Annotated in this window: 56 protein-coding genes (1 of these 56 running past the window's edge); 25 read left to right on the top strand and 31 right to left on the bottom strand. The window is 70.9% G+C overall.

The window, feature by feature from the left end; translation table 11 throughout:
• From ACFXC1_RS14780 to ACFXC1_RS14770, 3 genes are all read left to right on the top strand, one after another.
• Window positions 1-684: the 3' portion of an SDR family NAD(P)-dependent oxidoreductase gene (locus ACFXC1_RS14780; protein ID WP_381242667.1), read on the top strand. It extends 12 nt beyond the left edge of the window; the window shows 684 of its 696 coding nt (coding positions 13-696); the start codon falls outside the window, past its left edge; it ends in the stop codon at window positions 682-684.
• The gene (locus ACFXC1_RS14775; protein ID WP_381242665.1) at window positions 681-1,766 is read left to right on the top strand and encodes an S-adenosylmethionine:tRNA ribosyltransferase-isomerase; all 1,086 of its coding nucleotides are present in this window, start codon (window positions 681-683) and stop codon (window positions 1,764-1,766) included. Before ACFXC1_RS14780 ends, ACFXC1_RS14775 begins: the two co-directional genes overlap by 4 nt.
• Window positions 1,767-2,065: 299 nt before the next feature.
• Complete coding sequence (locus ACFXC1_RS14770; protein ID WP_381242663.1) at window positions 2,066-2,830, top strand: transglycosylase SLT domain-containing protein; 765 nt, start codon at window positions 2,066-2,068, stop codon at window positions 2,828-2,830.
• Window positions 2,831-2,955: 125 nt separating this feature from the next.
• On the opposite strand, the gene ACFXC1_RS14765 is transcribed toward ACFXC1_RS14770, so the two are convergent.
• Window positions 2,956-5,460, bottom strand: a complete 2,505-nt coding sequence (locus ACFXC1_RS14765; RefSeq protein ID WP_381242662.1) for an ABC transporter ATP-binding protein/permease — start codon at window positions 5,458-5,460, stop codon at window positions 2,956-2,958.
• Window positions 5,461-5,706: 246 nt separating this feature from the next.
• On the opposite strand from ACFXC1_RS14765, the gene ACFXC1_RS14760 reads away from it, so the two are divergent.
• A complete protein-coding gene (locus ACFXC1_RS14760; RefSeq protein ID WP_381242660.1) occupies window positions 5,707-7,860 on the top strand; it encodes a streptophobe family protein in 2,154 nt (717 codons plus the stop codon).
• Window positions 7,861-8,154: 294 nt separating this feature from the next.
• Window positions 8,155-9,363 (top strand): phosphoserine phosphatase SerB, encoded by a 1,209-nt coding sequence (serB, locus tag ACFXC1_RS14755; RefSeq protein WP_381242659.1) that lies wholly within the window; start codon window positions 8,155-8,157, stop codon window positions 9,361-9,363.
• A 91-nt stretch (window positions 9,364-9,454) separates the two neighbouring features.
• Here serB and ACFXC1_RS14750 read toward each other — a convergent pair whose 3' ends face one another.
• From ACFXC1_RS14750 to ACFXC1_RS14735, 4 genes are all read right to left on the bottom strand, one after another.
• A complete protein-coding gene (locus ACFXC1_RS14750; RefSeq protein ID WP_019067399.1) occupies window positions 9,455-9,973 on the bottom strand; it encodes a SixA phosphatase family protein in 519 nt (172 codons plus the stop codon).
• A 65-nt stretch (window positions 9,974-10,038) separates the two neighbouring features.
• Complete coding sequence (locus tag ACFXC1_RS14745; RefSeq protein WP_381242657.1) at window positions 10,039-10,245, bottom strand: hypothetical protein; 207 nt, start codon at window positions 10,243-10,245, stop codon at window positions 10,039-10,041.
• Between the two features lie 170 nt (window positions 10,246-10,415).
• On the bottom strand, window positions 10,416-10,532 hold the full coding sequence (locus ACFXC1_RS14740; protein ID WP_086021959.1) for an SGM_5486 family transporter-associated protein: 117 nt from the start codon (window positions 10,530-10,532) through the stop codon (window positions 10,416-10,418).
• 48 nt (window positions 10,533-10,580) lie between these two features.
• Entirely contained in the window at window positions 10,581-11,906 is a 1,326-nt protein-coding gene (locus tag ACFXC1_RS14735; RefSeq protein ID WP_381242656.1) for a CynX/NimT family MFS transporter, read from the bottom strand.
• A gap of 70 nt (window positions 11,907-11,976) precedes the next feature.
• On the opposite strand from ACFXC1_RS14735, the gene ACFXC1_RS14730 reads away from it, so the two are divergent.
• On the top strand, window positions 11,977-12,672 hold the full coding sequence (locus ACFXC1_RS14730; protein ID WP_381242654.1) for a FadR/GntR family transcriptional regulator: 696 nt from the start codon (window positions 11,977-11,979) through the stop codon (window positions 12,670-12,672).
• Here the strand turns inward: ACFXC1_RS14730 and ACFXC1_RS14725 are convergent.
• The 3 genes from ACFXC1_RS14725 to fabG form a co-directional block, all read right to left on the bottom strand.
• Complete coding sequence (locus tag ACFXC1_RS14725; protein WP_381242653.1) at window positions 12,647-13,003, bottom strand: hypothetical protein; 357 nt, start codon at window positions 13,001-13,003, stop codon at window positions 12,647-12,649. The two genes, ACFXC1_RS14730 and ACFXC1_RS14725, sit on opposite strands and share 26 nt — an antisense overlap.
• Window positions 13,004-13,170: 167 nt before the next feature.
• The gene (gene fabI, locus ACFXC1_RS14720) at window positions 13,171-13,938 is read right to left on the bottom strand and encodes an enoyl-ACP reductase FabI (protein WP_124002436.1); all 768 of its coding nucleotides are present in this window, start codon (window positions 13,936-13,938) and stop codon (window positions 13,171-13,173) included.
• A 5-nt stretch (window positions 13,939-13,943) separates the two neighbouring features.
• Window positions 13,944-14,648, bottom strand: a complete 705-nt coding sequence (fabG, locus tag ACFXC1_RS14715) for a 3-oxoacyl-[acyl-carrier-protein] reductase (protein WP_381242651.1) — start codon at window positions 14,646-14,648, stop codon at window positions 13,944-13,946.
• 241 nt (window positions 14,649-14,889) lie between these two features.
• Between fabG and ACFXC1_RS14710 the strand changes: the two genes are divergently transcribed.
• From ACFXC1_RS14710 to tyrS, 3 genes are read left to right on the top strand one after another with little or no spacing between them, the layout of a single operon-like run.
• Window positions 14,890-16,413, top strand: coding sequence for a TldD/PmbA family protein (locus ACFXC1_RS14710; RefSeq protein ID WP_200711692.1), 1,524 nt, complete (start codon window positions 14,890-14,892; stop codon window positions 16,411-16,413).
• Complete coding sequence (locus ACFXC1_RS14705; protein WP_381242650.1) at window positions 16,410-17,804, top strand: metallopeptidase TldD-related protein; 1,395 nt, start codon at window positions 16,410-16,412, stop codon at window positions 17,802-17,804. Before ACFXC1_RS14710 ends, ACFXC1_RS14705 begins: the two co-directional genes overlap by 4 nt.
• A 45-nt stretch (window positions 17,805-17,849) precedes the next feature.
• Window positions 17,850-19,118: a tyrosine--tRNA ligase gene (tyrS, locus tag ACFXC1_RS14700; RefSeq protein WP_381242649.1), complete on the top strand. Its 1,269-nt coding sequence runs from the start codon at window positions 17,850-17,852 to the stop codon at window positions 19,116-19,118.
• Window positions 19,119-19,176: 58 nt separating this feature from the next.
• Here tyrS and ACFXC1_RS14695 read toward each other — a convergent pair whose 3' ends face one another.
• A complete protein-coding gene (locus tag ACFXC1_RS14695) occupies window positions 19,177-19,455 on the bottom strand; it encodes a GlsB/YeaQ/YmgE family stress response membrane protein (protein WP_381242647.1) in 279 nt (92 codons plus the stop codon).
• Between the two features lie 247 nt (window positions 19,456-19,702).
• On the opposite strand from ACFXC1_RS14695, the gene ACFXC1_RS14690 reads away from it, so the two are divergent.
• A complete protein-coding gene (locus ACFXC1_RS14690) occupies window positions 19,703-20,089 on the top strand; it encodes a DUF3099 domain-containing protein (protein WP_381242646.1) in 387 nt (128 codons plus the stop codon).
• 235 nt (window positions 20,090-20,324) lie between these two features.
• On the top strand, window positions 20,325-20,543 hold the full coding sequence (locus ACFXC1_RS14685) for a hypothetical protein (RefSeq protein ID WP_381242645.1): 219 nt from the start codon (window positions 20,325-20,327) through the stop codon (window positions 20,541-20,543).
• A 53-nt stretch (window positions 20,544-20,596) separates the two neighbouring features.
• On the opposite strand, the gene moaA is transcribed toward ACFXC1_RS14685, so the two are convergent.
• The 3 genes from moaA to ACFXC1_RS14670 form a co-directional block, all read right to left on the bottom strand.
• Window positions 20,597-21,586, bottom strand: a complete 990-nt coding sequence (moaA, locus tag ACFXC1_RS14680; protein ID WP_381242713.1) for a GTP 3',8-cyclase MoaA — start codon at window positions 21,584-21,586, stop codon at window positions 20,597-20,599.
• Between the two features lie 159 nt (window positions 21,587-21,745).
• A complete protein-coding gene (locus tag ACFXC1_RS14675) occupies window positions 21,746-23,365 on the bottom strand; it encodes a solute symporter family protein (RefSeq protein WP_381242643.1) in 1,620 nt (539 codons plus the stop codon).
• The gene (locus ACFXC1_RS14670; RefSeq protein ID WP_019067415.1) at window positions 23,362-23,718 is read right to left on the bottom strand and encodes a DUF485 domain-containing protein; all 357 of its coding nucleotides are present in this window, start codon (window positions 23,716-23,718) and stop codon (window positions 23,362-23,364) included. The genes ACFXC1_RS14675 and ACFXC1_RS14670 overlap by 4 nt, the downstream gene beginning before the upstream one ends.
• Window positions 23,719-24,030: 312 nt before the next feature.
• Here ACFXC1_RS14670 and ACFXC1_RS14665 point away from each other — a divergent pair, with 312 nt between their 5' ends.
• The 3 genes from ACFXC1_RS14665 to ACFXC1_RS14655 all read left to right on the top strand — a co-directional run bounded on the left by ACFXC1_RS14665 (window position 24,031) and on the right by ACFXC1_RS14655 (window position 28,187).
• A complete protein-coding gene (locus tag ACFXC1_RS14665; protein ID WP_381242642.1) occupies window positions 24,031-25,563 on the top strand; it encodes a S8 family serine peptidase in 1,533 nt (510 codons plus the stop codon).
• 133 nt (window positions 25,564-25,696) lie between these two features.
• Window positions 25,697-27,076, top strand: coding sequence for a CoA transferase (locus ACFXC1_RS14660; protein ID WP_381242640.1), 1,380 nt, complete (start codon window positions 25,697-25,699; stop codon window positions 27,074-27,076).
• Window positions 27,077-27,176: 100 nt separating this feature from the next.
• Window positions 27,177-28,187, top strand: coding sequence for a CopD family protein (locus ACFXC1_RS14655; RefSeq protein WP_381242638.1), 1,011 nt, complete (start codon window positions 27,177-27,179; stop codon window positions 28,185-28,187).
• A 32-nt stretch (window positions 28,188-28,219) separates the two neighbouring features.
• On the opposite strand, the gene ACFXC1_RS14650 is transcribed toward ACFXC1_RS14655, so the two are convergent.
• The 8 genes from ACFXC1_RS14650 to ACFXC1_RS14615 form a co-directional block, all read right to left on the bottom strand.
• Window positions 28,220-29,266 carry a zinc-dependent alcohol dehydrogenase family protein gene (locus ACFXC1_RS14650; RefSeq protein WP_381242637.1) on the bottom strand — a complete coding sequence of 349 codons (1,047 nt, stop codon included), beginning with the start codon at window positions 29,264-29,266 and terminating at the stop codon, window positions 28,220-28,222.
• A gap of 42 nt (window positions 29,267-29,308) precedes the next feature.
• Window positions 29,309-29,974: a lysoplasmalogenase gene (locus tag ACFXC1_RS14645; RefSeq protein WP_381242635.1), complete on the bottom strand. Its 666-nt coding sequence runs from the start codon at window positions 29,972-29,974 to the stop codon at window positions 29,309-29,311.
• Window positions 29,971-30,837 (bottom strand): sterol desaturase family protein, encoded by an 867-nt coding sequence (locus ACFXC1_RS14640; RefSeq protein WP_381242633.1) that lies wholly within the window; start codon window positions 30,835-30,837, stop codon window positions 29,971-29,973. Before ACFXC1_RS14640 ends, ACFXC1_RS14645 begins: the two co-directional genes overlap by 4 nt.
• A gap of 126 nt (window positions 30,838-30,963) precedes the next feature.
• Entirely contained in the window at window positions 30,964-31,686 is a 723-nt protein-coding gene (locus tag ACFXC1_RS14635) for a VIT1/CCC1 transporter family protein (RefSeq protein ID WP_381242632.1), read from the bottom strand.
• 25 nt (window positions 31,687-31,711) lie between these two features.
• Window positions 31,712-32,959, bottom strand: a complete 1,248-nt coding sequence (locus ACFXC1_RS14630; protein ID WP_381242631.1) for an amidohydrolase family protein — start codon at window positions 32,957-32,959, stop codon at window positions 31,712-31,714.
• Window positions 32,956-34,239, bottom strand: a complete 1,284-nt coding sequence (locus ACFXC1_RS14625) for an amidohydrolase family protein (RefSeq protein WP_381242629.1) — start codon at window positions 34,237-34,239, stop codon at window positions 32,956-32,958. Before ACFXC1_RS14625 ends, ACFXC1_RS14630 begins: the two co-directional genes overlap by 4 nt.
• 10 nt (window positions 34,240-34,249) lie before the next feature.
• Window positions 34,250-35,134, bottom strand: a complete 885-nt coding sequence (locus ACFXC1_RS14620) for an SDR family NAD(P)-dependent oxidoreductase (protein ID WP_381242627.1) — start codon at window positions 35,132-35,134, stop codon at window positions 34,250-34,252.
• Entirely contained in the window at window positions 35,134-35,931 is a 798-nt protein-coding gene (locus ACFXC1_RS14615) for an acetoacetate decarboxylase family protein (protein WP_381242625.1), read from the bottom strand. Before ACFXC1_RS14615 ends, ACFXC1_RS14620 begins: the two co-directional genes overlap by 1 nt.
• 172 nt (window positions 35,932-36,103) lie before the next feature.
• Here ACFXC1_RS14615 and ACFXC1_RS14610 point away from each other — a divergent pair, with 172 nt between their 5' ends.
• The 5 genes from ACFXC1_RS14610 to ACFXC1_RS14590 all read left to right on the top strand — a co-directional run bounded on the left by ACFXC1_RS14610 (window position 36,104) and on the right by ACFXC1_RS14590 (window position 40,894).
• Window positions 36,104-37,093, top strand: coding sequence for a DEDDh family exonuclease (locus ACFXC1_RS14610; protein ID WP_026178346.1), 990 nt, complete (start codon window positions 36,104-36,106; stop codon window positions 37,091-37,093).
• A 94-nt stretch (window positions 37,094-37,187) separates the two neighbouring features.
• Complete coding sequence (locus ACFXC1_RS14605) at window positions 37,188-37,421, top strand: hypothetical protein (protein ID WP_078532401.1); 234 nt, start codon at window positions 37,188-37,190, stop codon at window positions 37,419-37,421.
• 60 nt (window positions 37,422-37,481) lie between these two features.
• The gene (locus tag ACFXC1_RS14600; RefSeq protein ID WP_381242623.1) at window positions 37,482-38,276 is read left to right on the top strand and encodes an SURF1 family cytochrome oxidase biogenesis protein; all 795 of its coding nucleotides are present in this window, start codon (window positions 37,482-37,484) and stop codon (window positions 38,274-38,276) included.
• A gap of 69 nt (window positions 38,277-38,345) precedes the next feature.
• Window positions 38,346-40,133 (top strand): glycoside hydrolase family 15 protein, encoded by a 1,788-nt coding sequence (locus ACFXC1_RS14595; RefSeq protein ID WP_381242621.1) that lies wholly within the window; start codon window positions 38,346-38,348, stop codon window positions 40,131-40,133.
• A 5-nt stretch (window positions 40,134-40,138) separates the two neighbouring features.
• Window positions 40,139-40,894 (top strand): SDR family oxidoreductase, encoded by a 756-nt coding sequence (locus ACFXC1_RS14590; protein WP_381242619.1) that lies wholly within the window; start codon window positions 40,139-40,141, stop codon window positions 40,892-40,894.
• 7 nt (window positions 40,895-40,901) lie between these two features.
• Here the strand turns inward: ACFXC1_RS14590 and amaP are convergent, their stop codons facing one another.
• The 5 genes from amaP to ACFXC1_RS14565 form a co-directional block, all read right to left on the bottom strand.
• Window positions 40,902-41,480, bottom strand: a complete 579-nt coding sequence (gene amaP / locus ACFXC1_RS14585; RefSeq protein ID WP_381242618.1) for an alkaline shock response membrane anchor protein AmaP — start codon at window positions 41,478-41,480, stop codon at window positions 40,902-40,904.
• A 5-nt stretch (window positions 41,481-41,485) separates the two neighbouring features.
• Window positions 41,486-42,160, bottom strand: coding sequence for a DUF6286 domain-containing protein (locus ACFXC1_RS14580; RefSeq protein WP_381242616.1), 675 nt, complete (start codon window positions 42,158-42,160; stop codon window positions 41,486-41,488).
• Complete coding sequence (locus ACFXC1_RS14575; protein ID WP_381242614.1) at window positions 42,157-42,549, bottom strand: Asp23/Gls24 family envelope stress response protein; 393 nt, start codon at window positions 42,547-42,549, stop codon at window positions 42,157-42,159. The genes ACFXC1_RS14580 and ACFXC1_RS14575 overlap by 4 nt, the downstream gene beginning before the upstream one ends.
• On the bottom strand, window positions 42,546-42,731 hold the full coding sequence (locus ACFXC1_RS14570) for a hypothetical protein (protein ID WP_019060657.1): 186 nt from the start codon (window positions 42,729-42,731) through the stop codon (window positions 42,546-42,548). Before ACFXC1_RS14570 ends, ACFXC1_RS14575 begins: the two co-directional genes overlap by 4 nt.
• A 61-nt stretch (window positions 42,732-42,792) precedes the next feature.
• Complete coding sequence (locus tag ACFXC1_RS14565; protein ID WP_381242612.1) at window positions 42,793-43,278, bottom strand: Asp23/Gls24 family envelope stress response protein; 486 nt, start codon at window positions 43,276-43,278, stop codon at window positions 42,793-42,795.
• Window positions 43,279-43,364: 86 nt separating this feature from the next.
• Between ACFXC1_RS14565 and ACFXC1_RS14560 the strand changes: the two genes are divergently transcribed.
• Window positions 43,365-44,117 (top strand): nucleopolyhedrovirus P10 family protein, encoded by a 753-nt coding sequence (locus ACFXC1_RS14560; protein WP_381242610.1) that lies wholly within the window; start codon window positions 43,365-43,367, stop codon window positions 44,115-44,117.
• Window positions 44,118-44,149: 32 nt separating this feature from the next.
• Here the strand turns inward: ACFXC1_RS14560 and ACFXC1_RS14555 are convergent, their stop codons facing one another.
• From ACFXC1_RS14555 to ACFXC1_RS14545, 3 genes are all read right to left on the bottom strand, one after another.
• Window positions 44,150-44,962 (bottom strand): enoyl-CoA hydratase/isomerase family protein, encoded by an 813-nt coding sequence (locus tag ACFXC1_RS14555; protein WP_381242608.1) that lies wholly within the window; start codon window positions 44,960-44,962, stop codon window positions 44,150-44,152.
• Between the two features lie 117 nt (window positions 44,963-45,079).
• A complete protein-coding gene (locus ACFXC1_RS14550) occupies window positions 45,080-45,298 on the bottom strand; it encodes a helix-turn-helix domain-containing protein (protein WP_019060653.1) in 219 nt (72 codons plus the stop codon).
• A gap of 350 nt (window positions 45,299-45,648) precedes the next feature.
• Window positions 45,649-47,247, bottom strand: a complete 1,599-nt coding sequence (locus tag ACFXC1_RS14545) for an ABC-F family ATP-binding cassette domain-containing protein (protein WP_381242606.1) — start codon at window positions 47,245-47,247, stop codon at window positions 45,649-45,651.
• Between the two features lie 364 nt (window positions 47,248-47,611).
• Here ACFXC1_RS14545 and ypfJ point away from each other — a divergent pair, with 364 nt between their 5' ends.
• A complete protein-coding gene (ypfJ, locus tag ACFXC1_RS14540; RefSeq protein ID WP_381242604.1) occupies window positions 47,612-48,502 on the top strand; it encodes a KPN_02809 family neutral zinc metallopeptidase in 891 nt (296 codons plus the stop codon).
• A gap of 130 nt (window positions 48,503-48,632) precedes the next feature.
• Window positions 48,633-49,058 carry a VOC family protein gene (locus ACFXC1_RS14535; RefSeq protein ID WP_381242602.1) on the top strand — a complete coding sequence of 142 codons (426 nt, stop codon included), beginning with the start codon at window positions 48,633-48,635 and terminating at the stop codon, window positions 49,056-49,058.
• A gap of 6 nt (window positions 49,059-49,064) precedes the next feature.
• Here ACFXC1_RS14535 and ACFXC1_RS14530 read toward each other — a convergent pair whose 3' ends face one another.
• The 3 genes from ACFXC1_RS14530 to ACFXC1_RS14520 form a co-directional block, all read right to left on the bottom strand.
• Window positions 49,065-50,468 (bottom strand): hypothetical protein, encoded by a 1,404-nt coding sequence (locus ACFXC1_RS14530; RefSeq protein WP_381242600.1) that lies wholly within the window; start codon window positions 50,466-50,468, stop codon window positions 49,065-49,067.
• A gap of 168 nt (window positions 50,469-50,636) precedes the next feature.
• Entirely contained in the window at window positions 50,637-51,764 is a 1,128-nt protein-coding gene (locus ACFXC1_RS14525; RefSeq protein WP_381242598.1) for an alpha/beta hydrolase family protein, read from the bottom strand.
• A 115-nt stretch (window positions 51,765-51,879) separates the two neighbouring features.
• Window positions 51,880-52,614: a class II aldolase/adducin family protein gene (locus ACFXC1_RS14520; protein WP_381242596.1), complete on the bottom strand. Its 735-nt coding sequence runs from the start codon at window positions 52,612-52,614 to the stop codon at window positions 51,880-51,882.
• 197 nt (window positions 52,615-52,811) lie between these two features.
• On the opposite strand from ACFXC1_RS14520, the gene ACFXC1_RS14515 reads away from it, so the two are divergent.
• From ACFXC1_RS14515 to ACFXC1_RS14505, 3 genes are all read left to right on the top strand, one after another.
• On the top strand, window positions 52,812-53,570 hold the full coding sequence (locus ACFXC1_RS14515; protein WP_381242594.1) for a lysozyme: 759 nt from the start codon (window positions 52,812-52,814) through the stop codon (window positions 53,568-53,570).
• 98 nt (window positions 53,571-53,668) lie between these two features.
• A complete protein-coding gene (locus tag ACFXC1_RS14510) occupies window positions 53,669-54,916 on the top strand; it encodes an inorganic phosphate transporter (protein WP_381242592.1) in 1,248 nt (415 codons plus the stop codon).
• Between the two features lie 33 nt (window positions 54,917-54,949).
• The gene (locus ACFXC1_RS14505) at window positions 54,950-55,171 is read left to right on the top strand and encodes a hypothetical protein (protein WP_381242590.1); all 222 of its coding nucleotides are present in this window, start codon (window positions 54,950-54,952) and stop codon (window positions 55,169-55,171) included.
• Window positions 55,172-55,271: the final 100 nt, after the last annotated feature.

Below are 55,271 nucleotides of genomic sequence, written 5' to 3'. Positions count from 1 at the left end.
ATCATCACGGGGGCGTCGAAGGGGCTGGGGCGGGCGCTCGCCGAGGCACTGGCCGCGCGGGGCTGGGACCTGGTGCTGGACGCCAGGACCGAGGGAGCGCTCGGGGAGGCCGCGGTGGCCGTCGGCGCGTACGGCACGCGCGTGGAGGCGGTCCCCGGGGATGTCACGGACGCCGGGCACCGGGCCGGGCTGGTGGCCGCGGCGGGGAAGCTGGGCGGTGTCGACCTGGTGGTGAGCAACGCGAGCGCGCTGGGCGCCGAGCCGCTCGTACGACTCGACGAGCTGCCCCTGGACGGGCTGCGGCGGGCGCTGGAGGTGAACGTGGTGGCCGCCCTCGGGCTGGTCCAGGAGGCGCTCCCGCTGCTGCGGGCCTCGCGGGCCGGTGCGGTGATCGCGGTCAGTTCGGACGCGGCGGCCGAGGCGTACGAGACGTGGGGCGGCTACGGGGCGTCCAAGGCGGCCCTCGACCAGCTCGCGGCGGTGCTCGGCGCGGAGGAGCCCGGGCTGCGGGTGTGGGCGGTCGACCCCGGGGACATGGGCACGGATCTGTACGCGGCGGCCGTACCGGACGACGACGATCCACGGCCGGAGCCCGCCTCGGTGGTGCCGGCCTTCCTGCGGCTGCTGGACGAACGCCCGGCGAGCGGGCGCTATGGGGCCCCGGCGCTCTTGGAAGAGCGATGACGGTGGCCGTGCGCGTCCCCGAGGAGCTGTCCGCGCGGGTGCCGGCCGAGCAGCGCGGGCCCGGGCTCGACCGGGACGCCGTACGACTGCTCGTGTCGCGAGGGACCGAGGTGTCGCATCACGGGTTCGTGGAGTTGCCGCGGCTGCTGCGGGCCGGGGATCTGCTGGTCGTGAACACCTCGCCGACGCTCGCCGCCGCCGTGGACGGGTGGATCGGGCACGCGCGCGTGGTGGTGCATTTCTCGACGCGGGGCGATGACGGGCGGTGGGCGGTCGAGCTGCGGGAGCCGGACGGGAAGGGCACCTCACGCGCGTGTGCGGGCGGCCCGGCGGGGACGGAGGTGCGGCTGCCCGGGGACACGCGGCTGACCCTGGAGGAGCCGCTGAGCGCGCGGGGCGAGCGGTTGTGGTGGGCGCGGGTCTCCGGTTCGGGGGTGGTCGAGCTGTTGCGTGAGCACGGGCGCCCCATTCGCTACCCCTATACGGAGCGCGATCAGCCGCTGTCCGTCTACCAGACGGTCTTCTCGTTGCCGTCGGAGGACGGTACGGGCAGTGCGGAGATGCCGAGTGCCGCGCGGCCCTTCACCGCGCGGATGGTGGCGGAGCTGGTGAGCCGGGGGGTGCAGTTCGCGCCGATCACTTTGCACACGGGGGTGGCGTCGGCCGAGGTGCACGAGCCGCCGTATCCGGAACGGTTCGCGGTGCCGGAGGCGTCCGCCCAGTCGATCAACGCGGTCAGGGCCGGGGACGGGCGGGTGATCGCGGTGGGGACGACCGCCGTGCGGGCCGTCGAGTCCGCCGCCGGTGGCGATGGGGTCGTACGCGCGCGTGCCGGGTGGACGGATCTCGTCGTCACCCCGGAGCGGGGGGTGCGGGTGGTGGACGGGCTGCTGACGGGGCTGCACGAGCCGGAGGCCTCGCATCTGCTGATGCTGGAGGCGGTCGCCGGACGGGCCGCTGTCGACCGCAGCTATGAGGAGGCGTTGCGCGGGCTCTACCTGTGGCACGAGTTCGGGGACGTGCACCTCATCCTCCCGGCGGAGGATCCTCACGCAGAGCGTTGCGTGAGCAACTCCGAGTGAGGTTGTCGCGTCGCCGATGTGAGCCCGCACATAGGGCGCAGATCACGTACTAGGGCACATAGGAGATAAACCTGACCCGCTTGAGCGGGGCAGACGGTCCCGTCTGTCCTGTTTTGCCCTTCCCTGGTCCACTATCGAGGATCGTACGTCACACCTTTGCCACAGGTTTTTGCGACCGCTAAGAATTGCAGCCGTCGCTCAGCGCCGCGGATCCCGTCCGCGGCGTTTGTGCCGGAAGCACCCGCGTCCCCGCCGGACCGAAGAGCGACCTCCGCGCAATTCGAAGAGGTCCATCCGCCATGCCCAAGAACACGAACACTCCTGGTCATAGTCGCCTGACCAAGCCGAACAAGCTGACGAAGCAGCACAGGATCGCGCTCGCCGGCGTCGCCACGCTCGGCGCCGCCGCCCTCGCCTTCTCGGCGGTGCCCAGCGACGCGGGGACGACCACCACCGACGCCGCGTCCCCGGCGAAGGTGGCGTACAGCACGGAGCCCATCAAGGGCGTCAAGGCCAGCGTCACCGACCAGCTCGCCGGTGCCAGCCTGAAGACCGAGGCGATCCAGGCGAAGGCCGACGCCAAGGCGAAGGCCGCGAAGGCCAAGGCGGACGCCGCCGCGAAGAAGAAGGCCGCCGCCGAAGCCGCCGCCAAGAAGAAGGCGCAGGCCGCGCGCAAGGCCAAGAAGGCCGCGAGCCGCTCCAGCCAGCGCGTCAAGCTCCAGCCGGTCGCCGCGACGACCTACGCCAACAACCTCAACGGCTGGATCAACCACGCCCTGGCGATCATGAAGCAGAAGGGCATCCCGGGCTCGTACTACGGCCTGTACAAGAACATCATGCGGGAGTCCTCGGGCAACCCGAGCGCCGTCAACGGCTGGGACGTCAACGCGGTCAACGGCACGCCGTCGATCGGTCTGCTCCAGGTCATCCAGCCGACGTTCAACGCGTACCACGTCTCCGGTACCTCGACGAACATCTACGACCCGGTCGCCAACATCACCGCCGCGGCCAACTACGCCGCCGCGCGGTACGGCTCGATCGACAACGTCAACAGCGCGTACTGAGACGTGTACTGAGGCCTCCGGCGGACCTCTGGGTCTCGGTATCGACGCCGAAGGGCGGCACCCGTGTGAGGGGCGCCGCCCTTCGGCGTCTGCTTTCCAAACCCAGGTGAGTTTGCTTTCCCGACTTACTTCCGCATGACCTCGGGCTCGTGGCGGCGCAGGAAGCGGGCCACGAAGATGCCGCAGATGATGCCGAGGGCGATCAGGGCGGCCATGTCCATGCCCCAGGCGCCGACGGTGTGCTCCCACAGCGGGTCGTTGCTGTCGCCCGGCTTGGGCGGGCTGATCTTGTTGAAGTCCAGCGTGGCGCCCGCGGCGCCGACCGCCCACCGCGAGGGCATCAGGTACGAGAACTGGTTGACGCCGATCGCGCCGTTCAGCGTGAACAGGCAGCCGGTGAACACGACCTGAATGATCGCGAACATCACCAGCAGCGGCATGGTCTTCTCGGCCGTCTTCACCAGCGAGGAGATGATCAGGCCGAACATCATCGCGGTGAAGCCGAGGCCCATGATCGGGATGCAGAGCTCGAACATGGTCTGGCTGCCGAGGACCAGGCCCTGCTTCGGGATCTCCCGGCTGGAGAAGCCGATGACACCGACCATCAGGCCCTGGAGCGCGGTGATCACGCCGAGCACGAACACCTTGGACATCAGGTACGCGGAACGGGACAGGCCCGTCGCGCGCTCCCGCTCGTAGATGACCCGTTCCTTGATCAGCTCACGGACGGAGTTGGCCGCGCCGGCGAAGCAGGCGCCGACCGCGAGGATCAGCAGGACGGTGGTGGCCGTGCCGTTCGGGATGATGGTGCCGTTCGCCCTGGCCGGGTTGGGCAGCAGGCTGTTGCCGGAGTCGATGAGCAGGCTCACCGCGCCCAGGACGCCCGGCAGGATCACCATCAGGGCCAGGAAGCCCTTGTCGGAGGCGATCACCGTGACGTAGCGGCGCACCAGGGTGACGAACTGCGACATCCAGCCCTGTGGCTTGGGCGGTTTCATGGCCTGCATCGGCGGCATCTGTACGGACTGCGGAGCAATCGCGTCGATGTCGGCGGCGTACATCTGGTAGTGCTGCGAGCCCTTCCAGCGGCCGGCCCAGTCGTAGTCGCGGTAGTTCTCGAAGGCGGAGAAGACGTCGGCCCAGGTGTCGTAGCCGAAGAAGTTCAGTGCCTCCTCGGGCGGGCCGAAGTAGGCGACGGAGCCGCCCGGAGCCATCACCAACAGCTTGTCGCAGATCGCCAGTTCGGCCACGGAGTGGGTGACGACGAGGACCGTGCGGCCGTCGTCGGCGAGGCCGCGCAGCAGCTGCATGACATCGCGGTCCATGCCCGGGTCGAGGCCCGAGGTGGGCTCGTCCAGGAAGATCAGCGAGGGCTTGGTGAGGAGTTCCAGGGCCACCGAGACGCGCTTGCGCTGGCCGCCGGAGAGGGAGGTGACCTTCTTCTCCTTGTGGATGTCCAGCTTCAGTTCGCGCAGCACCTCGTCGATGCGCTGGTCACGCTCCTGGGTGCTGGTGTCGGCCGGGAAGCGCAGCTTGGCCGCGTACTTGAGGGCCTTCTTGACGGTCAGTTCCTTGTGCAGGATGTCGTCCTGCGGGACCAGACCGATGCGCTGGCGCAGCTCGGCGAACTGCTTGTACAGGTTGCGGTTGTCGTAGAGGACGTCGCCCTGGTTGGCGGGCCGGTAGCCGGTGAGCGCCTTGAGCAGGGTCGACTTGCCGGAGCCGGACGGGCCGATGACCGCGATCAGCGACTTCTCCGGTACGCCGAAGGAGACGTCCTTGAGGATCTGCTTGCCGCCGTCGACCTCGACGGTCAAGTGCCGGGCGGAGAAGGAGACTTCACCGGTGTCGACGAACTCCTCGAGCCGGTCCCCGACCAGGCGGAACGTGGAGTGGCCGACGCCGACGATGTCGTTCGGGCCGAGCAGCGCCGAGCCGCCCTTGGTGATCGGCTGACCGTTGACGTACGTGCCGTTGTGCGAGCCGAGGTCGCGGATCTCGAAGCGGCCGTCGAGCGTCGCGTGGAACTCGGCGTGGTGGCGCGAGACCTGGAGGTCGGAGACCACCAGCTCGTTCTCCAGCGCACGGCCGATGCGCATCACACGGTCCAGCGAGAACTGGTGGAACGTGGTCGGACTGCGGTCGCCGTAGACCGGCGGCGCCCCCGCGCCGACACCGGGTCCCGGCTGCTGCGGAATGTTCGCGGCGGCCGACGGCTGGAAACGCTGCTGCTCAGGCGTCTGCTGCGGCGGCGCCTGCTGGGCCCAGCCGGGGCCCGCGCCCTGTGCCGCGTACGGCTGTTGCTGCGGCTGGGCCTGCGGGCTCGCCACCGAGGCGGCGGCGCCGGACAGGCTCAGCTGCGGGCCGTCGGTCGCGTTGCCCAGGTGCACGGACGAGCCGGGGCCGATCTCCATCTGATGGATGCGCTGCCCCTGCACGAACGTGCCGTTGGTGCTGCCGTGGTCGTCGATGACCCAACTCCGGCCGCTCCAGCTGATCGTGGCGTGCCGCCAGGAGACCCTGGCGTCGTCGACCACGACGTCCCCCTGCGGATCACGTCCGAGGGTGTAGGTCCTGGACGCGTCCAGCGTCCAGGTCCGTCCATTCAATTCCAGTACGAGTTCCGGCACTCCATGCCCCACTGAGTAGTCCCCCGAGTTACCCCCATCGCAGGGAGTCTAGGGATGTCGAACATCGTCGGGAACTATTTCAGGCTGCACCCCCTGACCGAAAGTCGGACCTTGTGAAGAGCACGCCGTCACGCGTTCGGCGGTTCCGTTGACGGGGTGGAAACCGACCCGGAGAGTGGTAATCCACGCGAGGGGGGACATGCGTGGTGTCCGCACCACGCCGTGCCGCGGATCGGGGGGTCTGCCATGAACTCAGCGACGAGCGTCAGGACGGCGCACTACGACACGAGGGTGCCCTGGGGTGACGTCCTGTTGTCCGCGATCGCCGCGGTGAGCTGGGCGTTGATAGGGATGGCCGGCACGGCGGCGCTCGGCCTGCACCTGCTGGGCGCCGACGCGACGGGCTCGCTCGGCCCGATGACCGCGGCGGTGGTGGCGCTCGGCGCGGGCGGTTCGGTCACCCCGACCGGCGACGTCTCCGCCTTCGGCCTGACCGGCGCCCAGGCGACCACGGCCGTCACGATCACGCCGTTGGGCGTGAGCCTGGTGGGAGCACTGCTTCTGTCGTACTTCTTCCTACGGTCCCTGCGGGCGGGCGCAGTTGTGATCGCACCGGCCGAACTCCTCGCGCGCGCGGGCTCGGTGATCGCGCTCTTCGTGGCGATGCTCGGCGGGCTGGCCTGGGCCGGGCACGACGTCATCACCATCGACGGCAGCAAACTGGGCCTCGACAACATCACGGGGGGCGGCGGCAGCGGCGGCGTGAACATCCCCGGTATCGGTGACATCGGTGGTCTGTTGCCCGGCAAGATCAGCGACCTGGTCAAGGCGAAGGCGGCGGTCGGCTTCACGGTCGACACGGCGCCGACCCTGCTGGGCGGTCTGGGCTGGGCGGCCGGCATCCTGCTCATCGCGCTGCTGGCGTCCCGTCGTACGCCCCTCCCCCGCGGCTGGGAGGCCGTCCACCGTGTCGTACGGCCGGCCGCGTCCGCGCTCGTCACGGTGCTGCTGGTCGCGGTGGCGGCGGGGCTCGCGGCGGCCGCGTACGCGGCGATCGGCGACGACCACCCGAAACGGATCGCGGGCGCCGCGCTGCTCGGCGCGCCCAACGGGGTCTGGCTCGGCATCCCGATCGGCCTCTTCGTCCCCTGGGACGGCAAGGCGACCGGCGAACTCGCCAAGCTTCTCCCCCATCCCCTCGACGACCTCCTGAGCGCGAAGTCCGACCAGCCGGTGACGCTGGGGCGACTGGCCGAACTGGACAGCCGCGTGTGGCTGTTGGGAGTCGCCGCGGCCCTGATGATGCTGCTGGCCGGCGTGCTCACCGCGGCACGGACACCTGTGGGCGCGAAGGGCGTCGGCGGGCCGGGGGCGCTCGGTTTCGCCGGGCGATGCGCCGTACGACTGGGGGTCGCGACCGCCCTGACGCTGCCGCTGCTGGCCTGGCTGACGGATGTGTCGGTGGACGCGTCGCTGTCGGTCCTGGGCTTCGACGCGTTCGGCGCCGGAATCGGGTTGCACGGACATCTGGGCATGGCGCTGCTGCTGGGCGCGGTGTGGGGCGCGGCTGCGGGAGGCGTCGGGGGGCTGCTCGCGTATGCGACGGGGGCGGCTGGACGGCGTGCCTCGCGGTTGGCACTGGGTGACTTGGGGGCGGCGGGGCCGGACACCGTGGCGCCGGGGTACGAAGGGCATCCGGAACACGCACAGCCTGCGGGGAGCACGGGACACGCAGGGCATCCGGAGACCAGCGGGCACTCGGGCCCCTACGTGCCGACCACGCCCTACCGCGCGCCCAACCCCGCCACCAACCCGTATCTCCAACTGCCCGACGAGCTACGGCAACCGGAGGGCGGCGGGCCGCCGGGGGGCGCGGGAGCGGGCGGGGCGCGGTCCGGCGCCGGGGCTCGGCCTCCCGGACCAGGATGGCCGCCGGACTCGGGTCCGTCGCAGGAGGGTGCGTGGCGGCCGGGCGGCGCACGGCCCGGCGCCGATGCTCCGCCTCCCGGACCGGAGTGGCCACCGGACTCGGGCCCGCCTCGGGAGGGTGCGTGGCCGCCGGATGCGCGGTCGCCGCGCGGAGGCGGTCGGCCGCCCGCCGGAGACTCGTGGTCGTCCGGTGCGCCGGGCGGCGCGGGGCAGCCCGGGGGCGTCCCGGCGGACGACGCCACTCGCCCCTACGGCGAACCCGTGCCCTACGGCGACCCGCAGCCGCCCGGCACCCCCTCGCCGCCCGTCGATATGTACGGTGCTCCGACCCAGTCCTACGAACCGCGCCCCCGGCCGCCCCGCCGTCGGCCCGGGACGCCTGCGCGGGACTGGCCGGGGGACGACTCGGACGACGGGCAGCAGCCTCCGCCACCACCGCCACCTCCGGGGAGGCCCAAGGGGCGCCGGTGATCCACTTCGGCGGCACCCGCCAGCCCTGTCCCTGGCCCCTGTCCCCCCGCGTCCGCCGTACCAGTCGCCGCCCCTGCCGCCCGACGCCCCGCCAACTCCCGATCGGCACCGCACCCCACCACGACCGTCTCGGCGCGTCTCCTGATCGTCCCCGAACCGGCTCGTGACCGCGCACCAGCGCCTTCGTGATCGCCCCGTAAGATTCCCGCCACCGATCCGACACCCACTGTTCCGTGTCCGCTGGGCGGACCTCTGCGGCATAAGGCACTCCGTGCCGGATACGGTGGGTACACCATGAGCGCTTCGCAGACCTCTGACGTCCCCACTCTCCTCGTCAAGATCTTCGGCAAGGACAGGCCGGGCATCACGGCCGGACTCTTCGACACCCTCGCCGCCTACTCCGTCGACGTGGTCGACATCGAGCAGGTCGTCACCCGTGGCCGGATGGTGCTGTGCGCGCTGGTGACGCCGCCGGCCGCCGGGCTCGAAGGGGATCTGCGGGCCACCGTGCACAGCTGGGCCGAGTCGATGAAGATGCAGGCGGAGATCATCTCCGGCCTCGGCGACAACCGGCCGCGCGGGCTCGGGCGTTCGCTAGTGACCGTGCTCGGCCACCCTCTCACCGCGGAGTCCACCGCCGCGATCGCCTCCCGCATCACCAAGGCCGGCGGCAACATCGACCGTATCTTCCGGCTCGCCAAGTACCCCGTGACAGCGGTCGAGTTCGCGGTGTCCGGGGTGGAGACCGAGCCCCTGCGCACCGCCCTCGCCACCCACGCGGCGGCGCTCGGCGTCGATGTCGCCGTCGTGGCGGCGGGGCTGCACCGGCGGGCCCAGCGGCTCGTCGTCATGGACGTCGACTCCACGCTCATCCAGGACGAGGTCATCGAGCTGTTCGCCGCGCACGCCGGCTGCGAGGACGAGGTCGCCGAGGTGACCGCCGCCGCGATGCGCGGGGAACTGGACTTCGAGCAGTCGCTGCACGCGCGCGTGGCACTGCTGGCAGGGCTGGACGCCTCGGTCGTGGACAAGGTGCGCAGCGAGGTGCGGCTGACGCCCGGCGCCCGCACCCTGATCCGTACGCTCAAGCGGCTCGGCTATCAAGTCGGCGTCGTGTCGGGCGGGTTCACCCAGGTCACCGACGACCTCAAGGACCGGCTCGGGCTCGACTTCGCCCAGGCCAACACCCTGGAGATCGTCGACGGCAAGCTGACCGGCAAGGTCACCGGCGAGATCGTCGACCGCGCGGGCAAGGCGCGGCTGCTGCGCCGCTTCGCCGCCGAGGCGGGCGTACCGCTCGCGCAGACCGTGGCGATCGGCGACGGCGCCAACGACCTGGACATGCTCAACGCGGCCGGTCTCGGCGTCGCCTTCAACGCGAAGCCTGTCGTACGGGAGGCCGCGCACACGGCGGTGAACGTGCCGTTCCTCGACACCGTGCTGTATCTGCTGGGCGTCACTCGCGAAGAGGTCGAGGCGGCGGACACGCACGACGAGGACTGACCCCCGGATACTTCAGGACCTTCAGGGGCCCGGCACCGCTCGGTGCCGGGCCCCTTGTCGTGCGGGTCTGCGGGACTGCGGATCTACGGGTCTACTCGGACGGCGCCCAGTAGTCGGTCAGTGTGGCCACGCCCGGCTCCAGTGACTTCCAGGAGCCGTCGAAGGTCAGCACCGCGAACGCGGCGGTCGAGAAGCCGCGACGGGTCAGCCGCTCGCGGGCTTCGCCGGTGTCCGGTCCGGAGAGGATCTCGGTGAGGCCCTGGACGCCCGGGTTGTGGCCGATGAGGATCAGGTTCCGCGAGTCGTCGGGCGTCTCGTTCAGTACGGCGATCAGCTCGCCGGGCGAGGCCTCGTAGAGCCGCTCCTCGTAGACGGTTTTCGGCCGGTGCGCGAGCTCGTGGACGGCCAGCTTCCAGGTCTCCCGGGTGCGGGTCGCGGTGGAGCAGAGGGCCAGATCGAAGGGGATGCCGGTGTCGGCCAGTCTGCTTCCGGCGGTGGCCGCGTCCAGGCGGCCCCGCTCGGCGAGCGGCCGCTCGTGGTCGGTCACCTCGGGCCAGTCGGCCTTCGCATGCCGGAAGAGGACAATCCTGCGGGGTTCTGCGACGCTCATAGGATCCAGCTTCGCATGAAACAGGCCACGGGGCGCAGGGAGTTGACGGGCGGCTTCGCCCGTGCTCAGCGGGCTATGAGCTGCTGCGCGCGCTCGAAGAGGTGGGTGATCATCGGGTCCGAGGCCGCCGCTTGCGCGTCCGTCGGGTTGAGCATCATCACGAGCAGCACGCCAAAGGCGAGCGCCGGGAGGGCGAGGGCCCACCACGGCAGCCTGATGTCGACGCCGCCCGTGGTCGCCGGGTGGGGCCGGGTGTGCGTTGGGGCCGACATGAGTGCCTCCGCTGGTCTCCGAGTGGTCCGCGATCCGCTTCCCGCGGTCACACTTCGAAGTTACGGAACGCGCGGCCCTCAACCCATCCGGAGATCCACCCACTTGACCCTGAGCCTCACCCCCTAGGGGATGGTGGGGAGAACCCCACCATCGACTCAGACGCGTGTGGTCACGGGGACGCGATCGTCGCGATGATGGCGATGACGATGAAGATGGCGAAGAACGAGCCGAAGACGAGCAGCATCTTCCGCTGGCCGTTCTGGGGGTTCGGGTCGAGCACTGGCATACGTCCAGTCTCGCACCCTTGGTCCGCGCCGGATTCGCCGGGGTGAGGTCAGCGGGCCGCCTCGTCCTCCACCGTACGGTCGCGTCCCGCGAGGACGCCCACGGCCATCTGCGGGATCATCAGGCCGGCCATGAGGGCGATCGGCAGGCCCCAGCCGCCGCTGTGCTGGTAGAGCACGCCGACCAGGAGCGGCCCCGGGATGGAGATGAGATAGCCGGCGCTCTGCGCGAAGGCGGACAGCTGGGCGACGCCCGCACCGGTCCTGGCCCGCATGCCGACCATCGTCAGGGCCAGCGGGAAGGCGCAGTTGGCGACACCGAGCAGCAGTGCCCAGGCCCAGGCTCCGCCGGCCGGCGCGAAGTACAGGCCCGCGTATCCGGCGAGGCCGCAGACGCCGAGCACGACGACGACCGGCCCCTGGTGGGGCAGCCGGGTGGCCACGCGCGGGATGACGAAGGCCAATGGCACGCCCATCGCCATCGTGACGGCCAGCAACAGCCCGGCCGTGCCGGCGGAGACCCCCGCGTCCCGGAAGATCTGCGCCATCCAGCCCATCGTGATGTACGCGGCGGTGGCCTGGAGCCCGAAGAACACGGCGAGCGCCCAGGCGGTACGGCTGCGGGTGATCCGCAGTTCGGGCCGCGCCCGCTCGGTCTCCCGCTGTTCGGTCTCCCGCGCGCGGGAGGGCCGTTCCGCGGGTGTCTCCCGGTGTCGTACGAGAGCGATCCACGGGAGTACGGCGGCTGCGGCCAGCCCCGCCCACGCGGCGAGGCCGGTGCGCCAACTGCCGCCCAGGGACTCGGTCATGGGCACGGTGACCGCGGCCGCGGCGGCGGTACCGAGGGCGAGAGCCATCGAGTACAGGCCGGTCATGGAGCCGACCCGGTCGGGGAACCAGCGCTTGACGATCACCGGCATCAGGACGTTGCTGACCGCGATGCCCATGAGCGCGAGCGCGCTGCCGGCCAGGAAGCCCGCCGTACCGCCGGCGTAGGGCCGTATGAGCAGGCCCGCGGTGATGGCGAGCAGGCCGGCGCAGACCACCGCGCTCGGGCCGAAGCGGCGGGCGAGGCGCGGGGCCATGACGCCGAAGGCGGCGAAGCACAGCGGGGGCACGGATGTGAGCAGTCCGGCGACGCTGCCGCTCATGCCGAGGCCGTCGCGGACCTCTTCGAGGAGGGCGCCCTGGCTGGTGATGGCGGGGCGGAGGTTCAGTGCGGCGAGCACGATGCCGACGACGACCAGACGCGTCGTCCACGCGCGCGTGGACGGTCCTGTGCTCGGTACCGCGGAGTCGCTCGCGGTCGGGCCGCCGATGTTCGTCGTCGTGGACTTCAGTGTCCGGGTTTCCTCGCTCGCCATGCCGTCCATCATAGAATCATGGGATGATTGGTTGTCCATCCCCGGGCGGCCCGCTTCCGCCCCGCACATGCGAAGGTGTGCCATGCCCCTGAGCCACCCCCGTCGTTCGGCACTGTCCGAGCAGGTCATCGCCGCGCTGCGGAACGAGATCACCTCGGGCGAGTGGCCGGTCGGCTCCCGGATCCCGACCGAGCCGGAGCTGGTCGAGCAGCTCGGGGTCGCCCGGAACACGGTCCGCGAGGCCGTCCGCGCGCTCGCGCACAACGGTCTGCTGGACATCCGCCAGGGCTCCGGCACCTACGTCGTCGCGACCAGCGAGCTGGCCGGCGTGATGCACCGCCGGTTCGCGGACGCCGATCCCCGGCACATCGCCGAACTGCGCTCCACCCTGGAGTCGGCGGCGGCGCAGCTGGCGGCCGGGCGGCGCACCGAGAAGGACCTCAAGCAGCTGGACGCCCTGCTCGTACGGCGTGAGGAGGCGTGGGCGTCGGGGGACGCGGAGGACTTCGTGACGGCCGACACGACCCTGCACATGGCCGTGGTGGCCGCCTCGCACAACGACGTCATGACGGCGATGTACGCCGACCTCGGCGAGGTGCTGCGGGACTGGCTGCGCGCGGACGTCGGCGAGGAGCTGACTCCGGAGTCGTACATGGACCACACGCGGCTCGTGGACGCGATCCGCGCGGGTGACGCGCAGGGGGCCGCCGCGGAGGCCGCGGGCTATCCGTTCCTGTGCCGCCCGGGGCGCCTCAGCGGGCCCGCTTCTGGTGGCTGACCCACACCGCGCGGACGTCCTCCCAGCAGCGGCCTGCCAGCCGTACGGTCTGCGCCGGGCCTGCGTCGATCCCGGTGCCGTCGCTGTCGATGTCCCACCAGCGGTCGCACTCGATGTGCAGGCTGACGCGGTCGGTCAGGGGGTACGGGTTGTGGCAGTACGCGATCACGTGCGAGCCGTGGACGGTGGTACGGCACGCTGCGCCGAACAGCTGGGGGGCGGCGGCCGGTTTTCGTGCCTCCACGCGCGCGTGGGGCATCGCCTCGTACGCCAGGGAGATGACGAGCGCGATGGCGGCGGTCACTGAGGCCAGGCTGCGGGACAGGCGCACAAGGGGAACCTCCTCGGTGGTGCTGGGGAGGGAATTGCGTGGTGAACGCGTAATCCAGGGTGCGCAGTTGTGTGCCGTCCCCGCCCGGCCGGAGGGGCCGAACGGGTGACACGGTGAGGGCCCGCACCTTTGCGGTGCGGGCCCTCATGCACAGTGCGGCGGCAGCGTCACGCACCGATGGCGTGCAGGCCGCCGTCGACGTGGACGATCTCGCCGGTGGTCTTCGGGAACCAGTCGCTCAGCAGGGCGACGATGGCCTTGCCGGCCGGCTCCGGGTCGTTGAGGTCCCACTCCAGGGGGGAGCGGTTGTCCCATACGGAGGCCAGCTCGCTGAAACCCGGGATGGACTTGGCGGCCATCGAGCCGAGCGGGCCCGCCGAGACGAGGTTGCAGCGGATGTTCTGCTTGCCCAGGTCGCGGGCGAGGTAGCGGCTGGTGGCCTCCAGGGCGGCCTTGGCCGGGCCCATCCAGTCGTACTGCGGCCACGCGAAGGACGCGTCGAAGGTGAGGCCGACGACCGAGCCGCCGTTCTGCATCAGCGGCAGGCACGCCATGGTCAGCGACTTCAGGGAGAACGCCGAGACGTGCATGGCCGTGGCGACCGACTCGAACGGCGTGTTGAGGAAGTTGCCGCCGAGCGCGTCCGGCGGCGCGAACCCGATGGAGTGCACGACGCCGTCCAGGCCGCCCAGTTCCTCGCCCACGACGTCGGCGAGACGCGCCAGGTGCTCGTCGTTGGTGACGTCCAGCTCGATGACCTTGGTGGGCTTGGGGAGCTTCTTGGCGATGCGCTCGGTCAGCGTGGGCCGCGGGAACGCGGTCAGGATGATCTCCGCGCCCTGCTCCTGGGCCTGCTTGGCGGCGTGGAAGGCGATGGAGGACTCCAGCAGCACACCGGAGATCAGGACGCGCTTGCCCTCGAGAATTCCGCTCATGGTGATCAGTGACCCATTCCCAGTCCGCCGTCAACAGGGATGACGGCTCCAGTGATGTACGAGGCGTCGTCCGAGGCGAGGAACCGCACCGTCGCGGCGACCTCCTCGGGCTGCGCGTAACGGCCGAGCGGCACCTGCTTCACGATGTTCTCGCGCTGCTCGTCGCTGAGCACCTTGGTCATGTCGGTGTCGACGAAGCCGGGCGCGACGACATTGAAGGTGATGTTGCGCGAGCCCAGCTCACGGGCGAGCGACCGCGCGAAGCCGACCAGGGCGGCCTTGGAGGCGGCGTAGTTGGCCTGGCCGGGGCCGCCCATGAGGCCGACCACCGACGAGATCAGGATGACGCGGCCCTTCTTGGCGCGCAGCATGGCGCGGTTGGCGCGCTTGACGACGCGGAAGGTGCCGGTGAGGTTGGTGTCGATGACCGAGGTGAAGTCGTCCTCGGACATGCGCATCAGGAGCTGGTCCTTGGTGACGCCGGCGTTGGCGATCAGGACCTCGACGGGGCCGTGCTCGGCCTCGATCTCCTTGTAGGCCTGCTCCACCTGCTCGGTGTCGGTGATGTCGCACTTCACGGCGAGGAAGCCGGCCGGCGGCTCACCCGAGCGGTACGTGATCGCGACCTTGTCGCCGGCGTCGGCGAACGCACGGGCGATGGCGAGGCCGATGCCCCGGTTGCCTCCGGTGACGAGAACCGAGCGGCTCAACGGATCACCCTTTCGATAGCGGTCCTGCGCGCCTGCCCGGTACTCCCTGGTTGACAGACGGCCTTGTCGAAAACCTATCGGTCGGCCCGCGCCACGGGACAATCGGGCACCGACAGTGGCTTGGGGGACTCGCTGTCGGGTCTCTACAGAAAGAGCCGACTCCGCGCGGAAACGTGTGGTCCCCGCACCTGTCCGCGCGACATGATCGGACTCCACAGGCCACGACAGCAGGGAGACCTCCGTGCCCCATTCCATCGACGAAGCCTTCACGGCGCTTCCCCTACGCGCCCTCGCCGACGCCGCGCTCGCACGCGCGCGTGCGCTCGGGGCCGAGCACGCGGACTTCCGGTTCGAGCGGGTGCGCAGCGCGTCCTGGCGGCTGCGGGACGCCCGTCCGGCCGGTACGTCGGACACCACCGACCTCGGGTACGCGGTGCGGGTCGTGCACGGCGGCACCTGGGGCTTCGCGTCGGGCGTGGACCTGAGCCTGGACGCCGCCGCGAAGGTCGCCTCGCAGGCGGTGGCGATGGCGAAACTCTCCGCCCAGGTGATCAAGGCGGCCGGGTCGGACGAGCGCGTCGAGCTGGCCGCCGAGCCCGTGCACGAGGAGCGGACGTGGATCTCGTCCTACGAGATCGATCCGTTCTCCGTGCCCGACGAGGAGAAGGCGGGGCTGCTGGCGGACTGGAGCGCCCGGCTGCTCGCGGCGGACGGCGTCAACCACGTGGACGCCTCGCTGCTCACCGTGCACGAGAACAAGTTCTACGCCGACACCGCGGGGACGGTGACCACCCAGCAGCGCGTCCGGCTGCACCCGCAGCTGAACGCGGTGTCGGTCGACGAGTCGAGCGGCGAGTTCGACTCGATGCGCACGATCGCGCCGCCCGTGGGCCGCGGCTGGGAGTACCTCACGGGCACCGGCTGGGACTGGGACGAGGAGCTGGCACGGATCCCCGAGCTGCTCGCCGAGAAGATGCGCGCGCCGAGCGTCGAGGCGGGCCTGTACGACCTCGTCGTGGACCCGTCCAACCTCTGGCTGACGATCCACGAGTCCATCGGCCACGCCACCGAACTGGACCGCGCGCTCGGCTACGAGGCCGCCTACGCCGGCACCTCCTTCGCCACCTTCGACAAGCTCGGCAAGCTCAAGTACGGCTCCGAGCGCATGAACGTCACCGGGGACCGCACCGCCGAGCACGGCCTCGCGACCATCGGCTACGACGACGAGGGCGTCGAGGGCCAGTCCTGGGACCTCGTCAAGGACGGCACCCTGGTCGGCTACCAACTCGACCGCCGCATCGCCAAGTTGACCGGCTTCGACCGCTCGAACGGCTGTGCCTACGCCGACTCCCCCGGCCATGTGCCGGTCCAGCGCATGGCCAATGTGTCGCTCCAGCCGGATCCGGCCGGGCTGTCCACGGAGGATCTGATCGGTGGGGTCGACCGCGGGATCTACGTGGTCGGCGACCGGTCGTGGTCGATCGACATGCAGCGCTACAACTTCCAGTTCACCGGCCAGCGGTTCTTCAAGATCGAGAACGGGCGGATCACCGGGCAGCTGCGGGACGTCGCGTACCAGGCGACGACCACCGACTTCTGGGGTTCCATGGCGGCCGTCGGCGGTCCGGGGACCTACGTCCTGGGCGGCGCCTTCAACTGCGGCAAGGCCCAGCCGGGCCAGGTGGCGGCGGTCTCGCACGGCTGCCCGTCGGCCCTCTTCACGGGCGTCAACATCCTCAACACCACGCAGGAGGCCGGTCGATGAGTCCTCGTACGAACAAGCCGCACGAGATCGTCGAGCGCGCCCTCGAACTGTCCCGGGCCGACGGCTGTGTCGTCATCGCCGACGAGCACTCGACCGCCAACCTCCGCTGGGCGGGCAACGCGCTGACCACGAACGGCGTCACGCGCGGGCGCACGCTCACCGTCATCGCGACCGTCGACGGCAAGGAGGGCACGGCCTCGGGGGTCGTGTCCCGGTCCGCCGTCACCCCGGAGGAGCTGGAGCCGCTCGTACGGGCCGCCGAGGCGGCCGCGCGCGGGGCCGAGCCCGCCGAGGACGCGCAGCCGCTCGTCACGGGCGTGGCCGCGTCGCCCGACTTCACGGACGGGCCCGCCGAGACCTCGTCCGCGGTGTTCACCGACTTCGCCCCGGCGCTCGGCGAATCGTTCGCACGCGCGCGTGCGGGCGGTCGCGAGCTGTACGGCTTCGCCAACCACGAGCTGGTCACCAGCTACCTCGGTACGTCGACGGGGCTGCGCCTGCGCCATGACCAGCCCAACGGGACGCTGGAGCTGAACGCCAAGTCCCCGGACCGTACGCGCTCGGCCTGGGCCGGCCGCTCCACCCGGGACTTCAAAGACGTGGACCCGGCGGCCCTGGACGCCGAGTTGGCCGTACGACTGGGCTGGGCCGAGCGGAAGATCGAGCTGCCCGCCGGGCGGTACGAGACGCTGCTGCCGCCGACCGCGGTCGCGGACCTGTTGATCTACCAGATGTGGTCGGCGTCGGGGCGGGACGCGGTCGAGGGGCGCACGGTGTTCTCCAAGCCGGGCGGTGGCACCCGCGTCGGCGAGAGGCTCACCGAGCTGCCGCTGACGCTGCGCAGCGACCCGAACGAGCCGGGCCTGGAGTCCGCGCCGTTCGTGCTCGCGCACACCTCCGGGGGCGACCAGTCGGTGTTCGACAACGGGCTGCCCCTGACGGCGACCAACTGGGTGCGGGAGGGCGAGCTGCAGCACCTGTTGACGAGTCGGCACAGCGCGGGCCTGACCGGGCTGCCGGTGGCGCCGTCGATCGACAACCTGATCCTCAGCGGGGGCGAGGACCGCTCCCTGGAGGAGATGGTCGCGAACACCGCGCGCGGGCTGCTGCTCACCTGCCTCTGGTACATCCGCGAGGTCGACCCGGCAACCCTGTTGCTCACCGGGCTCACCCGGGACGGCGTCTACCTCGTCGAGAACGGCGAGGTGGCGGGCGAGGTGAACAACTTCCGGTTCAACGAGTCTCCGGTGGATCTGCTCGGGCGGGCGATCGAGGCGGGGCGGACGGAAAAGACGCTGCCGAGGGAATGGAGCGACTGGTTCACTAGGGCTGCGATGCCCGCGCTGCGGGTGCCGGACTTCAATATGAGCTCTGTCAGTCAGGGCGTATAACCTCGTACCTGATCCACGAGACCATCCCAAGGAGATACGAGAACCGTGACGGACATCGTCGACGAACTGCAGTGGCGGGGGCTCATCGCCCTCTCCACTGACGAGGACGCATTGCGCAAGGCGTTCGCGGACGGTCCCGTCACGTTCTATTGCGGTTTCGACCCGACCGCGCCCAGCCTGCACCTCGGCAACCTCGTGCAGATCCTGACCATGCGCCGGATCCAGCAGGCGGGCAACCGTCCGCTGGGCCTGGTCGGCGGTGCCACGGGCCTGATCGGCGACCCGAAGCCGAACGCGGAGCGGACGCTCAACTCGCCGGACGTCGTGGCCCAGTGGGTCGAGCGGCTGCGCGCGCAGATCGCCCCGCTGCTGGACTTCGAGGGCCCGCACGCGGCGATCATGGTCAACAACCTGGACTGGACCCAGGGCCTGTCCGCCATCGAGTTCCTGCGGGACATCGGCAAGCACTTCCGGATCAACAAGATGATCGCCAAGGAGGCCGTCTCCCGGCGGCTCAACTCCGAGGCGGGCATCGGCTACACCGAGTTCAGCTACCAGATCCTCCAGGGCATGGACTTCCTGGAGCTGTTCCGGCGGCACGGCTGCACGCTGCAGACCGGCGGCAGCGACCAGTGGGGCAACCTCACCTCGGGCACCGACCTGATCCACCGGGTCGACCCGGAGGCCGTGGTGCACGCGCTGGCCACACCGCTGATCACCAAGGCCGACGGCACCAAGTTCGGCAAGACGGAGTCCGGCACGGTCTGGCTCGACCCCGAGATGACCACGCCGTACGCCTTCTTCCAGTTCTGGCTGAACGCGGACGACCGGGACGTCTCCAAGTTCCTGCGCATCTTCAGCTTCAAGTCCCACGAGGAGATCGAGGAGCTGGAGCGGCAGACCGAGGAGCGTCCGCAGGCGCGTGCCGCGCAGCGCGCGCTGGCCGAGGAGCTGACGACGCTGGTGCACGGCGCCGAGCAGACGGCCGCGGTGACCGCCGCGTCCAAGGCCCTCTTCGGACAGGGCGAGCTGGCGGAGCTGGACGAGAAGACGCTCGCCGCGTCCCTCTCCGAGCTGCCGCACGTCCAGGTCGCCGAGCTCGGTCTCGTCGTCGACCTGTTCACCGAGGTCGGCCTTGTGGCGAGCAAGTCCGCCGCGCGGCGGACCGTGAAGGAGGGCGGGGCCTACGTGAACAACGTGAAGGTCACCGCGGAGGATGCCGTGCCGGGCACGGAGGATCTCCTTCATGGGCGATGGCTGGTGCTGCGGCGGGGCAAGAAGAACCTGGCGGCCGTGGAGGTCACGGGCGCGTGAGCGCATGACGCAGGGGCGGTTTCCCGGCTCGGGAGGCCGCCCCTACGTCGTAGGGATGTCAGGCTCGTTGTTTGTTCTTGCCGATCGTCGCCATGTAGGCCATGTCGACCACGAAGACAATGATGATCGCGGCGATGAGCTGGAACGCGTGGCGGCTCCAGTCGATGCCGCTGGTCGCGTCGACGCCGGCCGCTCGGGCGACGGCGTTGCCGACGATGGCGCCGAGAATGCCGCAGATGGTGGTCAGCCAGAGCGGACTGTGCTGCTTGCCCGGGATGATCGCCTTCGCGATCAGGCCCAGCACGAATCCCACGATGATCGCCCACAACCAGCCCATGGCTGCCTCCTTGTACGGCTCGACGTGAGCATTACGCCAAGTGTGGGCCCGGTCGCGGTACGCCGCATGTCGGGTACGGCCGTACGTGGTGCGGCGCAGCTCGCTCGCCCGGACCCGGGGTGCCCCGGTCTCGAAGGCGGCGCAGGCGCGGCGTAACGTTGGTGGCGTCGGGGCCCGGTTCCCGGATCGGGTGCGAACCGGGGTTGCGGGCCGGGGAGAGTCCGATGCGGGCGGATGGTGGAATGTGATGCGGAAGCTGCACGGCGAAGGCAACGCCCAGGTGTTCCGGATCACCGGAGCCCGGACGGGACTCGCGGAGGATGTCCGCGGTCGGCAGCGCCGGTATGTCATCTCGATGTCGATCCGTACGGTGTCGGTGATTCTCGCCTGTTCCCTGTGGAACGTCGAACGGCACGTCGCGATCGTCGCGTTGGTGCTCGGTGTGCTCCTCCCCTATGTCGCCGTGGTGATCGCGAACGCCGGTCGGGAGAACGCGCCCGGTCTGCCGTCGACGTTCGTCACCGCGCCACTGCGGCCGATGATCATGCCGCCGCGGTCGGACGAGGGGGTCGCGGAACCCGTCCCGGAAGAGGTCGTGCCCGAGCCGACGCCGGGTGCCCGGGGCGAACCGTAGGGCCGGTCGTGACCATGGCGAACGTGTCATAAACGGAAGTCGGCTCCGCACCAAGCTCAAGAAAAGCTCAGATCAATCATGTTGTTCCGGTGCCGAGCGACCGGTTACCCGTGACATACTTCGTACGCGCTCCGCATCCCCCGTCGGAGCGACAGACCGACGCCGGGCAGCTCCCCCCGTGGCTGCTCGGCGTCGCCTTTTCAGCGCATCTGTGAGACGAATTCCGTGAGTTCCCGTGAGTGACGAGACGCCCATCTGCTCCGCGAAGGGCTGCCGTGCCGACGCCGTGTGGGTCCTCGCGTGGAACAACCCGAAGATCCACACGCCGGAGCGGCGCAAGACATGGCTCGCGTGCGAGGAGCATCGTGAGCATCTGTCCCAGTTCCTCGACGTGCGGGGCTTCCTGAAGGACGTCGTCAAGTTCGAGGACTGGGAAGCGCCCGAGACCCCGTAGGACCATGGGGCGCACCCGGGATTCCGTAGCGCCCCTTCGTCTACGACGGCTGTTCAGCCGCCGATCGCCGACATCGGGCGGTCCGGCTGGAGGAACGACGGGTCGTCCAGGCCCGAGCCGGCCTTCTTGCCCCACATCGCCTGGCGCCAGATGCGGGCTATCTCCTCGTCCGGGGCGCCGGAGCGCAGGGCGGTGCGGAGGCTGGTCTCCTCGCGGGCGAACAGGCAGTTGCGTATCTGGCCGTCGGCGGTGAGGCGGGTGCGGTCGCAGGCTGCGCAGAACGGGCGGGTGACCGAGGCGATGACGCCCACGCGGTGCGGTCCGCCGTCCACGAGCCAGCGCTCGGCCGGGGCCGAGCCGCGCTCGTCGGTGCCTTCGGGGGTCAGCTCGAAGCGGGTGCGGAGGGAGGCGAGGATGTCACCGGCCGTGACCATGCCCTCGCGCTTCCAGCCGTGCTGGGCGTCCAGCGGCATCTGCTCGATGAAGCGCAGCTCGTAGTCGTTCGCCACGGCCCAGGACAGCAGGTCCGGGGCCTCGTCGGCGTTGAGTCCCGGCATCAGCACCGAGTTGACCTTGACCGGGGTCAGGCCCGCCTCGCGGGCGGCTTCCAGGCCGTCGAGGACGTCCTGGTGACGGTTGCGACGGGTGAGGGTCTTGAAGACGTCCGGGCGGAGGGTGTCCAGGGAGACGTTGACCCGGTCCAGGCCCGCCTTCTTCAGGGCGGTCGCCGTGCGCTTGAGGCCGATGCCGTTGGTGGTGAGGGACATCCGGGGGCGGGGCTCCATGGCCGCGACCCGCTCGACGATGCCGACCAGGCCGGGGCGCAGCAGGGGCTCGCCCCCGGTGAAGCGGACCTCCTCGATACCGAGGGAGGTGACCGCGATGTCTATCAGGCGGACGATCTCGTCGTCCGTGAGGAGGTCGGGCTTGGCCAGCCATTGCAGGCCCTCCTCGGGCATGCAGTACGTACACCGGAGGTTGCACCGGTCGGTCAGCGAAACCCTCAGGTCGGTGGCCACTCGGCCATAGGTGTCGATGAGCACGTGGGCCTCCTCCCTCAATTCGGATCGCATGTTTTCCGACACCTGCGAGCCTACGCGACACCTCTGACAACGAGAGCGGCCCGATCGCACGAGGTACGACGAGGCCGCGTCGTAGGGATCTACGACGCGGCCGTCGGCGTGGGGGATTCAGAAGGGGACTCAGTGTGCTCCGGTGCCGGTCAGAGACCGTACCTCCAGCTCCGCGTACTTGGCGGTGTCGGGCTCCTCCTTGGAGAGGATCGTGCCGAGCCAGCCCAGCAGGAAGCCGACCGGGATGGAGATGATGCCGGGGTTCTCCAGGGGGAACCAGTGGAAGTCGACGTCCGGGAACATCGAAGCGGGTTTGCCGGAGACGACCGGCGAGAACAGGACCAGGCCGACCGCGGTGACGAGGCCGCCGTAGATCGACCACAGGGCTCCGGAAGTCGTGAAGCGCTTCCAGAAGAGGCTGTAGAGGATCGTCGGGAGGTTGGCGGAGGCGGCGACCGCGAAGGCGAGGGCGACCAGGCCGGCGACGTTCAGGTCGCGGGCGAGGGCGCCGAGGAGGATGGAGACGGCGCCGATGCCGACCGTGGCGTACCGGGCGGCGGCCATCTCCTGTTTCTCCGTCGCCTGTCCCCGCTTGATGACGTTGGCGTAGATGTCGTGGGCGAAGGAGGAGGACGAGGCCAGGGTGAGGCCGGCGACGACCGCGAGGATCGTGGCGAAGGCGACCGCCGAGATGCTGGCCAGGAGGATGGCGCCCCAGTTGGAGTCGACCCCGCCCAGATGGAGGGCCAGGAGGGGGGCAGCCGTGTTGCCCGCCTTGTTGGAGGCGATGATCTCGTCCGGTTTGATCAGTGCCGCGGCACCGAAGCCGAGGGCCAGGGTCATCAGGTAGAAGGCGCCGATGAGGCCGATGGCCCAGTTGACCGACTTACGGGCGGCCTTGGCGGTGGGCACCGTGTAGAAGCGGATCAGGATGTGCGGCAGGCCGGCGGTGCCGAGGACCAGGGCGATGCCCAGGGAGATGAAGTCCAGCTTGGTGGTGCCGGTGGCGCCGTACTTGAGGCCGGGGTTCAGGAAGGAGGAGCCCTTGCCGCTGTTGTCGGCGGCCTTGCCGAGCAGGTCCGAGACGTTGAAGTTGAACTTCAGCAGGACCAGGAAGGTCAGCAGCAGGGCACCGGCGATGAGCAGGCAGGCCTTGACCATCTGGACCCAGGTGGTGCCCTTCATGCCGCCGATGGTGACGTACACGATCATCAGGACGCCGACAAGGGCGACGATGCCGATCTTGCCCGCGTCGCTGGTGATGCCCAGGAGCAGGGAGACCAGGACGCCCGCGCCGGCCATCTGGGCCAGCAGGTAGAAGATCGACACCACGATGGTGGAGGTGCCGGCCGCCGTACGGACCGGGCGCTGGCGCATGCGGTAGGCGAGGACGTCGCCCATCGTGTAGCGGCCGGAGTTGCGCAGCGGTTCGGCCACCAGAAGCAGGGCGACCAGCCATGCGACCAAAAAGCCGATCGAGTACAGGAAGCCGTCGTACCCGAAGAGGGCGATGGCACCGGCGATGCCGAGGAAGGACGCGGCGGACATGTAGTCGCCGGAGACGGCCAGGCCGTTCTGGAAGGCGGTGAACTGCCGGCCGCCCGCGTAGAAGTCGGCGGCGCTCTTGGTCTGGCGGCCCGCCCAGACGGTGATGACGAGCGTCGCGGCGACGAAGACCGCGAACAGGGTGATGATCAGCGGCCGGTGCTGGCTCGCCTCGCCTGCGGCCAGGGTGATCGCGGGGCTCATGCGCCGCCCTCCATCCGGGACTTGATGGCCTCGCCCTTGGGGTCGAGCTTCGCGGCGGAGTACCGCGAGTACCACCAGGCGATGAGGAACGTGGTGAGGAACTGGCCGAGGCCCAGAACGAGGGCGACGTTGATGTTGCCGACGACCTTGGTGTCCATGAAGTCGTCCGCGTAGTTGCACAGCAGGACGTACAGGAGGTACCAGGCGATGAAGGCGACGGTCAGCGGGAAGGCGAAGGAGCGGTGGGCGCGGCGCAGTTCGGCGAACTCCGCGCTCTCCTGGACCTGTTCGAACTCCTCGGTACTGGGGAGTTTGCGTTCGGCTTTCGAGGGCGGTGGTGTCTCGGTGGCCACGGTGTCTCCTCGCGTTGCGGACATGCTGGTTGCGACCTCACAGACCTATGGATCACGCCACCAGGAGTGATCGAGCGACTCCCCTGCGCGATATCGAGGGGGTCCCCGATCCTGCTGGCGCTTCCTGCCCAGGGTCACGGCGCCACGCGTGGACCGGTTCAACTCCTTTGACTTCTTTCAGGACTCGCCTTTGGGAAGTCATTGCTGGCCAGCCCTCGCGGGAGATAACTTCAGCTGGCACCACTCGTCATGTACCTGCCCGGGAGGCATCACGTCTCGGGCCTTTTCGTTTCCGGATGATGTGGAGATCCCATGGCTCATCTGCGCCCCAGACGCCGGCTCGCCCTCGCCGTACCGGTCGTGCTGTCGCTGACCGCCTCGCTCGGTTTCCTCCCGTCGGCGGCTTCGGCGGTCCCGATCACGGAGACCACCGCGCAGGCCGCCGACGCGCCCAACCTTTCGTATGTGGTCAACACTCGACTGGACCACCGGACGATCAACACGGTCAAGAAGGCGATCAACGCGGTCGGCGGCAGCATCGTGGAGACGTACGAGCAGATCGGCGTGATCGTCGTGCACTCGGCGAATCCCGACTTCGGGCTGATCATCCGCAAGGTGCCCGGTGTGCAGTCGGCCGGCGCCACGCGCACAGCGCCGCTGAGCCTCGCCTCGACGACCGACGAGGGCTCGGTGCAGTACCTCTCCAAGGAGCAGGCCGCGAAGACGGCGAAGGCCTCCGCAGCCGCCGGTGACAGCGAGCCCCTCGAGGCCGACCAGTGGGACCTGCCCGCGATCGGCGCCGACAAGGCCGCGAAGATCAACCCGGGCAGCAAGAGCGTGACGGTCGCCGTCATCGACGTCGGCGTCGACGACACCCACCCGGACATCGCCCCGAACTTCTCCCCTTCGCAGTCCGCCAACTGCGTGGGCGGCAAGGCCGATACGACGTACGGTTCCTGGCGCCCTGTGGACTCCGCCCATTACCACGGCACGCATGTCGCGGGTGAGATCGCCGCCGCCCGCAACGGCATCGGTGTGGCGGGGGTCGCCCCGGGTGTGAAGGTCGCCGGGATCACGGTGGCCGAGCCGGACTCGACCCAGCTCTTCTACCCGGAGAGCGTGGTCTGCGCGTTCGTGTTCGCCGCGGATCACGGCGTGGAGATCACCAACAACAGCTACTACGTTGATCCTTGGCTGTACAACTGCATGGACGACCCCGATCAACGTGCCATCGTCGACGCGGTCAACAGGGCCCAGCTGTACGCCCAGAGCAAGGGCACGCTCAATGTCGCGGCGGCCGGCAACTCCAACGACGACCTCGACTCCGACGCCCTGGTCGACGACTCCAGCCCCGACGACTCGACCGCGACGACCCGTACGGTCGACCCGCACGAGTGCTTCGACGTGCCGACCCAGCTGCCGGGTGTCGTCACGGTGAGCTCGGTCGGCGTCACCAAGGCCAAGTCGTACTTCTCCAGCTACGGCAAGGGCGTGATCGACGTGGCGGCGCCGGGCGGGGACGCCCGGCAGATCCCGGACACCCCGTCGAAGAACGGCCGCATCCTGTCTACACTGCCGAACAACACGTACGGCTATCTCCAGGGCACCTCGATGGCGACCCCGCACGTCGCCGCCGTGGCCGCGCTGCTGAAGTCCACGCACCCGCACGCCTCTCCGGCCCAGTTGCAGGCGCTGCTCAAGGCCGAGGCGGACAACCCGGGCTGCCCGACCGGGGTGTACGACACCAATGGCGACGGCATCGCGGACGCGACCTGCGTCGGCGGCAAGCGCGTCAACGGCTTCTACGGGTTCGGCATCGTCAACGCGCTGCGGGCGGTCAAGTAGCCGGTACCTGTTCTTTCTGTTGATGCAGTCGATGCGGGCCGGGCGGATCTCCGCCCGGCCCGTTCATGTCTGTATCGCCATCTGCATCACCACCCCCGATATATTGATTGAATCAATACTGCATAGTTCAGTCATGACTGACATCAAGGTGGCATGGGCCGCCCTGGGCGGCGATCCCGCCCTGGTCTCGCGTATCTCGACCGTCGAGCGCCGAGGGGCGCTCGAAGCACGGCTTCCCGTACGGGAGTTGGCCCGGGCCTGCGTGGGAGCGTGCGCGCTGGCCGCCGCCGAGCTGGGGGCGCGGCGGGCCGGACGCGTGGAGGTGCCCGAGGTGCGGGTGGACGACGGGGCCGTCGCCACGGCGTTCGTCAGTGAGCGGCATCTGCTGATCGACGGGCGGGCGCCGGTCTCCTTCGCGCCGCTGTCGCGGTTCTGGCGGACGGCCGACGGCTGGATCCGCACCCACGCGAACTATCCGCACCACCGGGCGCGGCTGCTGGACGCGCTGCGGCTGCCGGATGACGCCTCCGCGGAGGACGTGGCCGACGTACTCGCCGAACGGTCCGCGTCGGAGGTGGAGGAGACCGTGTACGGCGCCGGCGGCCTCGCGGTCGCGCTGCGGACGGCGGCGGAGTGGGCCGTACACCCGCAGGGAGTCGCGGTGACCGGGCGGCCTCTGGTCGAACGCGAGCGGCTCGGCACGGCACGCGCGCGTGCGCTGCCGCCGCTCGACGGCGATCCGTTGCTGCCGGCCGCCGGGGTGCGTGTGCTCGATCTGACCCGGGTGATCGCGGGCCCGGTCGCCACCCGCACGCTCGCGCTGCTGGGCGCGGACGTACTGCGCGTGGACGCCCCGCAGTTGCCGGAGGATCCCGACGCGCACGCGGACACCGGTTTCGGAAAGCGGTCGACGCGGCTGGATCTCGGCCGGGCGACCGACCGGCGGACCTTCGAGGAACTGCTCGGGCGGGCGGACGTGGTCGTCACGGGGTACCGGCCGGGCGCCCTGGACCGGTTCGGCCTCTCCCCCGAGGCGCTGGCCGACCGCCGACCCGGGCTGATCGTGGCCCAGTTGTCGGCGTGGGGTGCGTACGGGCCGTGGGGCGGGCGGCGCGGGTTCGACAGCCTGGTGCAGGTCGCCACCGGTATCGCCGCCACCGAGGGGTCGCCCAAGCGGCCCGGCGCACTGCCCGCGCAGGCCCTCGACCACGGGACCGGGTATCTGCTGGCGGCCTCGGTACTGCGGGCGCTGACGGACCTGCCGGAGGAGGGCTGCGGGCTCGTACTGCGGCTGGCGCTGGCCCGGACCGCGGCCTGGCTGACGACGGACGGGGCAGGGCCGGAAGGGGCGGGCGGGACGGTGTACGACCAGCCGGACGCCTGGCTGGTCGAGACTGGCAGCGGTATTGGGCGGCTGCAGCACGCGCTGCCGCCGGTCTCCTTCGCCGGCGGGCCCGTGAACTGGGCGCGCCCGCCGGGCCGTTGGGGCACGGACCCGGCTCGGTGGGCTTGATCCGGGGGCGGGGCGGAAACGTAACTATGAGCGGAATCCGGTTCCGCCAGTTGTTTTGTTGCACTTGCCCGGTTCTGTGGCGGCTGGTGAAGATCTTGGGGTGACCTTGATACGACCGACTGTCGAAGCGGCCGACACCAGTGGCCGCGCGCGGTGCCCCGGTACGCGCCGGGCCGTCGCCGTACTGGCCCTGGTGCTGCTCGCCGCGCTGATCCCGCTGCTCGGCCCGTCCGCCGCGCTGCACGACACCGGGGAGGCCGCCGCGCCCGGCGTCGGCGGCATCGCGCTGCTGCGGGCGGTGCTGTTCGCCGCGCTGTGCGTGCCGTTGGGCGAGTTGTTCGTGAACCGGCTGGCGCGCACCGTGCCCGGCGCTCCCCCGAACGGCCCTCGGAGTTGGGGCCCGTACGCGGCCGGCGCCGGCTTCCTCGCCGCGCTGGGACTCGCATCGGTCGTGGCGACGGGCAATCTGGTGCCGCACAGCCTCGCCGAGATCGACATCGGCGGCCTCTACCAGTCCCGCGACGGCAAGCTGGCGCTCCTGGAGGTCAACGCGTTCGCCGTGGCGGCCCTGTGCGCGCGGTCACGCCGGCCCGCCCTACAGGTGTGGCCCCTTGCCGCCGTGGTCCTCGCGGAGGCGCTGCGCGCGCACCCGGTGGGCGAGCACAGTCCGCTGGTCGGCTCGGAGTTGACCCTGGTGCATCTGACGTGCGCGGCGCTGTGGGTCGGCGGGCTGCTGCACGCGCTGCGGACGCTGCGGCAGTGGCGGAACACCGAGGCGGGCGCCGCGCTGTTGGGGCTCTACGCGCGCGTGGCCGCCGTACTGCTCGCCGCGATCACCGCCACGGGGGTGTGGAGTTCGCTGCGCAGGATGCCGGCCGGCACGATCCTGGACCAGCTGACGACGACGGCGTACGGGCGCACCCTGCTCGCCAAGGTGATCCTCGTCGCCACCGTCGCCGTACTCGCGCTGTGGGCACGCCACCGGCTGCGGCGGGCCAGCGATCCGCTGGCCGCCTACTCACCCGCGCGGGCCGAAGTCGTCGTCCTGGGCGTGGTGGTCATGGTCTCCGGACTGTTGACAGCCTTGCCGGTGCCGATCCGCTGGCATTGATCGAATCCAGTATTGACCGGCGTCGGCATTGATCAACTGTTGACGACCAGGACCTTGAGAGCCGTGCGCTCGTCCATCGCCTTGTAGCCGTCGGGCACACCCTCCAGGCCGACCGTCAGGTCGAAGACGGGCGAGGGGTCGATGGCGCCGTCCAGGATGTCGGGCAGCAGTTCCGGGATGTACGCGCGGACCGGCGCGACTCCGCCGCGCAGCGCGATGTTCCGGTCGAACATCACCCCGAGGTCGAGGCCGGTGCCGCTACCGTGCGGCACGCCGACGAAGCCGATGGCGCCTCCGTCCCGCGTGATGTTGACGGCCGTACTCATGGACTGCTCGGTGCCGACGGCCTCGACGACGGAGTGCGCGCCCTGGCCGCGGGTGAGTTCGCGAACGGCCTCGACGGCGGCCTCGCCGCGTTCGGCGACGACGTCGGTGGCGCCGAAGTCGCGCGCGATGGCCGTGCGGGCCTCGTGACGGCCGAGAGCGATGATCCGCTCGGCGCCGAGTCGTCTGGCGGCGAGCACGGCGCACAGGCCGACCGCTCCGTCGCCCACGACGGCGACGGTGGCCCCCTTGCGGGCGCCCGCACCGAGGGCCGCGTGGTGGCCGGTGCCCATGACGTCCGACAGCGTCAGCAGGGCGGACAGCAGGTGGTCGTCCGAGGCCGCTTCCTTGGGGAGGCGTACGAGCGTGCCGTCGGCGAACGGCACGCGTACCGCCTCGCCCTGGCCGCCGTCGTAGCCCACGGCACCCCAGAAGCCGCCGTGCACGCAGGAGGTGGTGAGGCCCTCGCGGCAGTACGCGCAGACGCCGTCGGACCACATGAAGGGCGCGACCACGAGGTCGCCGGTCCTGACGCCGTTCACCTCGGAGCCGGTCTCCTCGACGATCCCGAGGAACTCGTGTCCGATCCGCTGCCCCGGCTGCCGGGCCGCCTCGCCGCGGTACGCCCACAGGTCGCTGCCGCAGATACAGGCGCGCAGCACCCTGACCACGGCGTCGGTGGGCAGCTGCACCCTCGGCTCGGGCACGTCCTCCACGCGCATGTCGAACGGGGCGTGGATGGTGGTGGCGCGCATGGCGAGGGTCCTTCTCGTCGCTGGTCTGCTGGTGCGGTGCGCTCAGGGGGTGGTCGAGCGCACTTCACGGTACGCCGCCGCCGGTGCGGGCCGCGCATCGAGGGCGCCCCGGACCAGCAGGAACTGGGCCGCCGCATAGGTCAGCATGATCCAGAAGTCGGGCCGGGGCAGCTGCGGCCAGTCCGCGACGCCGGTCGCGATGAGGGTGTCGGAGAGCACGAAGAGCGCCCCGCCGAGCCCGGCGACCGGGCCGAGCCTGGTGGCCGCGGTGTATGCCATCGCGGTCAGGAGGGTGCTGTAGCCGGCGACGGGGACCCGGAGGCCGGCCGGCAGGTCGGGCCACAGCAGGACGACCAGGGTGACGAGGGCGACCGCGTAGCCGACGGCGAGCAGCCCCGCACGCGCGCGTGGCGGACCGTGGCGTCGGAACAGGACGAGGTAGCAGACGTGACCGGCGGCGAAGGAGGCCATCCCCGCCATGAAGGCGGGGTCGGTGTCGGAGAGCAGCAGGACGTCGCCGCCCCAGCCGCACAGCAGGGCGGCGACCAGGAGCCGAGGGCCGCCCGCGCGGGCGGCGAACGCGGCGAGCAGCGGCACGATCAGCGGTTTGGTGACCAGATGGCCGGCGCGGAAGCCCACGCCGAGGGAGACGAGGTCGAGGGCTGCGGCGAGGACGAAGGCGCCCAGGAGCGCCCGGGACGCTCTCACGCGGCCACGGACTCCTCGGCCTGTTCCACGGCGGCCACCGGCGTCCAGCCCGGTCCCCGGAACACCCGCCCGGCGCGCTCGCGCCAACCGGTCGCCGCCTTCAGGTCCTTGGCGATGGCGACGTACTCATGGGTGGCGACCTTGATCGGGTTGAATGTGTTGATGTTCTTCGTCAACCCGTAGACGGGCCGCTCAACCTCCGGGACGAACGACCCGAAGAGCCGGTCCCAGACGATGAGGATGCCGCCGAAGTTGCGGTCCAGATAGCCGCCCTGGGAGGCATGGTGGACCCGGTGGTGGGACGGCGTGTTGAAGACGAACTCAAACCATCGGGGCATCCTGTCGATCCGCTCGGTGTGGATCCAGAACTGGTAGACGAGGTTCACCGAGGAGCAGAACGCCAGCGCGGCGGGATGCACGCCCAGGGCGACGAGGGGGACGTAGAACGGCCATACCGTGAGGGTCGTCCAGGGCTGGCGCAGGGCCGTGGTGAGGTTGAACCTGCGGCTGGAGTGGTGGACGACGTGGCAGGCCCAGAGGATGCGGATCACGTGGTGGCCGCGGTGGGACCAGTAGTAGAAGAAGTCCTGTCCGAGCAGCATCAGCGGGATCGTCCACCACAGCACGGGCACGCGCAGCGGCGTGAGTTCGTAAATGGCGGTGTAGATCGCGACGATCGGGATCTTCCAGAGGAAGTCGAAGACGAGGCTCCCGAGCCCCATGCCGACGCTCGTGGCGGCGTCCTTCGCCTCGTAGCCCGCCGCGTCCTCGTCGGGGTGGACGCGCACGCTGATCACCTCGATCACGGTGAGCAGCACGAAGGCGGGTGTCGACCAGAGCACGGCATCGGGCAGGTTCGGCATGGATGAACCGTAGGACCGTAAATCGGTCACGCCTAGACGTTGTTACCCACAAGTATTACCGGGAGTACGCGCTTGCTTGTTGGCGATCTCCGCCAACGGGCCCGCGGCGCCCGGGCCGTGGGTCCGCTACACCCCCACCGCCCCCAGCAGCGCCCCCGCCGCATAGGTGACCCCCATCGCGAGTGCCCCGCCCATCACGTTCCGCAGCATCGCCGGCCTCGTGTCCGCCGCGCCGAGCCGTGCGCTGCTCCAGCCCGTTAGGACCAGTGCCGCTAGCGACGACACCACCGTGACGCCGAGGCGCCAGTCCGCCGGCGGCAGGACGATCGCCAGCAGCGGCAGCAGCGCGCCGACCGTGAAGGACAGGAAGCTCGCCCAGGCCGCGTGCCAGGGGTTGGTGAGGTCGTCGGGATCGATGTTGAGCTCCACGCGCGCGTGGGCACGCAGCGCGTCGCGTTCCGTGAGCTGGGCCGCCGCCTCCATGGCCACCTCACGGGACAGACCGCGGTCCTGGAGGAGCTCGGTCAACTCCTCCAGTTCGGCCTCCGGTTGCTCCTTCAGCTCGCGCTTCTCCTGCGCCAGGGCGGCCTTCTCCGAGTCGCGCTGGGTGGAGACGGACACGTACTCCCCCGCCGCCATCGACATGGACCCGGCGAGGAGGCCCGCCAGACCGGCCGTCAGCAGCGCCGAGCGGTCGTCCGTGGCGCCGGCCACGCCGACGACGAGCCCCGCGGTGGACACGATTCCGTCGTTGGCTCCCAGTACCGCCGCCCGCAGCCAGTTCAGCCGCGAGCCGAGTGTGCCGCTGTGGGCCTCGTCATGGGCCTCGTCATGGGTCGGTTCCGTCACACCCCGGAGGATCCCACCCCCCGCGTCACCACACCCGTACCGACGCCCCCCGCGCGAACACCGGGCTCGTGGCGTCCGCCGGAGGCTCCGCCAGTGGCTCGGCGATCTCGGTCACCGTGGGGCCGACCTTCGCCGCGATCGGGTCCAGGAGGTCCAGGTCGAAGCCGTACACGCGGGCCGCGTTGCCGCCGAGCATCGCGGCGACCTCGTCGTGCGGCACGCGCGCGTAGGCGAAGCGCAGGCCCTCCCTGGAGTGCGGGTAGGTGCCCTCGTCGTGCGGGTAGTCGCTGCCCCACATGATCTTCTCGATGCCGATGCGGTCGCGCAGGAGGACCTCGTGGGGGCGCATGAAACTGGCTCCCACGAAGCAGTTGTCGCGCCAGACCTCCGACGGACCCCTGCCCATCGAGGCGGCGAGCCCCGCGCCGAACCTGGACTCCGCCGTGGTCGCTTTGGACGCCGCCGCGACCAGGCGCCCGTGGTAGTAGTCCAGCATGTCGAGCACCCCGGGTATCCAGCCGGAACCCTGCTCGGTCAGCACCAGCCTCAGGTCCGGGTGGCGGCGGAAGGCACCACCGAAGATCAGGTGCCACAGGGCGCGGTGCGAGAACCACGTCGTCTCGACCATGAACACCGCGCGGGCGGCCGGTTCGTCACCGAGGGGCGGGGCGGCCGAGCCCGCGTGGTGGTTGACGGGCACGCCGAGTTCCGCGCACACGGCCCAGATCGGGTCGTACGTCGACGAGTACAGCTCCGGCAGCCCCGAGCCCGGTGGGGTGCCGGGGAGCAACAGGCCGCCCCTGAGGCCCGCTTCGACCGCCCACCGGATCTCCTGGACGGCCTCCTGGACGTCGTTCAGGAGGATCTGGAAGACACCCGCCCGCCGGCCCGGCGCAGCCCCGCAGAAGTCCGCCAGCCAGCGGTTGTGGGCGCGCAGGCCGGCCCAGCGGAGCTCGAACTCCTCCGCCGTGGGCGCGGGCGCCATGAGGGAGCCCGACGGGAAGAACGGCGGGACGGTGTTCGGGAAGACGACCTCGGCGACGATCCCGTCCTGTTCCAGCTCCGCGATCCGCCGCGCGGAGTTCCAGTTCCTGTCGGCCGTGTCGGCGACCAGGTCCTCGTACGGGTTGACGTACGTGGCCGCCCACGTGTCGAACTCGTCGTGGTAGCGCTTCTCCAAGTAGGGCCGGTAGTCGAGGAGGTCGGCGCCCGCGTGGCAGTCCGCCGAGATGACCGTGTACCGGTCCTCGCCCGTAGAGTCTGCGGCGCTCATGGCGTCACCCCCAGCACTGGGAAGTCGTGGTCGGTCAGCCAGTGCCGCCCGACCTCGCGGGAGCGCGACCAGGAGGCCTTCACGGCCTCCTGGTCGTCCTGCTGGCCGAGTTCGGCGGGGGTGGGGCCGATCCGGCGGGCCAGCGGCTCCAGGGCCGCCACGTCGAATCCGAAGGCGTCGGCCGCCGCCAGGCCCAGCATGCGGCGGGTCTCGTCGACGGGGATGTCGTGGAAGGTGCGCTTCAGCCACGCGCGCGTGTCGGGCCAGGTGCCCTCGGGGTGCGGGAAGTCGCTGCCCCAGAGGATGTTGTCGACGCCGATCTCGTAGCGCTGGGCCAGTTCGCGGCGCTTGGTGTTGGTGGCGCAGATGAAGACCTGGCGGTCGAGGTACTCGCTCGGCGGCCGTTTCAGCTCCGCGAACGGCGAGAGCTTCTTGCCGCCGTGGGCGCCCAGGTAGAGGCGGTCCATGAACCACAGCTGGTTCGGCAGCCACCAGCAACCCGACTCCGCGACACCGAACTTGAGGCCCGGGTGGCGTTCGAAGACCCCGGACCAGAGCAGGAACCAGAGCGGCCGGGCGGGCCACCAGGTCACCTCGCTGACGTAGATGCCCAGGTGGTCGCCGTACTCGTGGCGGGGCGCGGCCCCGGAGTGGGTCAGTACGGGCATGGCGCACTCGGCGGCGGCAGCCCACACGGGGTCGTAACGCCGGTCGTGGTAGGGCTCCTTGTCGACCCACATGGAGGGGATCATCAGGGCGCCGAGCCCGGACTCCTTGGCGCGGTGGATCTCCGCGACGACCTTGTCCGTGGGGGCCGTCACGGGCAACAGGGCTACCCCGCAGTGCCGTTCGGGGTTCTCGGAGACGAAGTCGGCCAGCCAGCGGTTGTGGGCCTGCGCGCCCGCCATGCCCAACTCGGGGTCCTGGTCCCCGGAGAGACCGAGTCCGACCCCGAAGGGTGCGGCGGTCTGGCTGTCCACGGCGTCGGCGTCCGGGAAGACCACCTCGGCGGCCACCCCGTCGCCGTCCAGCTCCTTGAGGCGCTGCGCGGTGTCCCAACCCCCGCGAAGACCCTCCTCGTTGTCGTGGAACCACTTGGCCGCGAACGCCTCGTTGCGGATGCCGAGCCGGGTCATCTCCTCGCGGCGCCGGTCGCGTCCGGCGAGGAACTCGTCGAAGTCCCGGTGGAACCGGGCGTCCAGATAGGGTCGGTACTCCTCGGTGGGCAGCCCGGCGTGGCAGTCGGAGGAGATGATCAGGTACGGCTCCTGGTCGGTCACAACAGTCCCCTCAGTCCAGGATGAAGCTTTCGAGGTACGACGGGTTCGCCCGGTCGAGCATCGAGCGCGCCCGGGCCCGGATCTGGGCGTCGCTGTGCTCGCTCTCGGGCAGCAGCCAGAAGCGGTCCGCGCGGATGCCGTCCACGACGAGGCCGGCGACCTCCTCGACGGGCGTGAAGGCGACCTCCTTGCCCGCCGCCTTCATCGCGGTCTCCCACTGGTCGAGGCTGCGGTAAGGGGTCCTGCGGGGGCGCTCTTTCGCATACCGGTCGGGCCGGTTGCGGTGCGACTCCCACAGACCCGTGCGCAGCATGTGCGGCCCCGGGAAGAGCACCGAGGCGCCCACGCGCACGTGCTCCGCCTTCAAGTGGGCGTACAGGGACTCGGTCATCGTCACGACGGCCGCCTTGGTGACGGCATACACGGAGGCGGTGGGCAGCGGGGCGATACCGCCGTCCCCGGAGGACGTGTTGACGACATGACCGGGTTGATTCGACTTGATCATCCTCGGCACGAACGCCTGGATACCGTGGAAGACGCCCCACACGTTGACGGCGAACGCCCACTGCCAGTCGTTCGGTTCGTGCTCCCACATCCGGCCCTCGGCGCCCGAGCCGACCCCCGCGTTGTTGCACAGGACATGGACGGCGCCGTACGTGTCGTACGCCGACTCGGCCAGATCCAGGACCTGTTGGCGTACGCCGACGTCGACCACGCGCGCGTGCACGTCGGCACCGTCGGCGCGCAGATCGGCGGCGGCCTTGTCGAGGGCGCCCTCCTCGACGTCGGCGAGGACCACCTTGAGCCCGTCGGCGGCGAAGCGCCGTGCCATCGCGAGCCCGATCCCGCTCGCGGCCCCGGTGACGACGGCGACCTGACCCTCCCTCAGCTCCATCAGACGCTCCCCTCGGGCGGCCCGTCGTGGATCTGCTGCGGATCGTCGTAGCGCTGGTGGATGTACGGCAACAGGGCCCGCGCGTCGACCCGTTCGACGACCTTGCCGCGCTGGTCGCTGGTCTTCTCGCCGATGGTGATGTCGACGAGGGTGCGCACGGGGAGGTCGGCGACCGGGTCGTACATGGACTCGCGCAGGACGACGTCTCCGGTGACGCGTTCGAGGCGGCGGACCTTCTCGTTGCGCAGGCAGTGCACGAGCACCGGGTCGGCGTCGAAGCCCGAACCGTCCACCGCGGGAAGGAACTTGAAGTAGAAGTCGGTCTTCTGCGTCGGCCCGGGGAGGGGCAGTTCCTCGCTGACCGCGCCGCGGACCTCGACGAAGGCGATGCCGTGCCGGGCCAGGGACGCGTGCACGACGAGGCCCACGCGCTCCACCGTCACCTCGCCGAGTTTCTTGGGTTCCCCGAAGACCTCACGGCCGCCGGTGAGGGCCCGTTCGTGGGTCATCGGCATGACCAGCGGGTACCAGCCCTCGACGCCGTCGTGCGCGGCGGCGACCGCGAACGAGCCCGCGCCCAGGGGGTATCCGGTCAGCTCGACCTTGCTGATGTTCACCCGGACCAGGGGTCGCCCGGTGGGCTTGAGGGGCGGCGGCAGGACCGCCGCGACCGCGTCCGGGTCGCTCTCCCAGACGGCCACCACACCGGTGGACCAGATGTCGGGGAGCTTCGCGCTCGCTGTGCGTGCGGCGGCGATCTCCGCCTCGGTCCGTGCCCCGTACCGTACGCGTGCCATACGCCGTACCGCCCTTCGTAGGCCGTCATCCGTCAGGCGGGCAGCACGCTTGCACCGGGCGGGCAAAAGGTCCATAGCCACGCGCGCGTGCGTTCGGCGGACCCGAACGGGCGGGCGGGACAAGGCACCTGAGGGACGGGGCTGTCAGTGACGGCCCGTATCCTCAATGACCATGCTCGAAGACCACTCGCCCGCAGTGTCCGCGGCCACTCCGTGGCCGGCCGCGTATCCCCAGGGGTATGCGGTAGTTGACGTGGAGACCACCGGTCTGGCCCGGGACGACCGGATAATCTCCGCGGCTGTCTACCGGCTGGACGCGCTCGGCGAGGTCGAGGACCACTGGTACACGATGGTCAACCCGGAGCGCGATCCGGGCCCCGTGTGGATCCACGGTCTGACGAGTGACGTACTGGAGGGCGCGCCCCTCTTCAAGGACATCGCCGAGGAGTTCGCGACCCGCCTGGAGGGCCGGGTGCTGGTCGCGCACAACGCGGTCTTCGACTGGCAGATGATCGCGCGGGAGTACGCGCGCGTGCAGATCGATCCCCCGGTCCGTCAGCGGCTGTGCACCATCGCGCTCTCCAAGGAGCTGGCCCTCCCGCTGCCCAACCACAAGCTGGAGTCCCTGGCGGCGCACTTCGGTGTCGTGCAGCAGCGCGCGCACCACGCGCTGGACGACGCGCGTGTGCTCGCCGAGGCGTTCCGGCCGAGCCTGCGGGCGGCGGCGAGCAGCGGCGTACGGCTGCCGTTGCACGAGTGCCGCCCACTGACCGAGTGGACCGCCGACCGGCCGGCGCCCCGGATCGGTCACCAGGGGGGCGGCTACAGCGGCTACGGGGCGGGCAGTTGGCGTCCCGCGCGCAAGCGGCCCGCGTGCCCTTACCCGAACCCGGGGCGGTTCGAGGACGGCAAGCCGCTCAAGCAGGGGATGCGGATCGCCTTCTCCGGGGACACGTCCATCGAGCGCGAGCTCCTGGAGGACCGTGCCGTGGAGGCCGGGCTGCATGTCGCCACGAGCCTGTCCCGGCTGACCAGCCTGCTCGTCACCAACGACCCGGACTCGGGCACCTCGAAGGTGGTCAAGGCCCGCCAGTTCGGCACGCCCGTGGTGGACGAGGCGGCGTTCGGGCAGCTGCTCCGGGATGTCGAGCAGGCGGACTGAGCGCGCCACGGGGAGCCGTACGGACGGGTGATTGGGGCGCGACTCGCCCCACGCCCGCTCGCCCGTGCCGGGTGGACGGCCCACCCTGTGGCGCATGGCGAGATGTGAAGTGTGCGGCAATGACTACGGCATGAGCTTCGAGGTGCACGCGCAGGGCGCGGTGCACGTCTTCGACTGCTTCTCGTGCGCGATCCACCGCATGGCCCCGATCTGCGAGCACTGCCGGGTGCAGATCATCGGCCAGGGCGTGGAGGTCGAGGGCCACTGGTTCTGCGGCGGCCACTGTGCTCGGGCGGAGGGGAAGGTGGGGATCATCGACAAGGTCTGAGGACAGTCCGAGGACAGACCCCCCTGAATGCGCCCCACGACCGAGTTGTACGGTCGTGGGGTGTACCGCTTCCTGATGTCCCGGCAGTGGGTGATCCTCGCGTTGATCACCCTTCTCCTGATCCCCACGATGATCAGGCTGGGCATCTGGCAGATGCACCGCTACGAGATGCGTAGTGCCCGGAACCAGTTGGTCACCGACGCGCTGCACGCCAAGCCGGTCCCCGTGGAGACGATCAGCACCCCCGGGCACGCGGTCACCCGTACCGAGAAGTACCGCACCGTCACCGCGACGGGCACCTTCGAGACCTCCAAGGAAGTCGTCGTCCGGCGCCGCACCAATGACGACGACGAGGTCGGCTTCCATGTACTCACCCCGTTCGTGTTGACGGACGGCAAGGTCGTGTTGATCAACCGTGGGTGGATCCCGGCGAACGGCGCGCAGACCGCCTTCCCGAAGATCCCCGCGCCGCCGAGCGGCACGACCACGATCACCGGGCGTCTGATGGCCGACGAGACGACCGCGGCCAGCGGCATCAAGGACATCAAGGGCCTGCCCGACCGCCAGATCATGTTGATCAACAGTGAGGAGCAGGCGAAGCGGCTGCACGCCCAGGTGCTCGGCGGCTATGTCGAGCAGACCGCGCCCGAGGCGAAGGGCGGCACCCCGGAGCAGATCTCCGACCCGGGCAAGGAAGACGCCCCGCTGAACTACGCGTACATGATCCAGTGGTGGCTGTTCGCCGCGGCCGTACCGGTCGGCTATGTCGTCCTGGCCCGCCGCGAGGCCCGCGACCGCCGGGAGGCGGCGGCCAAGGAGCAGGAGACGGAGCAGGCGGAACCGGCGACGGTCTGACCCACCGCTCTTCACCCGCCCGGCCCCGACCTGGGATTGCATGGTCGATACTCCGGGAACCCGCACCCCGTGCACCCACGTATCGAGGACTACGCCCTCATCGGCGACGAACAGACCGCAGCGCTGGTCGGCATGGACGGCTCGGTCGACTGGCTGTGTCTGCCGCGCTTCGACTCGGCCGCCTGCTTCGCGAGACTGCTCGGTGACGAGGAGAACGGCCACTGGCGCATCGCCCCCGAGGGCGCGGACCGCTGCACCCGCCGCGCCTATCGCCCCGGCACCCTGGTCCTGGACACGGAGTGGGAGACGGACGGAGGCACGGTACGCGTCACCGACCTGATGCCCCAGCGCCACCGCGCCCCCGACGTCGTACGCATCGTGGAGGGCCTGAGCGGCAGGGTCACCGTCCGCAGCACGCTCCGTCTGCGCTTCGACTACGGCGCGGTCGTGCCGTGGGTGCGCAGGTCCGACGGGCACCGGGTGGCCGTCGCGGGCCCCGACTCGGTGTGGCTGCGCAGCGAGCCGGAAGTGCGCACCTGGGGCGAGGACTTCAGCACGCTCTCGGAGTTCACCGTCGAGGCCGGCGATAAGGTCGCCTTCGTCCTCACCTGGCATCCCTCGCACGAGCCGCGTCCGGCACGCGTCGACCCGTACAAGTCACTGCGGACCAGCGTCGCGGACTGGGAACGCTGGGCGGCCCGCTGCCGCTACGAGGGCCCCTACAGGGACGCCGTCGTACGTTCCCTGATCACCCTCAAGGCCCTCACCTACCGCCCGACCGGCGGGATCGTCGCCGCGGCCACCACCTCGCTGCCCGAGGAGATGGGCGGCGTACGCAACTGGGACTACCGCTACTGCTGGCTGCGCGACTCCAGCCTCACCCTGGGCGCTCTCGTCGCCGCGGGCTACCACAAGGAGGCCGAGGCCTGGCGCGACTGGCTGCTGCGCGCGGTCGCGGGCGATCCGGCGGACCTGCAGATCATGTACGGCGTGGCGGGCGAGCGGCGGCTGCCCGAGTTCGAACTGCCGCACCTGACCGGCTTCGGCGGCTCAGCCCCCGTACGGATCGGCAACGGCGCCGTCAACCAGCTCCAACTCGACGTCTACGGGGAGGTGATGGACTCCCTGTGGCTGGCCCGGCGCGCGGGTCTGTCGCCCAAGCCGCACATGTGGTCGCTGCAGAGCGTCCTCCTGGAGTGGCTGCGCGCCCAGTGGCAGCAGCCCGACGAGGGCCTGTGGGAGGTGCGCGGCGGGCGCCGGCACTTCGTGCACTCCAAGGTCATGGTGTGGGTGGCCGCCGACCGGGCCGTACGCACTCTGGAGGAGTACGCCGACCTCCCGGGGGACCTGTCGGGCTGGCGCGAGCTGCGGGACGCGGTGCACAAGGACGTGTGCGAGAAGGGCTACGACCCGGTGCGCAACACGTTCACGCAGTACTACGGCTCGCAGGAACTCGACGCGGCCCTGCTGCTGATCCCCCGCTTCGGTTTCCTGCCGCCCGACGATCCCCGGGTCGTCGGCACGGTCGACGCGGTCCAGGCGGCGCTCGGCCACGACGGCTTCGTACGCCGCTACGACACCGCCGCCGACATTCCCGTGGACGGACTGCCGGGCGACGAGGGCACCTTCCTGGCGTGCTCGTTCTGGCTCGTGGACGCGCTGCACATGACGGGCCGTACGAAGGAGGCCCGGGTGCTGTTCGAGCGGCTGGTGGGGCTCGCGAACGACGTGGGGCTGCTCGCCGAGGAGTACGACCCGGTGGCCGGGCGTCAGCTGGGCAACTTCCCGCAGGCGTTCAGCCATATCGGCCTGGTGAACACCGCCCTCACCCTGTTCGGGGACGAGCAGGCAGGATAGGGGCCATGGATCTTGGACTGAAGGACCGGGTGTACGTCGTCACCGGGGCCACCCGTGGACTGGGCAACGCCGCCGCGCGCGAGCTGGTGGCCGACGGCGCGAAGGTGGTCATCACCGGGCGGGACGAGCAGCGGGCCGCCGACGCGGCCGCCGAACTGGGGCCGAACGCGCTGGGCGTGGCCGTCGACAACGCCGACGCGGACGCGCCGGCCCGGCTGATCACCGCCGCGCGCGACCACTTCGGGGGCTTCGACGGCATCCTCGTGAGCGTCGGCGGGCCGCCGCCCGGGTTCGTCGCGGACACCACCGACGAGCAGTGGCAGGCCTCGTTCGAGTCGGTGTTCCTGGGCGCGGTACGGCTCGCCCGCGCGGCGGCCGGGGAGCTGGAGGCGGGCGGGGTCATCGGCTTCGTGCTGTCCGGTTCGGTGCACGAGCCGATCCCCGGGCTGACGATCTCGAACGCGCTGCGGCCCGGCCTGGCCGGTTTCGGCAAGTCCCTCGCGGACGAGCTGGGGCCGCGCGGGATCCGCGTCGTCGGGCTGCTGCCGGCCCGCATCGACACGGACCGCGTGCGCGAGCTGGACGGGATGTCCGCGGACCCGGAGGCCACCCGGAGGGCCAACGAGACGCGGATTCCGCTGCGGCGGTACGGGACGCCCGACGAGTTCGGGCGCGTGGCGGCGTTCCTGCTGTCGCCGGCCGCGTCCTATCTGACGGGGATCATGGTGCCGGTCGACGGCGGGATGCGGCACGGTTTCTGACGCATCGTCAACTCACCCGCTCCGCGCGGTGCTTGACGCCTGTCAGCTGTACCTCCGTCGGGAGTGCGTCCAGGCCCGCCGAGTCGCGGGCGTGGGCCAGGGCGTTGGCCGTCAGGTGGTCGAGGGCGGCTCCGGGGTCCACGTGGGGTTCCAGGCCGAGCCGGACGCGGGCCTCGGGTGCCGTGCGGGTGCCGGCGAGCCGCACGTGCGCGTGGGCCACGCCGTCCAGGTCGCCCGCGTCGGTGGCGAGGACGCCCTCCAGGGCCCGGCCCCGCAGCAGCGCGCCCTCGCCGTCGCCGGTGCGGACGGCGACCTCGGCGAGCCGGCGCCGCCGTAGCACCGCGACGAGCCACCACAGGGCCAGCAGGACGAGGACGGCGAGCACGGCGAGGACCGTGGGCCACCACCAGCCGTCGTGCCGCCAGCGGGTCCGCCGGGCGTCGCTGAGCAGGACGTCGTGACGGCCGTCGTAGATCCACCAGGACGGCGGCTTCACGCCCAGCCCGACGGCCAGCACGGAGCCACCGAGCACGACCAGCACGAGACCCACGACACCGGTCACCACACGGTTGACGATCCTGAGCACGGACCTCACCTCTTCCGTCCGGAGCGGCCGACGTGCAGCGACAGGGCGATTGGCCTGGCCAGCCCGAGACCGGTGATCGCGTCGGTGAGCACGGCGTCCAAGTCGGCCCGTACGTCGTCGAGTTCACGGAAATGCGACACCGCGCGGACATCGGCTTTCGTCCGGCTCGTGCGTACCCGCACCGACTGCACGCCCGAGACCTCCATGGCCCGGTCGCGCAGCACCATCGCGGCGGCGGCTCGCCGCAGGCCCGCCCGCACGTCGGCGTGGGTGCGGCGCATCGGCAGCACCTGGCGCAGGCCGGGCGTGAGCGCGAGCACGATCAGCCAGAGGCCGAGGACGGCGGCGATGCCGGCGCCGACGAGGACCCAGGTGTCGTCCAGGGGCCGCTGTGCGAGCTGCCGGGTCAGTTCGCGGCGCCAGTGCGCCGAGGGCCGTTCGGCGCGCACGGCGGTGATGTCGTAGAGCAGGGCGCCCGCGCCGAAGAGCAGCAGGACGGCGACGATCGCCGCGGGAACGCGGCGCGCCGACCAGAAGCGGCCCTCCTTGCCGCCGCCGTCGACCAGGGGGGCGGGACCGCGGTCCGCCGCCGGGTCGTACCCGCCGTGTCCGGGGTCGGTCTCCTTCTCGATGACCGGTAGTCGTTGGGTCGTGCCTTCGGAGCCCTGGGACTCGCTCATCGCGTCCTCCCCTGTGCCGCGTGGTGTGCCGGTGCCGGATGCAGCCGTTCCACCTGGACGGCGACCTCGGGCACCTCCATGCCCACCAACGCGCGTACCCGCTGAACCACCTGTCGACGCACCCGAAGACAGCGGTCGCCGATGTCGCAGGGATAGTCGAGTTCGAGGTGCACGCGCACGCGTACCGCTTCGTGGTGTACGACGACGGCGGCATGCGGCGGTGCGGCGTCCGGGTGCAGCGGTCCGAGCGCCTCCCGCGCGGCCTGCGCGGCGATCTTCGCCACGACCCGGTCGGCGATCCGGATGGCGCCCCGCTCACCGGGCGGGACGGCCCCCGGGGGTCTGCCGCGTTCGTCGACCGCGCCGCCGGCGCCGCTCACGGACGTCACCGCCGCCGGTCGTCGCGCGAGCGGAAGAAGTCGCCGAGTTCCAGGTCCCCTTCGAGGAACCGGCCGACGACGAACCCGATGGCGCCCAGAGCGGCCACCAGCAGGAACGCGCCGAACCCGCCGAAGTATCCGGCGAAGCCCAGTGCCATTCCGGCGATCATGCCGACCACGGCCCTGCTCATCCTGCGCTCCTCAGCTCGTTCGTCGGCCCACTACTGTCCATGGGGTCATCCGTCGGCCCGGTCACTGGAGCCGGGGCTCCGGTTCCTCGTCCTCCTCGTCAGGCAGCTTCACGTCGCTGACCGCGATGTTGACCTCGACGACTTCGAGTCCGGTCATCCGCTCCACGGCCGCGATGACGTTCTCCCTTACGGCCCGGGCGACATCGGCGATCGACACCCCGTAGTCGACGACGATCTCAAGGTCGAGGGCGGTCTGCACCTCGCCGACCTCGACCTTCACACCCCGGGACACCGACTTCGAACTGCCGGGCACCCGGTCGCGCACGGCCCCGAAGGTGCGGGACAGCCCGCTGCCCATGGCATGGACGCCCAGGACGTCCCGGGCTGCCAGCCCGGCGATCTTCTCCACGACCCCGTCGGCGATGGTGGTGCGCCCCCTGGACGCCGGGTCGCCACCGCCGCGTTTGGTGGGGGTCTTACGGGTCTGCAGCGGCTCCCGCTCGCCGTCGGGGTCCTGCGTCCGGTTCCGTTCCGTCATGTCGGTCATCGCCGTACGTCCCTTCGGTCGTCGTCCTACGACCACGGTAAGTGCGCTTCCATTCTCTCGCGCCGGGGATGCGGCAGGCTGGAGGAATGACGGCGGACTCATGGACGCGAGCGGTACGGCAGCAACTGGGGCTCGGCAGGCTGCTGCCCCTGGGCGATCGGCGGGACGGCGCGTGGATCGCGGAGCGGGCGGCCGAGGCCGTGCTGCGGGGCGTGGCGGGGCAGGTACGGGGCGTGCGGCTGGGCGTGCTGCGCATCGCGCTCGCCGACCCTGAGGACGTGCACGAGCCCGCCGTACCGCCACCGCCGGGGGCGCTGCCGCCCGGTCCGCTGCGGATCACGGCCGACTTCGCGACCGTGGCGACCGAGCCCCTTCCGGAGACCGCGTCCAGGCTGCGCTCGGCGCTGGCCACGGCCTCGGCAGAGCGGCTCGGGCTGGTGGTCACGGAGGTTGATCTACAAGTGACAGCCCTGCTGGACCATATGGACGATGTTGACCGTGTGGACGATGTGGATCATTCCACCGCCGACGTTGACCATGTTGATGACTCTGACCAGATGGTCAACGTTGACGACGGCGGCGAGTCCCTGATCATCGCGGCCGCGCTCGGCGTCCCGGGCGTGGCCCGGCTGACCGGTGCGCTGGGCGGGCTGGGGCGGGCGGTGCACATCGAGGAGCGGCAGGACGAAGGTGCGCTGCCGCGGCTGCACGCGCGCGTGGAGATCGCCGTACGCGCGGACCACCGGGCCCTGGAGGTGGCCCGGGAGGTCCGCGCGAGGGTCGGCGAGGTGCTGCCCGGTCACCCGACCGTGGCGGTGCTCGTCACGAGGATCGGCTGAAGGCTGAAGGCGGAACCAGGATCGGCCAGCGGCTATTCGCCGACGCCGGCGAGGTCCCGCAGCCGTCGGGCCTGGGCGGCGCGCTCGGCGGCGCGCTGGTCGTCGTACGTACGCCCCTGGACGCCCTGGAGCAGCGCCTTGGTCTCGATGACGGCGTCGCGCGGCGCGGCCAGCAGGGCCGTCGCCAGGTCGCGTACGGCGTCCTCGACCTGGTCGGCGGGCACGGCGATGTTGGCCAGGCCGGTGCTCACCGCTTCCTCGGCCGCGACGAAGCGCCCGGTCGCGCAGATCTCCAGCGCGCGGGCGTAGCCGACGAGCCCCACCAGCGGGTGGGTGCCGGTCAGGTCGGGCACCAGTCCGAGGCTGGTCTCGCGCATGGCGAACTGCACATCGTCGGCGACGACGCGCAGGTCACAGGCGAGGGCGAGCTGGAAGCCGGCCCCGATGGCATGCCCCTGTACGGCGGCGATGGACACGATGTCGCTCCGTCGCCACCAGGTGAAGCCCTCCTGGTAGCCGGCGATGGCCTCGTCCAGCACGGCGTCACCGCTGTGCGCGAGGTCGATGAACGACGGTTCGCCGTCGAAGCCCTCGGGCGTGAACGCCTGCCGGTCGAGGCCGGCCGAGAAGGACTTGCCCTCGGCACGCAGCACCACGACACGGACGGAGCCCGGCAGCAACCGCCCGGCCTCCGCCAACGCCCGCCACAGAGCAGGACTTTGAGCGTTGCGCTTGGCCGGGTTGGTCAGCGTCACCGTGGCGATCGCGTCGTCCACGGTGAGCCGTACGCCGTCCTTGTCGAGTACGGGACCGAGGTCCTTGTCGTCCTGTTCGGGCGAAGCCATGGGGCGCCTCCGATGTGTGCGGTCAACAGAGCAGAGCTAAGTGACTGCACAGTAACCACCCGGCCGGTCAGTCGTCCGACCGGGTGGTCACCATCGAAGCCGTTGAGCCGCTCGGGGTCAGGCCGAAGCCTTCTTGCCCCGGGTCGCCCCGCCACGCCCACGGAGCGTGACGCCCGACTCACTGAGCATCCGGTGGACGAAGCCATACGAGCGGCCGGTCTCCTCGGCCAGCGCCCGGATGCTCGCACCGGAGTCGTACTTCTTCTTCAGGTCTGCCGCGAGCTTGTCGCGCGCGGCGCCGGTCACCCGGCTGCCCTTCTTCAGAGTCTCGGCCACCCGTGCCTCCTCATGGGAAGTGCGCTCTTGGTCTCCTCATGATCACCCCTCCAAGCGTTCATGGCCACCCATTCGGCAAGGTCCGTGAGACAAGGTTTTGACGACAGGAGCGCGTCCCCACAAGTGGAATATGGAATTCCGTACGGCCGTGTCCGTACGACCGAACGAGTTGCCGCGCGAAATACCTGGTCAGAGACGCGGAACGGCCGAGCCCTTGTCGATAAAGGACTCGGCCGGGAAATTGATGTAGGACACACCTCGGTACGAGGAGATCTCACACAGATGGTGGATCACCGGTAGGCCGAATGATCCATACGCCGTTGATCAAGCATTCGATCAAGCCGGTTCGATCAGGCCAGGGCGACGAGATCCGCGTAGTCCGCGCCCCACAGGTCCTCGACGCCGTCCGGCAGCAGGATGATCCGCTCCGGCTGCAGCGCCTCCACGGCGCCCTCGTCGTGGGTGACGAGAACGACGGCGCCCTTGTAGGTGCGCAGCGCCCCGAGGATCTCCTCGCGGCTGGCCGGGTCGAGGTTGTTCGTCGGCTCGTCCAGGAGTAGGACGTTCGCCGAGGACACCACCAGGGTGGCGAGCGCGAGGCGGGTCTTCTCGCCGCCGGAGAGGACCCCGGCCGGCTTGTCGACGTCGTCGCCCGAGAACAGGAACGAGCCGAGCGTCTTGCGGACCTCGACCAGGTCCAGGTCGGGGGCGGCGGAGCGCATGTTCTCAAGGACCGTGCGCTCCGGGTCGAGGGTCTCGTGCTCCTGCGCGTAGTAGCCGAGCTTGAGGCCGTGGCCCTGGATGATCTCTCCGGTGTCCGGCTTCTCGGCACCGCCGAGGAGCTTCAGGAGGGTTGTCTTGCCGGCGCCGTTCAGGCCGAGGATGACGACGCGCGAACCCTTGTCGATGGCCAGGTCGACGTCGGTGAAGATCTCCAGGGAGCCGTACGACTTCGACAGGCCCTCCGCCATGAGCGGGGTCTTGCCGCAGGGCGAGGGCTCCGGGAAGCGCAGCTTGGCGACCTTGTCGGACACGCGCACCGCGTCGAGCCCGGCGAGCAGTCGGTCGGCGCGCTTGGCCATGTTCTGCGCGGCGACCGTCTTGGTGGCCTTGGCGCGCATCTTGTCGGCCTGCGAGTGCAGGGCCGCGGCCTTCTTCTCGGCGTTCTGCCGCTCGCGCTTGCGACGCTTCTCGTCGGCCTCGCGCTGCTGCTGGTAGAGCTTCCAGCCCATGTTGTAGACGTCGATCTGGGCACGGTTGGCGTCCAGATAGAACACCTTGTTGACGACGGTCTCGACGAGGTCGACGTCGTGGGAGATCACGATGAAGCCGCCGCGGTACGTCTTCAGGTAGTCGCGCAGCCAGACGATCGAGTCGGCGTCGAGGTGGTTCGTCGGCTCGTCGAGGAGGAGCGTGTCCGCGTCGGAGAACAGGATGCGGGCCAGCTCGATACGGCGGCGCTGACCGCCGGAGAGCGTGTGCAGGGGCTGGCCGAGGACACGGTCGGGCAGGTTCAGCGCGGCGGCGATGGTGGCGGCCTCGGCCTCGGCGGAGTAGCCGCCCTTGGTGAGGAACTCGGTCTCCTGACGCTCGTACTGACGCATGGCCTTGTCGCGGGTGGCGCCGCTGCCGTTGGCGATGCGCTGTTCGTTCTCGCGCATCTTGCGGATCAGGGTGTCCAGTCCGCGCGCGGAGAGGATGCGGTCGCTGGCGAGCACGTCGAGGTCGCCGGTGCGGGGGTCCTGCGGGAGGTAGCCGACCTCGCCGGAGCGGGTGACGGTGCCGCCGGCGGGCTGGCCCTCGCCGGCCAGGACCTTGGTCAGGGTGGTCTTGCCGGCGCCGTTGCGGCCGACGAGACCGATGCGGTCGCCCTTGGCGATGCGGAAGGTCGCGGACTCGATGAGGACGCGGGCGCCGGCGCGCAGCTCGATACCGGAGGCGGAGATCACGGTCAGACTCCAGAGCGGGGTCGTAGGCGGAAGGGGCGGCTGAGGACGTTCCCGCCGTCTAATGCGCGAGGAGAATGGCCATAGGCCAAGTCTAACGGGCGGGTGCAAGCGTTTTTTCTGTCTGCGGCGGGCCGTTGCCCGGGGCGCGTGGCCCGGAGTGATCCGGCCCACGCGGTCCACGGCGATGAGCTGGGCGGTCCGGGCCGGCGCCCGGAAACTGCCGGGCGACGAGCGGCGCCGTGCCGTGACGAACGGCACGCGCGCGTAGCGGGCGTCCCCCGTTCGGCCGCTCGCCTGGCGCCCCCGCGCGGGCAGCGGGCGAGTATGGGCGCCAGGGAGTCCACACGCGCGGAGAGCGGGGCCCATGCAGTTCGACGACGATGCCGATCTGGACACCTCCGAGGTGCAGGACGTGCGCGGCAGCCGGATTCCCGGCGGGCGCGCGACCGTGGGCGGGGGTCTCGCGGGGCTGATCGCGCTGCTCCTGGGGCTGTTCTTCGGTGTCGGCCCCGACAACCTGGGGTTGTCGTCGGGCAGCGACTCACCGGCGGCGACCGCGTCCTCGCTGGCCCAGGTGCAGTCGTCCTGCCGTACCGGACAGGACGCGAACACCAAGGAGGACTGCCGCGTCGTGGCGGTGGTCAACAGCGTGCAGGACTTCTGGGCGCAGGAGTTCCGGCGGCGCGGCGGGACGTACACCCGCTCCCCCACGGTCTTCTTCAGCGGGCAGGTCGCCACCGCGTGCGGGACGGCGACCTCGGCGGTGGGGCCGTTCTACTGTCCGGGCGACCGGAAGGTCTATCTGGACCTGGGGTTCTTCGACGAGCTGCGGACGAAGTTCGGCTCCAGCGGCGGCCCGTTCGCGCAGGCGTATGTCGTGGCGCACGAGTACGGGCACCACGTGCAGGACCTGATGGGCACGCTCGGCCGGGCGCAGGACGGGCGGACCGGTGCGAACAGCAACGCGGTGCGGGTTGAGCTGCAGGCGGACTGCTACGCGGGGGTCTGGGCGCATCACGCGACGACCACGAAGGACGAGTCGACCGGGCGGCCGTTGATCACCAGCCTCACGGAGGCCGACATCCGGGACGGGCTGGACGCGGCGGCGGCCGTGGGCGACGACCGGATCCAGGAGCGGTTCCAGGGCCGGGTCACGCCGGAGACCTGGACGCACGGGTCGGCGGCGCAGCGGCAGCAGTGGTTCCGCCAGGGCTACCGGACCGGGGACATGGCGCGGTGCGACACCTTCCGCTGACCGCCGGGATGCCGTTCGCGGGGCGTTGTCAGTGGCGGGTGCAAGACTCGTCGAAAGCGATCGAAGCGGCGGAAAGACAGCAAAGGCACACGGCACCGGACAACACCCGATGCACAAGGGAGTGATCGGCATGGCAGGCAAGGACAGCGGGCGTCCCAGCATCTACCCGTCCCTGCTGTACACGGACGCGAAGGCGGCGATCCGGCAGCTCACGGAGGCCTTCGGCTTCACCGAACTCGCGGTGTACGAGGGTGAGGACGGCTCGGTGATGCACGCCGAGCTGACGCAGGGCAACGGCGCGGTGATGCTCGGCTCCAAGGGCCGCGGCGGGCGTTTCGACGAGGCGATGAAGAGCGCGGGACCCGTCGGGGTGTACCTCGTCGTGAACGACGTCGACGCCCACCACCGACGGGCCGTGGAGCACGGCGCGGAGATCCTGATGCCCCCGACGGACCAGGAGTACGGATCCCGGGACTACATGGCCCGGGACCTCGAGGGCAACATCTGGAGCTTCGGTACCTACGCCCCGGAGATACCGGGGACGGCAGGCGCCTGACCCGGCCTAGCTGCCCCCTGTGTGCACCTGGAAGGCGGCCCGGCGCACGGCCTTGGCGAGCGCCGGGTCGGGGTGGGCCGCGGCGAGCGCGACCAGGACCTGCACGGTGCGCGGGTGGCCCACCGCGCGGACCTCGTCGAGGAGCATGGGGACGGTCGGCTGGATCGCCGACTCCAGATGGCGCACGAGCAGCGGGGCCTCCCCGTGGTCGGCGACCGCGGCGGCGGTGTCGACCCACATCCAGGTGGCCTCCTCGCGGGTGAGGACCTCGTGGGCGTCCTCCGGGTCGATCCCGTCGTGCTCCGCGAGCCACAGCAGGGCGTACGGCCGCAGCGTCGCCTCGTCCACCGCCGCGCGGACGTCGGGCTCGGCGGGGGCGCCGACGACGCGCAGCGCCTCGAAGGCGAGGCCGCGCAGCAGGGCGTCCTCGCCGCGGGCGGCGTCGATCAGCTGGCCGACCGCGCTGCCCACGGTGCGGGCGGCGAGCCAGGCGCGGTACTCGGCGCGGGCGGCGTTCGGGCGGAGCTGGGAGCAGCCGCGGAGCATGTCCTCGGCGGACTGCTCGATGTTCCCGGCGGGGCTCTGCGCTGCCACGCAGATCTGCTCCAGCTTGACCCAGACCGCCCAGCTGCCGAGCGGGGTGAGGGTGGCCTGGGCGTCGCCGTAGGTCAGGGCACCGACGGAGGCGAGGGCGTGCAGGGCCCAGTCGAGGAGGTCGTCGAGAGGGGTGTCGTCGGTGGCCTGCGGCTGCTGGACCGGCTCGGGCTGCGGGCCGTAGGGGATCTCGCAGCGTTCGGTGCGCAGTTCGGTGACGCGCTGGCCGAGGAGGTCGAGGAGCTGGGCCACGGGGACGGGCCCGGCGGACAGCTGGAGGAAGGAGAGCACCTGAGGCATGGCCGAGACGACCTCGGCGACGGCGGAGGGCTCGTACCCGCGGGGTTCCGGGTGGGCGAGCGACCAGGCGTCGAAGAGGGCGACCCAGCCGCGCAGTACGGCGCTGTCGTCGCGGTCCCAGGCGCGCAGCCGCCAGCCGGGGCGGGCGCTGTCGCCGTGCACCTCGACGAGGCCGGCGAGGCGGGCGGTGTCCCAGTCGGCGCGGACCTGAGCCGGGGTCAGGCCCAGTTCCTCGGCGGCGAGTTCGGCGGTCGCTTCGGAGAGGGTGCCTTTGCCGTCGGGGCTCGCGCCGTCGCGGCCGGGGCGTAGTGCGGCGTCGGCCCAGTGGGCGACGCGGGCCGCGCCGGCCAGGCCGGAGCGTGCCATTCTGGCCAGTTCCGCGGGGGCCGGTGTGCCCTCCGGAGGACGGGGTGCGGGGCGGCGCGAGCGCCGCTGGTTCATCGCTCGGGGGGCGGCGGCCAGGGGTCGCGGGCGGACGAGTCGAAGCCTGGAGTCGCGCGGGATACGGGACGTCACGGGTGCAGTCTTCCGGTTGACGGTCCGAAAACCCAAACGGAATGTCACGGCGGGCGACGGGGAGGGCCAAGGCAGGGGGTCCCGCGGGCTGCTGGGGACCGGGTTCAGGCCAGTGGTACAGGGCTAAACGGAAGGCCGGAGAGGGGTGGGCCGATGAGCGGGCCGGGGTCACATCAGCGGGGTCAGGAAGCGGCGGAGGATCTCCTCGTAGGCGGCCGGGTCGGCGTTCCACATGGCGCTGTGCGGCGCCCGGGCGACCGGCTGGAGGGTGATCAGGTCGGGGCGCCGGGCGGCGAAGCGGCGGGAGAGGGACCAGGGGGCGACGGTGTCGTCGGGGCCGTGGAAGATCAGGGTCGGGACCTTGAGCCGGGCGGGGTCGGCGGCCTCGGCGATGCGGTCGCCGTGCAGACCGGTGCGGCCCTGGGCGGCGCGGACCGCCAGCGGCAGCAGCGCGCCCGGGGTGTGCCGGGCGGTGGCGAGGGCGCGCAGCGTCGTCTCCCAGTCGAGCACAGGCGAGTCCAGCACCAGTCCGGAGACGCGGTCGCGCATCCCGGAGTGAGCGGCGGCGCGCAGCGCCATGGTGGCGCCGGTGGACCAGCCATAGAGGACGACGTGCTCGGCGCCGTAGCGCACGGCGTAGCGGATCGCCGCGTCCAGGTCGCGCCACTCGGTCTCGCCGAGGTGGCCCAGGCCGTCGGGGTTGCGGGGTGCGCCGAGGTCGCCGCGGTAGGAGGGGGCGAGGACCGGGAAGCGGTTGCGGTGCAGGAACTCCATGACGTTCAGGGCGAGTTCGCGGGTGGCGGCCAGGCCGTGCACCGCGATCACCCAGGTGCTGCGCGCTCCGGGGACGAACCACGCGGGCAGGGAGCCGAGTTCGCCCGGGATGTCGATGTCGGCGTGGTCGAGGCCGAGGGCGGCGCTCGGGTTGCCGATGTGGACGTTGGGGGTGAGCCACACCTTGTCGCGGGGGTGCAGGGTGCCGTGGGTGACGCGTTCGAGGCGGCGTACGACGGTGTCGGCGGAGGGCGCCGCCGTGTCGACGACGGGGCCGACGACCGCGTGGGAGCCGTCGCCGGCGAGGCCGTAGATGCCGGGGCGCAGGGAGGCCAGGTCCCGGGTGAGGGTGATCTGGCCGGCGGCGGTGGCGTGCACCGTGAGCCGGGGTTCGGTCGGCAGGGGGCGGCCGGGCGGCGCCTTCAGCGCGGCGTCGCTGGCGTACCGGCCGGCGGCGACGCCCACCGCACCGGCCGCGAGGGCCACGGAGACGGCCGCGGCCGTCGCTTTGACTGTGCGCACGGCACCAGTGTCCCGGCGGACCCGCCCGGCGGCCAGCCGAAGGCGGCACAGGGTCGACGCGGGCCGCCGAAGCTGCCGCGGGCTGCCGAAGGGAGCGAGAAGCGCCGCGCGCGGGTCACCCCCGCCGCTGCCCGTACCCCCGCAACCGCTCCCCCGCCTCCGCCACCTGCTCCCCCGACAGCAGCGTCGGCGACAGCCCCGGTACCGAGGACGCCGTCAGCCACAACCGGCACATCCACTCCAGCTGGGCCGTGCGGTCGAACGCCTGGTCCAGGGAGGTGCCGTAGGCGATCGTGCCGTGGTTCTGGAGGAGGCAGGCTGAGCGGCCGGCGAGGGCTTGAAGCATGTTCTCGGCCAACTCCTCGGTGCCGTATGTCGCATACGGGGCAACCCGGACCGGGCCGCCGAGAGCGCCGGACATGTAGTGGATCGAGGGGAGTTCGGGGACGAGGGTCGAGACGGCCGTGGCATGGACGGCGTGGGTGTGGACGACGGCCTGGGCGTCGGTGTTGCGGTAGACGGCGAGATGCATGGGCAGTTCGCTCGTCGGGAGGAGGGTGCCGAGGACCTGTCGGCTGTCGAGGTCGACGCCGACCGTGTCGTCCGGAGTCAGCCGGTCGTAGGGGACACCGGAGGGGGTGACCAGGACGATGTCGCCGACGCGCACCGAGACGTTCCCGGAGGTGCCGACGACCAGGCCGTCGGACACCGTCCGGCGGGCCGTGACGACGAGTTCGTCCCAGGCGTCCGCCTCCTCGGTGCGCACACGCCGCCGCCACGGCTCCCCCACAGCCTGTGCGCCCTCCCCGACATCCCGTACGCCCCGCTCGTCCCGCCGCCGTTCAGCCATGCCGCGATCCTGCCAGCCGGTTCCCCAACACGCGCTCGGGCGAGGGCACTTTAAGCCGGAAGCCACCCATCCGAAAGAGTACATATAGGCATGTAACGCCCACTCGGGCCGCTTGGCCGGAGACCGATCGGCGTCGACAGATCTTCCAATAGCCTCTGGGGGATTTGTCGTGCACGCCGCCATTCCCCGGGGGAAACATGGCCCGTGATCGCAAACCGTCCCGCCACCGCGCCCGCCTCGTCGCGGCCGTCGCCGCCCTCGCCGCCGGCGGAACCGCTCTCGCACTCGCGCTCACCGACATTCCGGCCGCCGCCGCGAGCCCCGCCAAGGGCCACGACGTCTCCTCGCACCAGAAGAACGTCGACTGGCCGAGCACGAAGGCGAAAGGCGCCACCTTCGTCTACGTCAAGGCGACCGAGTCCACCAACTACGTCAGCCCCTACTTCACCGAGCAGTACAACGGCGCGCGCGCCGCCGGCATCATCCGGGGCGCGTACCACTTCGCACTGCCGGACAAGTCGTCGGGCGCGACCCAGGCCGCGTACTTCGTGGCGCACGGCGGCGACTGGAAGGCGGACGGCTGGACGCTGCCGCCGGCGCTCGACATCGAATACAACCCGTACGACAGGAAGCACAGCTGCTATGGCCTGAGCAAGGCCAGGATGGTGAGCTGGATCAAGGCCTTCAGCGCCGAGGTGAAGCGGGAGACCGGCCGCCGTCCGGTGATCTACACGACCGCCCACTGGTGGAACACCTGCACGGGCAGCAGCACCGCCCTGGCCTCGACACACGCGCTGTGGATCGCCCGCCACGAGTCGGCGGACGCGGGCTCGCTGCCCGCCGGCTGGTCGTACTGGACCTTCTGGCAGTACGACAACAGCGGGGGTCTGCCGGGTGATCAGAATCTCTTCAACGGGACGACGGGCCAACTGAAGAAGTTCGCCCGGGGTTACTAGCCCGTACAGACACCCCAGAGACCCCCTCAGTTCATCTTCCGTTCATCCAGGTTGCCTACGGTCAACGCGCCAATGACCTCGAACGATTGCCTGGGTAAATGGAAAGCTTCTCGCTGATTCTCGCGATTGTGGTCGTCACCGCACTCGCGTTCGATTTCACGAACGGTTTCCACGACACCGCCAACGCGATGGCCACCACCATCTCGACCGGTGCGCTCAAGCCCAAGGTCGCGGTGGCCATGTCGGCCACCCTCAACCTGGTGGGCGCTTTTCTCTCCGTGGAGGTCGCCAACACGATCTCCAAGGGTCTTGTCGACGAGAGCGGCATCCGTCCCGAGGTCATCTTCGCCGCCCTGGTCGGCGCGATCCTCTGGAACCTGGTGACCTGGCTCGTCGGCCTGCCGTCCAGTTCCTCACACGCCCTGATGGGTGGTCTGATCGGCGCCACCATCGCCTCGGCCGGCACCGGCGCGGTACACGGCGACGTCCTGGTCACCAAGGTGCTGCTGCCGGCGGTCGCCGCCCCGATCGTCGCGGGCGTCGCGGCGATGCTGGCCACCCGCTTCTCGTACGCCCTGAGCCGCAACGCCGAGGGCAAGGCCGCCGACAAGGGTTTCCGCGTCGGCCAGATCGCCTCCGCCGGCCTGGTCTCGCTGGCCCACGGCACGAACGACGCGCAGAAGACGATGGGCATCATCACCCTCGCCCTGATCGCCGGCGGTTCCATCGCCCCCGACTCGGACCCGCCCACCTGGGTCATCCTCTCCGCGGGCCTCGCCATCGCGATGGGCACCTACATCGGCGGCTGGCGCATCATCCGCACCATGGGCAAGGGCCTGACCGACCTCCGGCCGCAGCAGGGCTTCGCCGCCCAGACCAGCGCCGCCGCGGTCATCCTGGCCTCCTCGCACATCGGCTTCTCGCTCTCCACCACGCACGCCGTCTCCGGCTCGGTGATGGGCGCGGGCCTCGGCCGCAAGGGCGGTGTCGTCCGCTGGTCGACCGCCACCCGGATGTTCGTCGCCTGGGGTCTGACGCTGCCGGCCGCCGCGCTGGTCGGCGCGCTCGCCGAGTCGGTGACCGACCTCGGCGACTGGGGCACCGCGCTGGTGGCCGTCTTCCTGGTCGCCTCCAGCACCGCGATCTGGATCGTCTCCCGCCGCCAGGTGGTCGACGCCTCGAACGTCAACGAGGTCGAGGAGCCGGCCGGCGTGGTCACCGCCGCGATCGCCGCTGTGACCCCGCCCCCGTCGGTCGCCCTCTCCGAGGGCCTCACGGCGACGATCCCCTCGCCGCCCGCCGTCGCCACGTCCGACCCGGCGACCCCGCCGGCCGCCGCCGTCTGAGCCCGCGCCCCCGGTTAGAAGGAACGAATCAGCATGCACATCGACTGGGCAGCCCTCGGCTCCGTCTTCGGCGTCAGCCTCGTGGTCACCGTGGCCCTGGTGGCCGTCTTCACCCTCGGTATCACCGCCCTCTCCCGCCGCGAACGGGCCACCGCCCAGGGCGACTCGGCGGCCCTCGCCCTGACGGGCGCCTACGCCTGCTTCGCGGCCTGCGCGGCGGCGGTGGCGTACGGGATCTACCTCATCGTGGCCTGACCGGCCGCCAGTTGGACCGAGCGTGGGGGGGGGGGGGGGGGGGGTGTCGCGGGGGCCGCCCCACCCACCCTCACCCCGACGCCCCGGCCGCGGAGCGGGG

This window comes from Streptomyces hokutonensis (assembly GCF_042751305.1).
GTDB lineage: Bacteria > Actinomycetota > Actinomycetes > Streptomycetales > Streptomycetaceae > Streptomyces > Streptomyces hokutonensis_A.
Note: the sequence above shows the minus strand (reverse complement) of the source record. Positions and strands in the feature narration are given on the sequence as shown.

Coding starts and splice junctions, on each gene's coding strand:
- ACFXC1_RS14775 (WP_381242665.1), top strand. CDS start 681: ATGACGGTGGCCGTGCGCGTCCCCGAGGAGCTGTCCGCGCGGGTGCCG.
- ACFXC1_RS14770 (WP_381242663.1), top strand. CDS start 2,066: ATGCCCAAGAACACGAACACTCCTGGTCATAGTCGCCTGACCAAGCCG.
- ACFXC1_RS14760 (WP_381242660.1), top strand. CDS start 5,707: ATGAACTCAGCGACGAGCGTCAGGACGGCGCACTACGACACGAGGGTG.
- serB (WP_381242659.1), top strand. CDS start 8,155: ATGAGCGCTTCGCAGACCTCTGACGTCCCCACTCTCCTCGTCAAGATC.
- ACFXC1_RS14750 (WP_019067399.1), bottom strand. CDS start 9,973: ATGAGCGTCGCAGAACCCCGCAGGATTGTCCTCTTCCGGCATGCGAAG.
- ACFXC1_RS14745 (WP_381242657.1), bottom strand. CDS start 10,245: ATGTCGGCCCCAACGCACACCCGGCCCCACCCGGCGACCACGGGCGGC.
- ACFXC1_RS14740 (WP_086021959.1), bottom strand. CDS start 10,532: ATGCCAGTGCTCGACCCGAACCCCCAGAACGGCCAGCGGAAGATGCTG.
- ACFXC1_RS14735 (WP_381242656.1), bottom strand. CDS start 11,906: ATGATGGACGGCATGGCGAGCGAGGAAACCCGGACACTGAAGTCCACG.
- ACFXC1_RS14730 (WP_381242654.1), top strand. CDS start 11,977: ATGCCCCTGAGCCACCCCCGTCGTTCGGCACTGTCCGAGCAGGTCATC.
- fabI (WP_124002436.1), bottom strand. CDS start 13,938: ATGAGCGGAATTCTCGAGGGCAAGCGCGTCCTGATCTCCGGTGTGCTG.
- ACFXC1_RS14705 (WP_381242650.1), top strand. CDS start 16,410: ATGAGTCCTCGTACGAACAAGCCGCACGAGATCGTCGAGCGCGCCCTC.
- ACFXC1_RS14695 (WP_381242647.1), bottom strand. CDS start 19,455: ATGGGCTGGTTGTGGGCGATCATCGTGGGATTCGTGCTGGGCCTGATC.
- ACFXC1_RS14690 (WP_381242646.1), top strand. CDS start 19,703: ATGCGGAAGCTGCACGGCGAAGGCAACGCCCAGGTGTTCCGGATCACC.
- ACFXC1_RS14675 (WP_381242643.1), bottom strand. CDS start 23,365: ATGAGCCCCGCGATCACCCTGGCCGCAGGCGAGGCGAGCCAGCACCGG.
- ACFXC1_RS14665 (WP_381242642.1), top strand. CDS start 24,031: ATGGCTCATCTGCGCCCCAGACGCCGGCTCGCCCTCGCCGTACCGGTC.
- ACFXC1_RS14660 (WP_381242640.1), top strand. CDS start 25,697: ATGACTGACATCAAGGTGGCATGGGCCGCCCTGGGCGGCGATCCCGCC.
- ACFXC1_RS14650 (WP_381242637.1), bottom strand. CDS start 29,266: ATGCGCGCCACCACCATCCACGCCCCGTTCGACATGCGCGTGGAGGAC.
- ACFXC1_RS14640 (WP_381242633.1), bottom strand. CDS start 30,837: ATGCCGAACCTGCCCGATGCCGTGCTCTGGTCGACACCCGCCTTCGTG.
- ACFXC1_RS14630 (WP_381242631.1), bottom strand. CDS start 32,959: ATGAGCGCCGCAGACTCTACGGGCGAGGACCGGTACACGGTCATCTCG.
- ACFXC1_RS14620 (WP_381242627.1), bottom strand. CDS start 35,134: ATGGAGCTGAGGGAGGGTCAGGTCGCCGTCGTCACCGGGGCCGCGAGC.
- ACFXC1_RS14615 (WP_381242625.1), bottom strand. CDS start 35,931: ATGGCACGCGTACGGTACGGGGCACGGACCGAGGCGGAGATCGCCGCC.
- ACFXC1_RS14610 (WP_026178346.1), top strand. CDS start 36,104: ATGCTCGAAGACCACTCGCCCGCAGTGTCCGCGGCCACTCCGTGGCCG.
- ACFXC1_RS14605 (WP_078532401.1), top strand. CDS start 37,188: ATGGCGAGATGTGAAGTGTGCGGCAATGACTACGGCATGAGCTTCGAG.
- ACFXC1_RS14590 (WP_381242619.1), top strand. CDS start 40,139: ATGGATCTTGGACTGAAGGACCGGGTGTACGTCGTCACCGGGGCCACC.
- ACFXC1_RS14580 (WP_381242616.1), bottom strand. CDS start 42,160: ATGAGCGAGTCCCAGGGCTCCGAAGGCACGACCCAACGACTACCGGTC.
- ACFXC1_RS14570 (WP_019060657.1), bottom strand. CDS start 42,731: ATGAGCAGGGCCGTGGTCGGCATGATCGCCGGAATGGCACTGGGCTTC.
- ACFXC1_RS14565 (WP_381242612.1), bottom strand. CDS start 43,278: ATGACCGACATGACGGAACGGAACCGGACGCAGGACCCCGACGGCGAG.
- ACFXC1_RS14560 (WP_381242610.1), top strand. CDS start 43,365: ATGACGGCGGACTCATGGACGCGAGCGGTACGGCAGCAACTGGGGCTC.
- ACFXC1_RS14555 (WP_381242608.1), bottom strand. CDS start 44,962: ATGGCTTCGCCCGAACAGGACGACAAGGACCTCGGTCCCGTACTCGAC.
- ypfJ (WP_381242604.1), top strand. CDS start 47,612: ATGCAGTTCGACGACGATGCCGATCTGGACACCTCCGAGGTGCAGGAC.
- ACFXC1_RS14535 (WP_381242602.1), top strand. CDS start 48,633: ATGGCAGGCAAGGACAGCGGGCGTCCCAGCATCTACCCGTCCCTGCTG.
- ACFXC1_RS14520 (WP_381242596.1), bottom strand. CDS start 52,614: ATGGCTGAACGGCGGCGGGACGAGCGGGGCGTACGGGATGTCGGGGAG.
- ACFXC1_RS14515 (WP_381242594.1), top strand. CDS start 52,812: ATGGCCCGTGATCGCAAACCGTCCCGCCACCGCGCCCGCCTCGTCGCG.
- ACFXC1_RS14510 (WP_381242592.1), top strand. CDS start 53,669: ATGGAAAGCTTCTCGCTGATTCTCGCGATTGTGGTCGTCACCGCACTC.
- ACFXC1_RS14505 (WP_381242590.1), top strand. CDS start 54,950: ATGCACATCGACTGGGCAGCCCTCGGCTCCGTCTTCGGCGTCAGCCTC.